The sequence below is a fragment of the Cellulosimicrobium cellulans genome (assembly GCF_007679345.1).
Lineage (GTDB): Bacteria > Actinomycetota > Actinomycetes > Actinomycetales > Cellulomonadaceae > Cellulomonas > Cellulomonas cellulans_A.
This window is the reverse complement of sequence record NZ_VEGH01000009.1, coordinates 1-56,497: the sequence shown is the minus strand read 5'-3', so window position 1 is coordinate 56,497 and position 56,497 is coordinate 1. Positions and strand designations below refer to the sequence as shown.

Genomic DNA, 56,497 nt, shown 5'->3' with positions numbered 1-56,497 from the left:
GGTCAGCACGGCCGTGATCAGCTGGGACAGCGTCTGCTGCAGGGTCTGGGCGACGTTGTCGATGTCGTTGGTGACCCGGCTGAGCACCTCGCCGCGCGGCTGCCCGTCGAAGTACTTCAGCGGCAGCCGGCCGAGCTTGGCCTCGACCTGCTCGCGGAGTCCGAACACCACGCGCTGCACGACGCCGGTCGTGATCCAGCCCTGCAGCCAGCCGAACAGCGCCGACGCGACGTAGATCGCGACGACGGCGAGCAGCAGGTTCCGCAGGCTGGTGAAGTCGATGCCCTGCCCGGGCACCACGTCCATCCCGCCGAGCATGTCGGCGAGCCGGTCCTGGCCCTGGGCGCGCAGGCCCTCGATCGCCTGGGCCTTGGTGACGCCCGCGGGCAGCTGGCCGCCGACGACACCGTTGAAGATCACGTTCGTCGCGTTGCCGAGCACCTTCGGGCCGGTGACCGCGAGCGCGACCGAGAAGATGCCGAGCAGCAGCACCGCCGCGAGCTTCGGCCACTCCGGGCGCAGCACGCCGACGAGCCGGCTCAGCGACGCCTTGAAGTTCAGGGACTTCTCGCCCGGCATGCCCATCCCCATGCCCGGGCCGGGGCCCATCCCCCGCCGGGGCATCCGGCGCGGGGTCTGGGCGGCCGGCGCCGCGGCGGCCGACGCCTGGGTCGGCGGCTCGGTGGCGGTGTCGCGGGCCACGCCGGCGACGTCCCGGTTCTGGTCCTCGGCGCTCATGCCGCCTCCTCGACGCTCAGCTGGGAGAGCACGATCTCCTGGTAGGTGGAGCACGACGCCATCAGCTCGGCGTGCGTGCCGGTGCCGACGACCGCGCCCTCGTCGAGCACGACGATCCGGTCCGCGTCGCGGATCGTGGCGACGCGCTGGGCCACCACGACGACCGCCGACCGGCGCGTCTCCGGCACCAGCGCGGCCCGGAGCGCCGCGTCGGTGGCGAAGTCGAGCGCCGAGAACGAGTCGTCGAACAGGTAGATCGCGGGCTTGCGGACCAGGGCCCGGGCGATCGCGAGCCGCTGGCGCTGCCCGCCCGACACGTTGGTGCCGCCCTGCGCGATCGGGGCGTCAAGGCCGCCGGGCATCTCGGCGACGAACGACCGCGCCTGCGCCACCTCGAGGGCGTGCCACAGCTCCTCGTCCGTAGCCTCGGGGTTGCCGTACCGCAGGTTCGACGCGACGGTGCCGCTGAACAGGTAGGGCCGCTGCGGGACCAGCCCGACCATCGACCACAGGTCGTCCGGGGCCAGGTCCCGCACGTCCACCCCGTCGACGGCGACGGTCCCCGCCGTCGCGTCGAACAGCCGCGGGACCAGGTTCACCAGCGTCGTCTTGCCCGAGCCGGTCGACCCGATGACCGCGGTGGTCTGCCCCGGCTCGGCCACCAGGTCGACGCCGTGCAGCACCGCGCGCTCGGCACCCGGGTACCGGAACTCGACGCCCCGCAGCTCCAGGCGGCCCTGCGGCCGCTCGAGCCGGACCGGGTCCGCCGCCGGGACGACCGACGACCCGGTGTCCAGGACGCCCGTGATGCGCTCCGACGACACGACGGCGCGCGGCACCATCACGAACATCATCGTCGACATCATGACCGCCATCAGGATGTACATGATGTAGCTGAGGAAGGCCGTCAGGGCACCGATCTGCATGTCGCCCGCGTCGATCCTGCCCGCGCCGAACCACAGCACCCCGACGCTGGTCAGGTTCATGATCAGCATGACCGCCGGGAACATCAGCGACATCAGCCGGCCCACCCGCAGCGAGGTGTCGAACAGGGCGTCGTTGGCCTCGGCGAACCGGGCGGCCTCGCGGCGCTCCCGCACGAACGCCCGGATGACCCGCAGGCCGGTGATCTGCTCGCGCATGACGCGGTTGATCGCGTCGATGCGCTGCTGCATCACGCGGAAGTACGGCACCATCCGGCTCACGATCAGCCCGACGACGATGCCGAGCACCGGCACGACGACCAGCAGCAGCCCGGACAGCGCCACGTCCTCCTGGAGCGCGAGGACGACGCCGCCGACCAGCATGATCGGGGCCATCAGCATGATCGTGAACGACAGCAGGGCGACCATCTGGACCTGCTGCACGTCGTTGGTGGTCCGCGTGATGAGCGACGGCGCGCCGAACTGGCCCATCTCCTGGGCGGAGAAGTCCTGCACGCGGGTGAACAGGCCCTCGCGGAGGTCGCGGCCGAAGGCCATCGCGACCCGCGCGCCGAAGTACACCGCCGCGATCGAGCAGGCGACCTGGAGCAGGCTGACGCCCAGCATCACGGCGCCGATCCGCATGATGTAGCCGGTGTCGCCCACGGCGACGCCCTTGTCGATGATGTCGGCGTTCAGGCTGGGCAGGTAGAGCGTCGCGATGGTCTGCGCGAGCTGGAGCAGCAGCACGGCGACGACCTGGGGCCGGTACGGCCTCAGGTAGTCCCGGAGCAGGCGGAGCAGCATGGGTCTCCCGGGTGGGGCGGCGGGCCGGGGTGGGACGGTGCGTCCGCGGCGGTGGCCGGGCGGGGCGGACGGGGTGCGGCGCCCGGCGGCGAGGCCGGGGTCGTGGCGGGCGGCACCGGGGTCGAGCCGGGGCCTGGCGGGTGGGTCTGCTCCCCCGCGCGGGCGCGAGGTGGTCGGGGTGTCGCGGGGGTCTCGGGGCGCGGGTCCGGTCGCGGCGCGAGGCGGTTCTCGGGGCGCGCGGGCCTCAGGTGCGGGCGGCGCCGTGCAGCAGCACGTCGACGAGCTCCGTGACCGGGACCCCGTCGTCGGGCAGGACCGGCGGGCCCTGCCCCATCACCTCGGCGATCAGCAGGTGCGCGAGCCGCTCCGGCTCGATGCGCAGCTCGCCACGGTACGCCTCGAGCCGCCGGACGACGGCGGCGCGCACCTCGGCGAGCGCCCGGAGCCGAGCGTCCCGGGCGGTCGGGCCGTGCAACGGCAGGCGGTCACCGGGGCGGTGCCCGGGCGGGGCGCCGACCGCCGCGCCGGAGGCGGCGGCCGTCGCGGACGAGGCGTCGTCGAGTCCCGCGCCCTCCGGCGGGGCTGCCGCGGCACCGGCCCGGAGCGCCTGACCCGGCGCCGCGCGACCGAGCGGATCGGCCCCGCGCGCCCCGCGCACGGCGGCGGCACGTCGGCCGTCGTCGGACGCGAGGATGGCGTGCACCGCGAGCATGACCCGGCGCACCCGGCGTCCGCGGGCGGCCATGACGTCCGCGAGCTGGGTCAGCTCGGCCGCCAGGTCCGGCGCCGGGGGCAGGTCGTCGATCTCGGCGACCCCGGTCGTGGGGTCGAGCGCGCGCTCGGCGGCGGCGGTCAGCAGCTCGACCTTGTCGTCGAACGCCCGGAACAGGGTGCCCTCCGCGACCCCGGCGGCGACGGCGATCTGCCGGGTCGACACCTGCGCGCCGTGGCTCTCGAGCAGCGGCACGGTGGCGAGCGCGATGGCGGCACGGCGCTCGTCGCGGCTCATCGGCCGCGCGCGTCCGGTCCTGGGCTCGTCCACGCCGCCGAGCGTAAGTGAGTGAGCGCTCACTCGTCCAGGCCGTTCGTCCCGGGCGAACACGCGCCACCCGCTCTCCGGTTCAACGGCCCGCCGAGATCGGTGGTTCCCCCCGAGATCGGTGCCCGCAACCACCGATCTCGACGCGAGGTACCGATCTCGGCGCAGGCGCCGCGCACCCCCCGGCGAGATAGGACCGCCGCGCCGACGTAGGACGTCCGACGGTCCTACCTCGACCGCGAGGTCCTATCTCGGCGCGACGCGGCAGGGCACGGCCGCCCGGCGCGGCGCGGCCGCCCGGCGCGCGCGGCGACGCCCGCCGCGCCCCGAGGGGGTGCGGCGGGCGTCGTCGGTCGAGCGTCTCGGGCCCGCGCGCCGCGTCAGCGCGCCGGACCCCGCCTCACGGCGCCGGCGGCGCCGGCGGGCCGGGCTGCGTCGGCGGCTCGGGCTCCACCGGCGGCACCTGCCCCGCCCCGGTGTCCCGCTGCTCGCGCCGGGTCGCGCCGGGCTGCGGGCGCTGCCCTGCCTCGGCGACCGGGTCGAACGGCCGGCCGCTGAACGTCCCGGCGCTGGTGGCGTCCGCGGTCGCCGCCTCGGACTCGCGCCGCGCCTCGGCGAGCGCCTCCTTCGGGTCGGTCAGCGCCACGGGCGGCAGGTCGTCCGGGCCGAGCGGGGACTCCCCGGCCGCGCGACCCGGCGTCGCCGCCTTCGATGCCGCGCCGCCGCCGAACGCGCCGGCGAAGCCCTGGGTGAACTGGCCGAGCATGCCGGTCAGCTCGGACGGCACGATCCACACCTTGTTGGCCGGCGTCGCCGCGAGCTTCGGCAGCGCCTGGAGGTACTGGTAGGCCAGCAGCTTGGGGTCGGCGTCGCCGCGGTGGACGGCGTCGAACACCTGGAGGATCGCGCGGGACTCGCCCTCGGCGGTGAGGATCGCCGACTGCGCGGCACCCTCGGCGCGGAGGATCGCGGCCTGCTTCTCACCCTCGGCGGTGAGGATCTGGGACTGCTTGACGCCCTCGGCGGTGAGGATCGCGGCGCGGCGGTCGCGCTCGGCGCGCATCTGCTGCTCCATCGCGCCCTGCACCGAGGCGGGCGGGTCGATGCTCTTGAGCTCGACGCGGTTCACGCGGATGCCCCACTTGCCGGTCGCCTCGTCGAGGACGCCGCGGAGCTGGCCGTTGATCTGGTCGCGGCTGGTGAGCGTCTGCTCGAGGTCCATCGAGCCGATGACGTTGCGGAGCGTGGTGACGGTGAGCTGCTCGATGCCGGTGATGTAGTTCGCGATCTCGTAGACCGCGGACTTGGGCTCGGTCACCTGGAAGTAGATGACGGTGTCGATGCTCACCACGAGGTTGTCCGAGGTGATCACCGGCTGCGGCGGGAAGGACACCACCTGCTCGCGGAGGTCCACGCCGGCGCGCACCCGGTCGATGAACGGGATGATGAGGTGCAGGCCGGCGTCGAGGGTGCGGTGGTACCGACCCAGCCGCTCGACGAGCAGCGCGACGGTCTGCGGGACGACCCGCACCGCCCGCGCCAGGGTCACCACGACGAAGATCACGAGGATGGCGAGCAGCACCCACCCCACGATCGTGCCGATGCTCGGGTCGTCCACTGCGTCTCCTCCCAGCCGCGGCCCGGTGGGGCCGTCAGTGCCCGGCGGCGACCGGTCGGCCGCCGCCGTCCGTCAGAGGCCCGCGGGGGCCCCGGGTGCGCCGGAGCCGTCGGTCGCGGGCCGGTCGCCGGCGGCCTCCACGACCGCCGTGGCGCCGTCGATCCGCGCGACGCGGACCTCGGTGCCGGTGTCGAACGCGGTGCCGACGAGCAGCGCCCGGGCGGACCAGACCTCGCCGCCCAGCTTCACGCGCCCGCCCGTCGCGTCGGTCGGGGCGACCACCACGGCGGGCCGGCCGACGAGGGCGGCCGAGTTCGTCTCCACCAGCCTGGTGCGCTCGCGCAGGCTGTGCAGCAGGAACGGGCGCAGCGCGAACAGCAGCAGCAGCGCCGCCGCGGCGGCGACCACGATCTGCAGCGCCAGCGGGGCGCCGAGCGCGGCCGCGAGCGTACCCGCCAGGGCGCCGCCCGCGAGCATGAGGAAGATCAGGTCGAGCGAGAACATCTCCGCGACGCCGAGCAGCAGCGCACCGCCCAGCCACCACAGCCAGTCCATCGTCGGCTCCTCTCCCCTCGGGCGCCCGCACACGGGCGCCGTCGTCCTGGTCGGCGACCGGCGAGCGGCCGCTCACCATGGATTCTAGACGATCCCTTGACCGACCTGTGAGGAAATCCGGGTTCCGGTCGACCGACGGGACGAACCAGGATGAACCGGGTCAGCGCCGCCCGCGAGCGGTCCAGCGGTCGCCGGAGCGCTCGACCTCGAGCGGGGTGCCGAAGGCGCCGGTCAGGTTCTCGGACGTGAGGACCTCCTCGACCGGCCCGGCCGCGTGCACCTTCCCGTCCGCCAGCAGCAGCAGGTGCGTGAAGCCCGGCGGGATCTCCTCGACGTGGTGCGTGACGAGCACGAGCACCGGGGACCGGCGGTCGGCGGCGAGCTCGGCGAGCGCGGACACCAGCTCCTCGCGGCCGCCCAGGTCCAGGCCTGCGGCGGGCTCGTCCAGCAGCAGCAGCTCCGGGTCGCTCATGAGCGCGCGGGCGATCTGCACCCGCTTGCGCTCGCCCTCGCTCAGGGTCCCGTAGTACCGGTCGGCGAACCGCTCGACCCCGAACGCGGCCATGAGGTCGGTGGCCCGGGACTCGTCCACGGACTCGTACGCCTCGCGCCACCGGCCGGTGACCCCGTAGGCGGCGGTCAGCACGACGTCCCGGACGACCTCGCCGCCGGGGATGCGCTCCGCGAGCGCCGCGCTGGCGAGCCCGATCCGCGGGCGCAGCTCGAACACGTCGACCCGGCCGAGCCGCGAGCCCAGCAGGTCGGCGGTGCCGGACGTCGGGTGCATCCGCCCGGAGGCCACCTGCAGCACCGTCGTCTTGCCGGCGCCGTTGCGGCCCAGCACCACCCAGCGCTCGCCCTCGCGGACCGTCCAGGACAGCCCGTCGAGGATCGTCGTGGTGCCGCGGCGGATGGTCACGTCCTGCAGGTCGAGCACGTCGGTCATGGACACCAGACCCTAGCCGCCCGGAGCGACCCGGACGTGGACGTACGTTGGTGGCGTGGACCGCACCGCCCTCGCCCTGCCCCGCTCCGTCCGCCTCGCCCTGTGGCTCGACCGGGCGGGCGCCGGCTCCGACCCCGTGCAGCGGACCCTGGTCGCCGTCCAGGGCGACGACGAGCCGCACCGGGTCGCCGTCCCGGGGGCCGACGTGCCCGGGCTCGACGACGCCGCACGGGGATCCGTGACCCTCGCCGACCTCGTCGCGGCCTGGGCGAGCGGCCCGCGGGTGGTCGCCGCGGTGCTCCCGGCGCCCGGCGACCCGGCGGGCGCGCCGGCGTCGGTCGCGGGCGCGGCGCAGGAGTCCGGCGAGGCGGTGCTGGTGAGCACCCCGGACGGCGACTTCGCCGCGGTGCCCCGCGTCGAGGTGTTCGGCAGCGTCTACGAGGCCGGGCACCTGGTGACGTGGGAGGTGCACCCGGTCGCGCCGTGGCGGACCGCCCTGGTGGGCCACGTGGGCACGCTGGCCGAGGCGGAGCGCGAGCTGACCACGGCGCTGACCCGGGCGACCGAGGCCCTGACCACCCTGGACGTCGCCCGCTGGCGGCCCGACGCCGCGGAGCAGATCGCCGCGCTGCGGACCACCTCCGACGCGCGCGACGTGCTGCCGCCCGGGCTCGACCCCCGGCGGGTGCGCGTCATCGGCTCGGCGCTGCGTCTGCGGGCGATCGTCGACCTGGCGACCGCGGACGACGGGGCGGCGGTGAACCTCTGGCAGGCCGACCAGCGCACGACCGCGCTGCGGGACGTCGACCGCGCCGCGCGCCGCGCCCTCGCCGTGGCGACGCACCCGGCGCACGACGCCCCGGACCCGCGCCGGCCCTGAGGGCGGCTCAGCCCAGGACGGAGCGGTACACCTCGAGCGTCCGGTCGGCGATCGCGTCCCAGGAGAAGTGCTCCTCGACCCGGCGCCGCGCCGCGGCGCCCCACGCCCGGGCGCGCTCGGCGTCGGACACGGCCTCGGCCAGCGCCGCTCCGAGGTCGGCCACGAACCGGTCCGGGTCGACGGGCGTCCCGGTGCCGTCCTGCACCTGCTCGATCGGCACCAGCCAGCCCGTGGTCCCGGCGTCCACGACCTCCGGGATGCCCCCGGTCGCGGTGCCGACGACCGGCAGCCCGACGGCCATGGCCTCCAGGTTGACGATGCCCAGGGGCTCGTAGACCGACGGGCACGCGAACACGGTCCCGGTGGCGAGCACGGCGACGAGCTCGTCCCGCGGCAGCATCCGGTCGATCCACACCACGCCGTCGCGCTTCGCCCGCAGCTGCTCGACCAGCCCGGTCACCTCGGCGAGGATCTCGGGCGTGTCCGGGGCCCCGGCGCACAGCACGAGCTGCACCTCGGGCGGCAGCTGCTCGGCGGCCCGCAGCAGGTACGGCAGGCCCTTCTGCCGGGTGATCCGCCCGACGAACACGACCGCCGGCCGGTCCGGGTCGACGCCGTTGGCGCGCGCGACGTCCCTCGCCGCGGCCCACTCCTCGTCCGTCCCGGGTCGGCGCCAGCCCGCCAGGTCGATGCCGTTGTGCACGACGCGGACCTTCTCCGGGTCGATCGCCGGGTAGCAGCGCAGGATGTCCGCGCGCATGCCCGCGCTCACCGCGATCACGGCGGCGGCCGACTCGAACGCCGTCTTCTCCGCCCAGGACGACAGCGCGTAGCCGCCGCCGAGCTGCTCGGCCTTCCACGGGCGCAGCGGCTCCAGGCTGTGCGCCGACACGACGTGCGGGACGCCGTGCAGCAGCGACGCCAGGTGGCCCGCGAGGTTGGCGTACCAGGTGTGCGAGTGCACCAGGTCGGTCGCAGGCCCGTCGCCCCGGCCCACGCCGTCGACGATGGCCAGGTCCACCCCGAAGGTGGCCAGCGCCGCGTTGGCGTCGCCGAGCGGGGCGGGGACGTCGTAGCCCGTCACGCCGGGCTCGTCGCGGGCGCCGTCGAAGCAGTGCACCCGCACGTCGACGCTGCGTCGCAGCACCGCGGCGAGCTCCGCCACGTGGACGCCGGCGCCCCCGTAGACGTGGGGCGGGTACTCCCGGGTCAGCAGGTCGACTCTCACGCGCGACACGCTAGCGCGGAACGGGAAGTTCGCCTCGCCGAGACGCAGGTGGTGGCACTACGGTCGGCACATGGCAGCGCCGCGCATCCTGGCAATCGTCCTCGCAGGTGGAGAGGGCAAGCGGCTCATGCCGCTGACCGCCGCCCGCGCCAAGCCCGCCGTCCCGTTCGGGGGCATCTACCGCCTGGTCGACTTCGCCCTGTCGAACCTCGTGAACTCGCGGTACCTGCACATCGTCGTGCTGACGCAGTACAAGTCGCACAGCCTCGACCGGCACGTGTCGAAGACCTGGCGCATGTCCACCCTGCTGGGCAACTACGTCTCCCCCGTGCCCGCGCAGCAGCGGGTCGGCAAGCACTGGTACCTCGGCAGCGCCGACGCGATCTACCAGTGCCTCAACATCCTGGACGACGAGCGGCCCGACATCGTCGTCGTGGTCGGGGCCGACCACGTGTACCGCATGGACTTCTCGCAGATGGTCGACCAGCACATCGCGACCGGCGCCGAGATGACGGTGGCCGGCATCCGGCAGCCGATCGCGATGGCCGACCAGTTCGGCGTCATCGAGACCGCGGCCGACGACCCGACGAGGATCACCGCGTTCCGGGAGAAGCCGTCCGACCCGGTCGGCCTGCCGGACTCGCCCGGGGAGATCCTCGCGTCGATGGGCAACTACGTCGTCAACACCGACGCGCTGATCCGCGCGGTCACCGAGGACGCCGAGAACCCGAGCAGCCGGCACGACATGGGCGGCGACCTCGTCCCCGCGTTCGTGGAGCGCGGCACCGCGGCGGTCTACGACTTCATCAACAACGACGTCCCCGGCTCGACCGACCGGGACCGCCAGTACTGGCGCGACGTCGGGACCCTGGACTCGTACTACGACGCGAACCAGGACCTCATCTCGATCGAGCCGGTCTTCAACCTCTACAACGACGCCTGGCCCGTCTACACGGGCTACACCGGGCTGCCGCCGGCCAAGTTCGTGCACGCCGGCGCCGGGCGCCTGGGGCACGCGGCGGACTCCATCGTGTCCCCCGGCGTCATCGTCTCCGGGGCGACCGTGTCGGGCTCGGTGCTGTCGCCGGGCGTGTACCTGCACTCCTGGGCGCAGGTCACCGACTCGGTGCTCATGGACGGCGTCATCGTCAACCGGTACGCCCAGGTGCACCGCGCGATCCTCGACAAGAACGTCGTGGTGCACGAGCGCGCACGGGTCGGCATCGACCGGGAGCACGACCTCGAGCGCGGGTTCACCGTGACGGAGTCGGGCATCACGGTGGTGCCGAAGGGCGCCGTCATCGAGCTGTGAGCCCGGGCGTGGACGCGCCCCGCGCGGTCGGGACGCGTCCCGCTAGCCTGCCCGGGTGAGCCTTCCGCGACCCACCCGCCTCGTCGTCATGGACGTCGACTCGACGCTCATCACCCAGGAGGTCGTCGAGCTCCTGGCCGAGCACGCCGGCTCCCGCGCCGAGGTCGCGGACATCACCGAGCGCGCGATGCGCGGCGAGCTCGACTTCACGGAGTCGCTGCGCGCGCGGGTCGCGACGCTCGCCGGGCTGCCGGTGTCGGTGTTCGACGCGGTGCTGGCCGAGGTCGACGTCACGCCCGGGGCGGTCGAGCTGCTCGCGGAGCTGGACCGGCGCGGCTGGCCGGTCGGGCTGGTGTCCGGCGGGTTCGTCGAGGTCGTCGGGCCTCTCGCCGACCGGCTGGGCATCCCCCGCTACCGCGCGAACGCGCTCGAGGTGTCGCACGGCGCGCTCACCGGCCGGGTGGCGGGCGAGGTCGTGGACCGCGCGGTGAAGGCCCGGACGCTGCGCGAGTTCGCCGCCGAGACCGGGGTGCCGCTGGAGCGCACGGTCGCGATCGGCGACGGGGCGAACGACCTCGACATGCTGGCGGCCGCGGGCTTCGGGATCGCGTTCAACGCGAAGCCCGTGGTGTGCGCGCAGGCGGACGCCGAGGTCCGCGACCGGCTGGACGCCGTGCTGGACCTGCCCCCGTTCGCCTGACGTCGTCAGGCCGGGTCGACCACGCGCAGCAGGCGGGCGCCGTCCGGCTCCAGGTCGGCCCACGCCGTCGGCACCTCGAGCACGCTGTACGACGCCGTGGAGACGCCGACCCGCACGCGGGCCAGCGCCGCGTCGTCGGACCCGGGCCCGGCGAGCGCGGCGGCCGTCTGGGAGACGGTGGGCTCGTGCCCGACCACCAGCACGGTGCCGGCCGACTCGTCGAGCCCGCGCAGCAGCCCGAGCAGCTGGCGGATGCCCGCGGCGTAGACGTCGTCGGACAGCCGCGCCGTCTCGGCGGGCACCTCGAGCCCGGCGCGGACCAGGTCCCAGGTCTGCCGGGTGCGCAGCGCCGACGACACCAGCGCGAGGTCCGGCACCAGGCCGGCCGCCCGCAGCCCCGTGCCGACCTCGGAGGCCTGCTTGCGCCCGGCGAGCGCGAGGGGTCGGAGCTGGTCGTCGAGGGAGCCCGGGTGCTCCGCCTTCGCGTGGCGGAGCAGGACGAGCTGGTGCGCGGAGCCGTGGGTCACGCGCACCAGCGTCCCACGACTACTGACCCATGGCGTGCACGCCGCCGTCGACGTGCACCATCTCCCCCGTGGTCTTCGGGAACCAGTCGGACAGCAGGGCGGCCACCGCGCGGGCGGTCGGCTCCGGGTCGTGCACGTCCCAGCCGAGGGGCGCGCGGCCGTCCCAGCCGCCCTCCATCGACTCGAAGCCCGGGATCGACTTCGCGGCGGTGGTGCGGATCGGGCCGGCGGAGACCACGTTGACCCGGATGCCCTGCGGGCCGAGGTCGCGGGCCAGGTAGCGGGAGGTCGACTCGAAGGCCGCCTTCGCGACGCCCATCCAGTCGTAGACCGGCCAGGCGAACCGCGCGTCGAACGTGAGGCCGACGATCGAGCCGCCGCCCGTCAGCAGCGGCTGGGTCGCCGTGGCCAGCGACTTCAGCGAGAACGCGGACACCTCGAGCGCGGTGGCGACGTCGGCCCACTCGGCCGCCAGGAAGTTGCCGCCCATCACCGACTGCGGCGCGAAGCCGATCGAGTGCACGACGCCGTCCAGGTGGTCGACGTGCTCGCGGACGCGCTCCGGGAGGGCCGCGAGGTCCTCGGCGTCGGTGACGTCGAGCTGGACGACCGGCGCCTCCTTCGGCAGCCGGCGGGCGATCGCCTGGGTCAGGCGGAACTGGCGGCCGAACGAGCTCAGCACGACCTCGGCGCCCTCCTCCTGCGCGAGCCGCGCCACGTGGAAGGCGATGGAGCCGTCGGTGAGGACGCCGGTGACGAGGAGCTTCTTGCCGTCGAGCAGGCCCATGGTGTTTCCGATCGTTCGAGGGTGCGGGGAGGAGGTCAGTGGCCCATGCCGAGGCCGCCGTCGACCGGCAGCACGGCGCCGGAGATGTACCCGGCGGCGGGCGAGGCGAGGAACTCGACGGCGGCGGCGATCTCGTCGACCGCGCCGAACCGGCCCGCGGGGATGGACGACAGGTACGCGTCCTGGCGGTCCTGCGGCAGCTCCGCGGTCATCTGCGTCTCGATGAACCCCGGCGCCACGACGTTCGCGGTGATGCCGCGGCCGCCGAGCTCGCGCGTGACGGAGCGGGCCATGCCGATCAGGCCGGCCTTGGTGGCGGTGTAGTTGACCTGGCCCGCGTTGCCGTACAGGCCCACGACGGAGCCGATCATGACGATGCGCCCGCGGCGCAGCCGGATCATCCCCTTCGACGCGCGGCGCACGCACCGGAACACGCCCGTGAGGTTGACGTCGAGCACCTGCTGGAAGTCGTCGTCGGACATCCGCATGAGCAGGCCGTCGCGGGTCACGCCCGCGTTGGCCACGAGGACCTCGACGGGGCCGTGCTGGGCCTCGATCTCGGCGAAGGCGGCGTCCACGGACGCGGTGTCGGTGACGTCGCCGGTCAGCGCCAGGACGCCGTCGGGGGCGCCGCCGCTGCGGACGATGGTCGCGACCTTGTCGCCTCCTGCGACGAACCGCTCGGCGATGGCGCGGCCGATGCCGCGGTTGGCCCCGGTCACGAGCACGCTGCGCGGCTCCGGGCTGCTGGGCTGGGAGTTCTCGGACACGGAAGTCGACGCTATCCGACGCCTCCGGGGCGGCGGTGCACCGGCGCGGCACAGGATGGCAGGCGCCGGTTGTCCGGTTCGCACAACTGGGCCGCGCCCGCCGGGCGGCTCAGAGCGGGCGGCGCATCCGGTAGTTGGTCATCGTGACCCCGCGGCGCACGGGATGCTGCTCCGCGACGACCACGAAGCCGTGCGCCTCGAAGAACGGGCGGGCCGTGATGCTGGCGTCGGTGGTGAGCTCGGTCGCCCCGTCGGCCGTCGCCGTGTCGACAGCCCAGCCGATCAGCGCCCGCGCCACCCCCTGCCGGGCCGCGTCCGGGTCGACGAACAGCATGTCGACGTAGCCGGCCGCGTCCACGTCGGTGAACCCGACGACCGCGCCCTCGCGCACGGCCACCCGGGTGCGGGCGGCGGCACGGCGCGCGGCCCACGCGTCCGGGTCGAGGTCGTCGGGCGCCCACGCGGCGACCTGCTCGGGGGTGTAGTCGCGGGCGGCCGTGCCGTGGACGGCGCGGCGGAAGACCGCGAGCGTCGCGGGGGCGTCCTCGGGGGTGTGGTCGCGCAGCTGCAGCACGCCGCCGACGATAGCGGGGCGGGCGGGCGTCGCAGCACCCGGTGCGCGGGTCGAGCGCGCGTTCCTGCAGGACGTCGCGCGTCGCCTGTGAGCAGGCTGAGACGCGGGCGCCTCCGGGCGGGACGAACGTCCGGCGGCGCCTACGATCAGGTGTGAGCAGGCGGAACCCCGAACCGGCGCAGAGCATCACCAGCGCCCCCGAGCCCCTCGGCGCCGACCAGGCGCGCCGGGCCCGCCGGTACCTGATCCAGATGGGGATCCGGGTGCTGTGCTTCCTGCTCGCCGTGCTGACCTGGTCCCGCGTGCCGCTGTGGATCAGCCTGGTGCTGATCGTCGGCGCCGTGGTGCTGCCCTACATCGCCGTGCTGTTCGCCAACGCCGGTCGCGAGCGCCGGGACGACGCGCCGCCCGGGTACGTGCCGCACCTGCTCGACGCGGCGCCGCCGGCCCGGCCCGTGGCCGCGGCTCCCCCGGCGGCGTCGGACCCGTCGCCGCACGCGGGCCCCGCGCCGCACGCGGGCCCGGGAGCCGATCCGGCCGACGGCGGACCCGCGGGACCCGGCGCGCCCGACGACCACACCACCCCCGGAGGCACCCGATGACCGCGCCCACCCCCGACGCCGTGGGCGAGGACCTCGTGTGCAGCGCCCGCGGCTGCCGCGCCGACGCGTCCTGGGGCGTGCTCTGGAACAACCCGCGCCTGCACACGCCGGAGCGCCGCAAGGTGTGGCTCGCGTGCGACGAGCACCGGGAGCACCTCGAGGAGTACCTGCGGGTGCGGGCGTTCTACCAGGACACCGTGCCCGTCGCGGACCTGCCCCGGCTGGAGCTCGGGGAGCGCCCCGGCCTGCCGGGCCTGCCCGGGTCCCCGGGGGCGCGATGAACCTGCTGCGCGGCAACCCCGCCGCCCGGCGCGCGGTCGGCCTGGTCCTGCTGGCCGTGGCCGTGTCCGTCGCGTGCGTGTTCCTCGGCCGCTGGCAGTGGCACCGGCACGTCGCGCGGGACGCCGCGATCCGGCTGGTCGAGCAGAACTACTCCGCCGAGCCGGTGCCGCTCGACGCGCTCCTGCCCGCGCCCGGGTCGGCGCTCGACCCCGCCGACGTGTGGCGCCAGGCGACCGTCACCGGCACCTACGACGCCGACGCGACCGTCCTGCTGCGCAACCGGCCGGTGGACAGCCAGCCCGGCTTCCACGTGCTGGTGCCGCTGGTGCAGGCCGACGGGTCGGTGCTCGTCGTCGACCGCGGCTGGGTCGCCTGGGACGACGACGCCAGCGGCGAGGTCGAGGTGCCCGCACCGCCCTCCGGCGAGGTGACGGCCACGGTGCACCTGCGCCGGGACGAGGCCGCCGACCCGCGCTCGGCGCCCGCAGGCCAGGTCCAGGCCATCAACGTCGGCCAGGTGCTCGCGGCGGCCGGCTCCGCCGCTCCGTCGTACGGCGGCTACGGCGGGCTGGTCGAGGAGTCGCCCGCCCCTGCCGGGGCGCTCGGCTCCCTCCCGGCGCCGAGCACCGACCCGGGGTCGCACCTGTCGTACGCGTTCCAGTGGTGGACGTTCTCCGTCGGCTCGCTGGCGGCGTTCGGCTGGCTGGCGCGCCGCGAGCTGCTGGAGGGCGCGGAGGCGGCCCGCGGCGGGGACGGGACGCCCGGCGACGGCGACGGCCCGACGCCCGGTACGCCGACCCCGCGACCGTCGCGCCGCCGGCGCACGTCGGACGAGGACGCCGAGGACGCCCTGATCGACTCCCAGCTCGGCTGAGCGGGGTCGGGGTCGCCCGGGGGCGTCAGGCCAGGGTGACCAGGTCCAGGTAGGACGGGTTCCACAGGTCCTCGTCGCCGTCGGGCAGCAGCACGACGCGCTCCGGGTCCAGCGCCTCCACGGCACCCTCGTCGTGGCTGACCAGCACCACCGCGCCGGTGTAGCCGCGCAGCGCGGCGAGGATCTCCTCGCGGCTCGCCGGGTCGAGGTTGTTCGTGGGCTCGTCGAGCAGCAGCACGTTCGCCGACGACACGACGAGGGCCGCGAGCGCCAGCCGGGTCTTCTCGCCGCCGGACAGCACCCGCGCCGGCTTGTCGGCGTCGTCGCCCGAGAACAGGAACGAGCCGAGCACCGACCGCACCTGGGTGTCGGTGAGGTCGGGCGCCGAGGACCGCAGGTTCTCGACGACCGTGCGGTCCATGTCCAGCGTCTCGTGCTCCTGGGCGTAGTACCCGAGCTTGAGGCCGTGGCCCGGCCTGACCTCGCCCGTGTCCGACTCCTGCAGGCCGGCGAGCATCCGCAGCAGGGTGGTCTTGCCGGCGCCGTTGAGGCCGAGCACGACGACGCGCGAGCCGCGGTCGATCGCCAGGTCGACCCCGGCGAACACCTCCTGCGAGCCGTACGACTTGGACAGGTCGGACGCGGTCAGCGGGGTGCGGCCGCACGGGGCGGGCTCCGGGAACCGCAGCTTCGCGACCCGGTCGGACGCCCGGACCTCGTCGAGGCCGGACAGCATCCGCTCCGCGCGCCGCGCCATGTTCTGCGCGGCGACCGCCTTGGTGGCCTTCGCGCGCATCTTGTCCGCCTGCGCGAGCAGCGCGCCGGCCTTCTTCTCGGCGTTGGCCCGCTCGCGGCGGCGGCGCTTCTCGTCCGTCTCCCGCTGCAGCACGTACGCGTCCCAGCCGAGGTTGTACTGGTCGAGCTCGCCGCGGTTCGCGTCCAGGTGGAACACCTTGTTCACGGTGGCGCGCAGCAGCTCCACGTCGTGGCTGATGACCACGAAGCCGCCCGGGTACGTCTTGAGGTAGTCGCGCAGCCACGCGATCGAGTCGGCGTCCAGGTGGTTCGTCGGCTCGTCGAGGAGCAGCGTGTCGTTGCCGGAGAACAGGATGCGCGCGAGCTCGACGCGGCGGCGCTGGCCGCCGGACAGCGTGCTCAGCGGCTGGCCGAGCACGCGCTCGTCCAGGCCGAGGTTCGCGGTGATCCGGTGCGCCTCGCTCTCCGCCGCGTACCCGCCGCCGGCGACGAACCGCGCCTCGAGCTTCGGGTAGCGCTCCATCGCCGCCTCGCGCACCGCGTCGTCCGTCGACGCCATGAGACCCTCGGTCTCGCGCATCTGCGCGATGATCCGGTCCAGCCCGCGGGCGGACAGCACCCGGTTCATCGCCAGGTCCGACAGGTCGCCCGAGCGCGGGTCCTGCGGCAGGTAGCCGATGTCGCCGCTGCGGGTGATCTGCCCGCCGGTGGGCAGGGTCTCCCCCGCGAGCGTCTTGGTCAGGGTGGTCTTGCCGGCGCCGTTGCGGCCGACGAGGCCGATCCGGTCGCCCGGCGCCACCCGGAAGGTCGCCTCGGAGAGCAGCACGCGGGCTCCCACGCGCAGCTCGACGCCCTGAACGGTGATCACTCGGTTCCCTGCTCCCTCGTTGTCGTGCACGCACGCGGTCGATGCCGCGCGCCCCGTCGCCGCGGGCCGGCACAAACGTCGCCCATCCTACGAGTCCCAGCGCCCGGACCCCGACCGGAATTCCGCGACGTCGGCCACGCCGCGGGCGCCGCCGGCACGCGAGCTCGCGCGGGTACCCCGCGGCTGCGGAACCCGACAGGGCCGCGCGGGCAGCGTTGGCCTTCCCCGCACGGACCGCCGGGAGCGGGCGGCACTAGCGTGGCGTCCGGCGAGCGCGCCCCGCCGCTCCCCCAGCCGCCCGCACCCCCGCGAGGTCCGATGTCCGAGCACCGCCCCGACGCCGTCCCCGCGGCCGACGCCACCGCACCGGCCGCCCCGGTCCCCGTGGCCCGCGCCTCGGTGGCCACCGACGTCGCGCTGATCGCCACGTTCGCCGCCTTCGTCGCCGTGTGCGCGGTGCTGCCCGCCATCCCGACCGGGGCCCTCGTGCCGATCACCCTGCAGACCTTCGGCGTCGCGCTCACCGGCCTGGTGCTCGGCCCGCGGCGGGGCGCCCTCGCCCTGCTGCTGTACGTGGCCGTCGGCCTGGCGGGCGTCCCCGTGCTGTCCGGCGCGACCGGAGGGCTCGGCGTGCTGGCGTCGCCGTCGGCCGGCTACCTGCTCGCGTTCCCCGCGGCCGCGGCGATCGCCGGCGGGTTCGGGCTGCTGGCCCGCCGCGCGCCCGGCCGGTGGCGGGTGCCCGCGCTGTTCGGCGCGGCCACGGCCGGCTCGCTGCTGGTGATCCACCCGCTCGGCATCGCGGTGATGGGCTGGCGGCTCGGCCTGTCCGCGTCCGAGGCGGTCGCCGCCGGCGCCGTGTTCCTGCCGGGCGACCTGATCAAGAACGCGCTCGCCGCCGTGGTCGCCGCGGCCGCGCTCCGCGCCTTCCCGGACCTGCTGCGCGGCCGGTGATCGAGCTCGACGGCGCGGTCGTCACGGCGTACGCCCCGGGCGAGGCGCGCCGCGGGGCCGAGCGGGTCGTCACCCTGCTGGGCCCGGTGACCGCCACGCTGACCGAGCGCCGGGTGGCGGTCGTCGGCGCGAACGGCTCGGGCAAGTCGACGCTCGCCCGGCTGCTGAACGGCCTGACGCTCCCGTCCGCCGGGTCCGTGCGGGTCGACGGCCTCGACACGGCCCGCGACGGCGCCGCGGTGCGCCGCCGGGTCGGCTTCCTGTTCACCGACCCGGACGCCCAGGTCGTCATGCCCACCCCCGTCGAGGACGTCGCCCTGTCCCTGCGCCGCCTCGGCGTCCCCGGCCGCGAGCGCGACGCCCGCGCCCGGGAGGCGCTCGACCGCGTCGGCCTGGCGTCCCGCGCCGACCTGCCCGTCCGCGCGCTGTCCGGCGGCCAGCGGCAGCTGCTCGCGCTGGCCGCGGTGCTCGCCACCGAACCGGCGGTGCTGGTCTGCGACGAGCCCACCACCCTGCTCGACCTGCGCTGGCGCCGCGTCGTCGACGGCCTGCTCGCCGACCTCCCGCAGCAGGTGGTCCAGGTGACGCACGACCTGGACGCGGCGGCGCGGGCCGACCGGGTGCTGGTCGTCGACGGCGGCCGCGTGGTGCACGACGGCACGCCCGGGTCCGCCCTCGACGCGTACCGCGCGCTGATGGCGGTCGAGCCCGCGTGACCCTCCTCGGCGCGCACCGCACCGCCCGCACCCCGCTCGACCGGGCGCCGGTCGGGGCGAAGCTCGTCGGCCTGGCGCTGCTCGGCGTGGCGGTCGTCGCCACCCGGGGCGTGCCGGCGGCACTCGTGCTGCTGGTCCTCGCGCTCGGCGCGGCCGCCGTCGCGGCGCTCCCCCCGCGCCCGACGCTGCGGGGACTGCTGCCGGTGCTCGTCACGGCGCTGCTGGCGGGCGCCTACCAGGCGTGGGCGCGCGGCTGGGGCCCGGCGGTCGAGGTGGTCGCCGACCTGCTCAGCCTCGTGCTCGGCGCCGCGGTGGTCACCGCCACGACGTCCGCCGACCGGCTGCTCGACGCCCTCGCGCGCGCCGCCCGGCCGCTGCGCCGGGTCGGCGTCCCGCCCGACCTGGTCGCCCTGGCGGTCGCGCTGGTCCTGCGCTCGGTGCCCGAGATCGCCCGCACCGTGCACGAGGTCCGGGACGCGGCGCGCGCCCGCGGGGCCGAGCGCGACCCGCGGGTGTGGCTGACCCCGGCCGTGCTGCGCGTCGTCGGCCGGGCGCGCGACCTCGGCGAGGCGCTGGCCGCGCGCGGCATCGTCGACTGACCGCCCCGGGCGACCCGCGCCGGGCTCGCCGCGCGCCGCCCCGCGCCCCGGGCTACCGTCCCCGGCATGACGTTCCAGGACGGCGGCCGGTTCGAGGGCGGCCGCGTGCAGTCCCGCAGCGGCGGCGGCCGCGGGCGGGGCATCGCGGTGGGCGGCGGCCTCGGCACGTTGGTGCTGGTGGTGGTCGTGACGCTGCTCGGCGGCAACCCGGCGCAGCTGCTGTCCGGCGGGGACGGCGGCTCCGGTGCCGGCTCGCAGGAGCAGGTCGCCCAGATCGGCGACTGCACCGCCGAGCAGGCCAACGCCGAGCGCGAGTGCCGGCTGTCGGCGACGGTCCAGGCGCTCGACGCGTACTGGCAGCGCGCGCTGCCGGAGCTGGCCCAGGACCCGGACGTCGAGCCCGCCGTCGTGTCCTTCCAGGGCGCCACCGAGACCGGCTGCGGCAGGGCGTCGGCGTCGACGGGGCCGTTCTACTGCCCGCCGGACCGCACGATCTACCTCGACCTGTCGTTCTACGACCTGCTCGCCTCGCAGTACGGCGCGCAGGGCGGTCCGCTCGCCGAGGAGTACGTGGTGGCGCACGAGTACGGCCACCACATCCAGCAGCTGACCGGCGTGTTCGACCGCGCGGACCGGTCCGGGACCGGCGACGACTCCGACTCGGTCCGCGTCGAGCTCCAGGCCGACTGCTACGCGGGCCTCTGGGCCGGCGACGCCGCCACGACGGTCGACCCGGACACCGGCGTGACGTTCCTGGAGCCGATCACCGAGGCGCAGCTCGCCGACGCGCTGTCCGCCGCGGCGGCCGTCGGCGACGACCACATCCAGCAGCAGTCGGCCGGCGGGGTGAACCCCGACACCTGGACGCACGGCTCCAGCGAGCAGCGCCAGCGCTGGTTCATGACCGGCTACCGCGACGGCACGGTCCAGTCCTGCGACACGTTCGCGGCCGCCTCGCTCTGAGGCGACAGCCACCCGCTGCCGCACGACCCCGGTCGGTCAGCGGACCCCGGTCTCCCGCAGCCGCGTGAGAACGTCTTCCGCGAGCGCCTCCAGGTACTCGACGGGCGGGGCGTGCCCCGGGTAGTCCGGCCCGAAGACCTGCTCCGTCACCGCCACCGCCTCTCCCGGCGTCGTGATCCCGAGCCGGCGGAACAGCACCACCAGGTCCGGGACGTCACGCTCGCGCCCCGCCAGCATCTTCATCGCGAGGAGGTGCCGCTCCGAGGACAGCAGCACGACGAGGCCCGGCAGGACCAGCTCGGTCGCCTCGCCGTCCTCCGCGGCGGGCAGCACCGCCTCGATGTGGTCGTTGAGCCACTCCGCCGGCAGGCCGTGCCGCTCGGCCACGTCGGCGATCGCGGCACCGAGCTGACCGCGGTCGCTGCGGAAGACGGCGTCCACGTCGCGGGTGACGGTCCGGGCGTCGAGGAGGAGCGCCATGGCCGCGCCTCCCGCCACGTAGATCGTGGCGGTCCAGCCCCGGGCGTGCAGGTAGGCGCCGACCTCGGTGAGGAGGTCGACGATGTCCTGCCGGGAGAGCTCCGGGTCGGGGGCGGTCACGCGGTGCCGAAGTTCCGCGCGTCGAACCAGATCCCCAGCCGAGCGAGCTCGGGCGGGGACTGCTGCACGGCGAAGGCAGCACGCGCCCCGCGACCGCCCGGCCACCACCAGGTGGGGAGCGGGTCGCGTCGGGTCCAGCCGGGTGCTGCTCGGTCCACCAACCGGCACCGGTACCGGACCGCGCCGGCGAGCAGGGCGTCCCAGCGCTCGTCCCCCGTGCTCCCGGGCTCGGCCAGCATGTCGTCCAGCCCATCGAGGGCCGCGACCAGCGGGACCTGGTTCACCCCGTCGAGCAGCACCCGGAGCGCGCGGTCGTCCTCGCCCGCCCGCACCAGCGCCTCCGTCCGCGCGGCGATCTCCGGTGCGGTCGACCACCAGCGGACGCCGCGCCCGCGCTCGGCCGCGATCGTGTCCAGCTCCTCGAACGCCGTGCGGACCGCCCGCATGAACGGGTTCGTGTAGTCCGGGCTCAGCAGCCGACGCCGCCCGTGGGCGACCGTCCGCACCATCCCGTCGGCCGCGAGCCGCGCGACCTCGCGCGTCACCGTCGACTCCGGCCGGCCGAGCGCGCGCGCGAGGTCAGCGGCCGTCCGGGTCCCTGCCGCAGACCGCACCAGCTCGCGCAGCACCTCGCGCTGCACGTCGGTGCGGAACAGCGCGCTCGGGGCGGTGGGGACGGTCACGGCCCCAGGCTATCAACCACAATCCGGGCGATACTCTGCTGATCGGCTTCTCGCTCGCGCTACGTTGCCTTCGTGCTCCGCTGGCCCCGACGCGAACCGACCCGTGTGCCTGAGCTTTCACCTCCGCCGCGAGATCCACGGCTGCGCACGGTGCGCGACCGGGACGACACGTACGACCTGTGCGAGGGGTGCATCTCCACCGAGGGCGGCCGCGCCGCCAGACGCCCACTCGGTGTCGCAACCGCTGCCGTCTTCACGTCCATCTTCGCCGGGTTCGCTTTCCTGAGGCTGGTCCCCCGTTCGTCAAGCGACCCGACCGAGAGCGCGATCCGCCAACAGCTGGACGGCCTCAGCGTCCTGAGCGACACCTTGTCCCACACTGGCTTTCCTGCGCTGAGCGTGGTGGCGGCACTCATCATCGCGGTGGCGCTCTCATTGGTTCAGAGCGCCCGCCGCATCGAGGCGCTCGAGTCCGAGACGCTAGGACGCCAGGGAGTCGTCCAGCTGCACGCGCTCCGTCAGCTCCGCGCGGCAGAGTCGGTCCATCGAGGAGAGATGGCGATCGCTCTGCTCTGCATGGCGGTCACGGCGGTCATCGCGGCTGCAGCGGTCAGGGTGGGAACGGGTGCAGCCCTGCTCGCGATGACGTCGTGCCTCTGCCTCGCGTGGCTGGCGGTCCAGCTCGGACTGGTGCAGGGACAGCAGGTCACGTCGAGTGGGATCAGAGTGGTTCTCGACGCTCCGTTCAGGGCGGCTCTCCGGGATCGTGTGGCCGCGGTGCGGACCGGGCAGCGCTGGGTGCTCGGCGTGTGGTGGGCCGCCTACCTCGCGCCGCTCGCCGTCCTCGTCGCCCTGGCGCCTCCCGGGACCGGCGCCGCGCAGGTCGGCCCAGCGGTGATCTCGGTCCTGCTGTACGGCGCGCTCACAGAAGCAGTCGTGACATGGGTCTCGAGCACCGGGCTGGTGGAGGACGGCTGGGGCCACAGGTTCATGGTGGCGGCCGGCACCTTCATGGGCGTCCTTGTTGCGCTCGCCGTGTCGTTCGCGACGGTAGCGCTGCTCTGGGACGTCGAGTCCGGGGACGTTCCGCTCACCCAGTGGGTGTCGACTCTGGTCTGGTACTCCTGCCTGGGGTTCCCCCTGGCACGAGGCGCCGCCGGCGCCGGGCTTCTTCGCGCCGTGGCGCAACGATCGATCGGCTCCGACCGAACGGCGATCGACGGTGCCGGCGTGTCGACGACGCAGCAGGCAGTGGCCTGGACCGGGGTGGTCCTCGTCGCCTGTGGTGCACCCACGCTGATTGCGCTGGTCGGCGGGGAGCCGGACGCAGGCCTCATCGGCATCGCCCTCGCGGTGCTGCTCGCGCTCACGATGCGGGTGACCGGGTTCGCACTGCACTCCCCGCGCGGAGCCGTCCGCACCGGGGCGCTGGTCATCGGTGGGAGCTTGATCGCCGTCGGCGCCGTCCTCGCCTGGTCGAGCGCCCGCGACCACGCGGCACTAGAGGTCGCGAGCGCTCTCTGCTATCTCGGCGCGGTGACCCTCGCCTGGAGCGACATCGCGTGGGGCTGGCTCGGAGCACGGTGCCGCCAGCTGTTCATCGACCTCCAGGCACGCCGATACCGTTCTGTGGTGCAGGCGTTGGCGACCGAGCAGAGCGCGCCCCGACGCTTGACCTGCGACGTCCCCGGGTGCCTGAACGAACGTCGCGCCCCGGACGCACAAGCGCCGAGATAGGTCCTCCCACGCCACGTAGGGCCGTCCACGGTCCTACGTCGGCGCGGAGGTCCTACCTCGACGTCTGACTGCTCGGCCGAGCCCGCAGGCTCAGATGTTGAAGCCCAGCGCCCGCATCATCGCGCGGCCGTCGTCCGTGATCTTCTCCGGGCCCCACGGCGGCATCCAGACCCAGTTGATCCGCACCGAGTCGACGAGCCCTTCCAGCGAGGTGCCCGCCTGGTCCTCGATGACGTCCGTCAGCGGGCACGCCGCCGAGGTGAGCGTCATGTCGATGACGACGTTGCGGCCCTGCTCGATCGCGATGCCGTAGACCAGGCCGAGGTCGACGACGTTCACGCCGAGCTCGGGGTCGATGACGTCGCGCAGCGCCTCCTCGACGTCGGCGGCGTTCACGGGCGCCGGCGCGGCGCCGTCCTGCTGCGGGGACACCGTGGTGTCGCTCATCGCCCCTCCTCGGGGTTCGTGGTCGTCACGGAGGCCTGCGCCACCGCGTCCTTCATGGCCGCCCAGCCGAGCAGGGCGCACTTGATGCGGGCCGGGTACCGGGCGACGCCGACGAACGCGACGGCGTCCTCCATCTCCTCGGCGAGGCCGTCGCCCTCGAACTTCTCGGGCAGCACGCCGCGGGAGTCCATGAGCTCGCGGAAGTCGTCGGACAGCGCGAGCGCGTGCTCGACGGACCCGCCGGCGACGGCCTGCGACATCACGGACGCGGACGCCTGCGAGATCGAGCAGCCCTGGCCGGTCCAGGTGAGCTCGCCGATGACCGGCGCGCCCGACGCGTCGGCGTCCAGGCGCACGCGCAGCGTCACCTCGTCCCCGCAGGTGGGGTTCACGTGGTGGACCTCGACGTCGTACGCCTCCTGCGCCCCGCGGTGGGCGGGGTGCTTGGCGTGGTCGAGGATCAGCTGCTGGTACAGCTGCTCCATGCCGGTGCTCATGCGGTGCGGCTCTCGCTTCCTCGGGTGGCTCGTCGTCCCAGTATCAGTCGGTCAGTCCGAAGAACGTCCGGACCCCCGCCAGTGCTTCCCGGAACACCGCGATCTCCTCGTCCGTCGTGTAGACGGCCGCCGACGCGCGGGCGGTCGCGGCGACGCCGAACCGGCGGTGCAGCGGCTGCGCGCAGTGGTGGCCCACCCGCACGGCCACGCCGCGGTCGTCGAGCACCTGGCCGACGTCGTGCGCGTGCACGCCGTCGACGACGAACGACACCGTCGCGAGCCGGTCCACGTTCTCGGTGGGGCCGATGACCCGGACGCCGGGGACCGAGGCCACTGCGTCGAGCAGCAGCCCGGCGAGGTGCCGCTCGTGCGCGGCGACCGCGTCCATGCCGAGCTCGGCGAGGTACGTCGCGGCGGCGCCCATGCCGACGGCCTGGGACACCATCTGCGTGCCGGCCTCGAACCGGCGCGGCGGCGGCGCGTAGGTGGTCTGCTCCATCGTGACGACCTCGACCATCGAGCCGCCGGTCGTGACGGGCGGCATGGCCTCGAGCAGCTCGCGGCGGCCGTACAGCGCGCCGACGCCGGTGGGGCCGAGCATCTTGTGCCCGGAGAACGCGGCGAAGTCGACGCCCAGCGCGGCCAGGTCGACCGGCAGGTGCGGCACGCTCTGGCAGGCGTCGAGCACGGTCAGGGCGCCCACCTCGCGGGCCCGGGCCACGAACGGCGCGACGTCGGTGACGGCGCCGGTGACGTTCGAGGCGTGCGTGAACGCGAGCACCTTCGTCCGGTCGGTCACGACGGTGCCGAGCTCGTCCGCCCGGATGCGGCCGTCGTCGTCCACGCCGAGCCAGCGGAGGGTGGCGCCGGTGCGGGCCGCGAGCTCCTGCCACGGCACGAGGTTCGCGTGGTGCTCGGCCTCGGTCACGACGATCTCGTCGCCGGGCGCCAGCGCGAACCGCTGCGCCGCCGCTCCCCCGCGCCCGAGCGTGGCGTTCGACATCGCGTAGGCGACGAGGTTGAGCCCGGCGGTGGCGTTGGAGGTCCAGACGATCTCGTCGTCGTGCACGCCGACGAACGAGGCGACCTCGTGCCGGGCGGTCTCGAAGGCCTCGGTGGCCTCCTCGGCGAGCTGGTGCGCGCCGCGGTGCACGGCGGCGTTCCGCTGGGTGTAGAAGTCCTGCTCCGCGTCGAGGACGACCTCGGGCTTCTGCGAGGTCGCGCCGGAGTCGAGGTAGACCAGCGGCCGCCCGTCGCGGACGGTCCGCTGCAGCAGGGGGAAGTCCGCGCGCACGGCGGCCAGCTCGGCGGCGTCCAGCGTCCGCCCCTGCCCGTCCTGCGCGGCCCGGTCCAGCGTGTCGGTCATCTCGGTGTCCTCGTCGTCGTGCGTCGTGGCCTGGCGCCCGGTCGCCCTCCGGGGTGCGGGACCCGGGGCGGCGGCGGTCCGGCCGCCGCCCCGTGGGCCTCGCGGGTGGTGCGAGACCGTCAGGCGGAGGCGCCCGAGGTCAGGAACCGGTCGTAGCCCTCGTTCTCGAGGCGCTCGGCGAGCTCGGGCCCGCCCTCCTCGGCGATCCGGCCGTCGACGAACACGTGCACGAAGTCCGGCTGGATGTACCGCAGGATGCGCGTGTAGTGCGTGATGAGCAGCACGCCCACGTCGGTCGACTCCTTGGCGCGGTTCACGCCCTCGGAGACGATGCGCAGCGCGTCGACGTCGAGGCCGGAGTCGGTCTCGTCGAGGATCGCGAACTGGGGCTTCAGGAGCTCCATCTGCAGGATCTCGTGGCGCTTCTTCTCGCCGCCGGAGAAGCCCTCGTTGACCGAGCGCTCGGCGAACGAGGAGTCCATGCGCAGGCGCTCCATGGCGCCGTCGACGTCCTTGATCCAGGTGCGGAGCGCGGGCGCCTCGCCGTCGATCGCGGTCTTGGCGGTGCGCAGGAAGTTCGACACCGAGACGCCGGGGACCTCGACCGGGTACTGCATGGCGAGGAACAGGCCGGCGCGGGCGCGCTCGTCGGCCGACATGGCGACGAGGTCCTCGCCGTCGAGCGTGACGGTGCCGGAGGTGATCTCGTACTTCGGGTGCCCGGCGAGCGAGTAGGCCAGCGTGGACTTGCCGGAGCCGTTCGGGCCCATGATGGCGTGCGTCTCGCCGCTGTTGATGGTCAGGTCGACGCCGCGGAGGATCGGCTTCGGACCCTCCTTCGTCTCGACGCTGACGTGCAGGTCGCGGATCTCCAGGGTGGGCATGGGGTTCTCCTCGGGAAAGCTCAGGCAGCGCCGTCGACGTCGACGAGCACGCGCTCGCCGTCGACGGTCAGGGGGTAGACGGGGACGGGGCGGACGGCCGGGGGGCCCAGCGGCTCGCCGGTGCGCAGGTCGAACCGCGACCCGTGCAGCCAGCACTCCACGGTGCAGCCCTCGACCTCGCCGTCGGACAGCGAGACCGCGCCGTGCGAGCAGATGTCGCTGATGGCGTGCAGCGCGCCGTCCTCGTCGCGGACGACCGCGACCTCGACGGGACCGTTCTCGCCCTCGAGCTCGACACGGAACGTGCCGGCCTCGGGGACGTCGGACGTCATGCAGGCGAGCTGTGCGGTCATGCGGGCTCGTCCGCGGAGGCGACGGAGGCGGGCTCGTTCAGGATCGCGCGCTCGGCGTCGGTCTCGTCGGTGACGTCGGAGGCGAGGTCGCCGCCGGACACCGCCGCCGCGCCCTGGAACTCCGTCATCGACTGCGCCAGCTCGGCCTCGATCGCGGTGATGAGCCGCTCCTCGACCTCGGGCACGCCGATCTGGTGGATCAGCTCGGCGAAGAAGCCGCGCACGACCAGGCGGCGGGCGTCCGTCTCCGGGATGCCGCGCGAGCGCAGGTAGAACAGCTGCTCGTCGTCGAACCGGCCCGTGGCGCTGGCGTGGCCCGCGCCCTCGATGAGGCCCGTCTCGATCTCGAGGTTCGGCACCGAGTCCGCGCGCGCGCCGTCCGTGAGGACCAGGTTGCGGTTGAGCTCGTAGGTGTCGGTGCCCTCGGCCTCCTTGCGGATCAGCACGTCGCCGACCCACACGGTGTGCGCGCCCTCGCCCTGCAGGGCGCCCTTGTAGGTCACGCGCGACTTGCAGTTCGGGACCGCGTGGTCGACGAATAGCCGCTGCTCCTGGTGCTGGCCGGCGTCGGCGAAGTATACGCCGAGCATCTCGACCGAGCCGCCCTCGCCCGCGAACTCCGCGTCCGGGGTGAGCCGGACGACGTCGCCGCCGAGCGTCACCACGATGTGCTTGACCGTGGCGTCGCGGCCGAGCTTCACGCGGTGCGCCGCGTTGTGCACGGCGCCCTCGGCCCAGTCCTGCACGGAGACGACCGTCAGGTGCGCGCCGTCCTCCGCCACGACCTCGACGGTCTCGGTGAGCAGCGCGGACCCGACGTGGTCGATGACGACCGTCGCCTGGGACATCGGCTTGGCGTGCACCAGCAGGTGGCTGCCGGTGGGCTCCAGCTGCCCCTCGACGCCCTCGACCCGCACCGAGGTCACCGTCGACGCGACGGCCTCCTGCGGCACGGTCACGACGGTGGCGCGCGGGAACGAGGCCCACGCGACGGCCGCGGCGCGGTCGCCCGGCTCGCCGGCGAGACCCAGGCGGGCGTCGTCGCGGTCCACGATCTCGACCTCGACCTCGGGCGCGTTCACGACCGTGGTGAGGACGCCGTGGCCCGTGAGCCGGCCCGTCTCCGGGGCGAACAGCGGGGCGAGCCGGTCGACCGGCGAGAACCGCCACTCCTCCTCGCGCCCGTTCGGCACCGAGAAGTCCGCGACCTCGAACGAGGTGGCGCGGGCCGCACGCGACGACTGCGGCACCTCGGCGACGCCGTGGCTGTGCGCCTCGTCGGCCGTCGCGCGGGAGTGGTCGGTGGAGAGACCGGGGGTCTCGGGTGTGGTGGTCGACATCAGCCGACGGCCCCTTCCATCTGCAGCTCGATCAGGCGGTTCAGCTCGAGGGCGTACTCCATGGGGAGCTCGCGCGCGATGGGCTCGACGAACCCGCGCACGATCATGGCCATGGCCTCGGTCTCGGTCATCCCGCGGGACATCAGGTAGAACAGCTGGTCCTCGCTCACGCGGGACACCGTCGCCTCGTGACCCATCGACACGTCGTCCTCGCGGACGTCGACGTACGGGTAGGTGTCCGAGCGCGAGATCTGGTCGACGAGCAGGGCGTCGCACAGGACGTTGCTGGCGGAGTGGCTCGCGCCCTCCAGCACCTGGACCAGGCCGCGGTACGAGGTCCGGCCGCCGCCGCGGGCCACCGACTTCGACACGATCGACGACGAGGTGTGCGGCGCGGCGTGCACCATCTTGCAGCCGGCGTCCTGGTGCTGGCCCTCGCCCGCGAAGGCGATGGACAGCGTCTCGCCGCGGGCGTGCTCGCCCAGCAGGTAGATCGCCGGGTACTTCATGGTGACCTTGGAGCCGATGTTGCCGTCGACCCACTCCATCGTCGCGCCCTCGGCCGCGGTCGCCCGCTTGGTCACGAGGTTGTAGACGTTGTTCGACCAGTTCTGGATCGTCGTGTACCGCACGCGGGCGTTCTTCTTCACGATGATCTCGACGACCGCGGAGTGCAGCGAGTCCGACTGGTAGATCGGCGCGGTGCAGCCCTCGACGTAGTGCACGTACGAGCCCTCGTCCGCGATGATCAGCGTCCGCTCGAACTGACCCATGTTCTCGGTGTTGATCCGGAAGTAGGCCTGCAGCGGGATCTCGACGTGCACGCCCGGCGGCACGTAGACGAACGAGCCGCCCGACCACACCGCGGTGTTGAGCGACGCGAACTTGTTGTCGCCCGGGGGGATGACCGAGCCGAAGTACTGCTCGAACAGCTCCGGGTACTCGCGCAGGCCGGTGTCGGTGTCGACGAAGATGACGCCCTGCGCCTCCAGGTCCTCGCGGATCTGGTGGTAGACGACCTCGGACTCGTACTGCGCGGCGACGCCGGCGACGAGGCGCTGCTTCTCGGCCTCCGGGATGCCCAGGCGGTCGTAGGTGTTCTTGATGTCCTCCGGGAGCTCCTCCCAGGACGTCGCCTGCTTCTCCGTCGACCGGACGAAGTACTTGATGTTGTCGAAGTCGATGCCCGACAGGTCCGCGCCCCACCAGGGCATCGGCTTCTTGTCGAACAGGCGCAGCGCCTTCAGGCGGGTCTTCAGCATCCACTCGGGCTCGTTCTTGAGCGCCGAGATGTTGCGCACCACGTCCTCCGACAGGCCGCGCTGCGCCGTGGCGCCCGCGTCGTCGGCGTCGTGCCAGCCGTAGCCGTAGTTGCCGATCGAGGCGATGGCCTCGTCCTGGCTCATCGGCTCGGCCGCTACCGGGCGGCCGGGGTCCGTCGTCGTCATCTCATCGTCCTTCCGCGGGTGCACGGGGGTCGGGGGCAGGTCGGTCAGTCCGTCGTCGTCGGCCGGCGGACCGGCACGATCGGGATGTTCGTGGTGCAGACGTGGCCGCCGCGGGCCAGCGTCGCGAGCCGCTGCACGTGCACCCCGAGCATGCGGGAGAAGGCGTGCGCCTCCGCCTCGCAGAGCTCGGGGAACTCGCGCGCGACGTCCTGCACCGGGCAGTGGCCCTGGCACAGCTGGATGGCGTGGCCGCCGGGCACGGGGCGCGCGGTGGCCGCGAAGCCGTCGACCGCGAGGCCGTCGGCGAGCACCTGCGCCCGGCGGACCGGGTCGTCGCCCGCCTCCGCCAGCGCGTCGGCGTGCCGGACCTCGAGGTCGCGGACCCGCTTCTCGGCGAAGCTGCGCACCGCGTCCGCGCCGCCGATCTCGGCGACGAACCGCAGCGCCTGCGACGCGAGCTCTGAGTACTGCTGGCTGAGCGCCGCCTGCCCTGCCGCGGTCACGACGTACCGCTTGGCGGGGCGGCCGCGGCGCGCGGGCCCGACGGCGCCGCCGTCGTGCACGCCGATCTGCTGCTCGCCCTCCAGCACCGCGAGGTGCCGGCGGACGGCCGCGGCGGTCAGGTCGAGCTCCGCGGCCAGCTCGGCGGCGGACACCGGGCCGTCGGCGGCGATCAGGTCGAGCACCCGGCGGCGGGTGCCGGCCTCGGCCTCGGACTCGTGCTCCGCGGGGCGGGCGGGGCGCCCGGACGCGTCGGTGGCCTCGGTGACGCAGTCGGCCTCCGGCACGGCGGCGGTCCCCGGCGTGCTCGCGCTCATGGCACACACCTCCGGTTCGCTGCTGCACGGCTGGGTCGCGGGGCGCGCCGCCGTGGTCCGGGGCCGGTCCCGCGGAGCCCCCACGAGGGCTCCCGATATCGGCAACATCCTTGTTGCCGAAATAAGTCCTGGCAAGCAAGGTCTGCCTCACCACACCCCGCCCCGGGCCGGGACCCCTACACTCGCGGGGTGCTCGGCCAGTCCTCCTCCCCGCCCGCCGTCGAGGTGCGTGGGCTCGTCAAGCGGTACGACGGCCGCGCGGTCGTCGACGGGCTCGACCTGCACGCGTCCCCCGGACGGGTGACCGCGGTGCTCGGTCCGAACGGTGCGGGCAAGACCACCACCGTGGAGTGCTGCGAGGGGCTGCGCACCCCGGACGCCGGCACCGTCCGCGTGCTGGGGCTCGACCCGGTCGCCGACGCGGCCGCGCTGCGCCCGCGGGTCGGCGTGATGCTGCAGGACGCGGGGCTCCCGACCGGCGTGCCCGCGCTCGGCGTGCTGCGGCACGTCGCCGAGATGTACGCCCGGCCCCGGGACGTCGGCGAGCTCGCCGAGCGGCTCGGCCTCACCCCGTTCGCCCGGACGACGGTGCGCCGGCTGTCCGGCGGCCAGCGGCAGCGGCTCGCGCTGGCGACCGCCGTGGTGGGGCGCCCGGACGTCGTGTTCCTGGACGAGCCGTCGGCGGGGATGGACCCGCAGGCGCGGCGCGCCGTGTGGTCGCTCGTCGAGGAGCTGCGGTCCGACGGCGTCGCGGTGCTGCTGACGACCCACCTGATGGACGAGGCGGAGGCCCTCGCCGACGAGGTCGCGGTCGTCGACCACGGGCGCGTCATCGCGCACGGCTCGGTGCCGGCGCTGCTGGCCGGGGCCGACTCCTCGACGCTGACGTTCCGGGCCGCGCCGGGGCTCGACCTCGCCGCGCTCGGCGCCGCGCTCACGCCGGCGGGGGCCGCGACGGTCGCCGCCGTGACGGAGACGGGCCCCGGTTCCTACGCCGTCGACTCCCCCGCCACCCCGGCCCTGGTGGCCGCGCTCGCCGCGTGGTGCGCCGACCGCGACGTGCTGCTGGCCCGGGTCGACGTCGGACGCCGCACCCTCGAGGACGTCTTCCTCGACCTGACCGGACGGAACCTGCGATGACCGCGCCCGCCGCCGCCCCCGGGGCCGACCGCGCCGCGCCGGCCGGGCGCCGCGTCCGCGCCCAGGCGCGGTTCGAGACCCTGGCCGTGCTGCGCAACGGCGAGCAGCTGCTCGTCACGCTGATCATCCCGGTGGTGGCGCTGGTCGCCCTGGGACGGGGGTCGTTCCTCGACATCGGCGTCGGCGACGCCGACCGGATCGACGTGGTCACCCCCGGCGTCCTCGGCCTGGCGGTCATGGCGGGCTCGTTGACCTCCCAGGCGATCGCGACCGCGTTCGACCGGCGCAACGGCGTGCTGCGGCTGCTCGCCACGACGCCGCTCGGGCGCGGCGGCCTGCTGGCGGGCAAGGCGCTGGCGGTGCTCGCCGTCGCCGCGCTGCAGGTGGCCGTGGTCGGCGCGGTCGGGCTCGCGCTGGGGTGGCGGCCCGAGCCGGCCGGCATCCCGGGCGCGGTCCTCGCGCTGCTGCTCGGCGTCGCCGCGTTCACGGCGCTGGCGCTGCTGCTCGCGGGCACGCTGCGCGCGGAGGCGGTGCTGGCGGTCGCGAACCTGCTGCTGGTGGTGCTCGCGGTCGTCGGCGGCCTGGTGCTGCCCGTGGCGGACCTGCCCGGGTGGTGGGCGTCCGTCGCGGAGTGGCTGCCGCCGGGGGCGCTGGGCGAGGCCCTGCGCGCATCGCTCGTCGACGGGGCCTTCCCGGCCGCGCACCTGGCGGCGCTGGCCGTGTGGGCGCTGGTCCTCGCCGCGGCGGTGCGCCGCTGGTTCCGCTGGTCCTCCTGACGCCCGCCGCAGGGGCGGGGCGCGTGACCAAGACCTCGTGAGCGCGCGCACGAGCGCGGCGCGCCGGACCGTAGGCTGGTCGCCGTGAGCCCCGACGTCGCCGCCGCCCCCGTCAGCCCCGCGCCCACCCGGTTCGCGGCGTGGCGGGAGCGCCTGACCTACCCGGTCCTCGTGGCGAACCTGGTGGCGCAGATCGGGATCGTCGTCACGGGCGGCGCCGTCCGGCTGACCGGCTCCGGCCTCGGCTGCTCGACGTGGCCGCAGTGCGAGCCCGGGCAGTTCACCGCCGCGTTCCACCCGGAGACGACGTACCACCAGTACGTCGAGTTCGGGAACCGCACCCTGACCGGCGTCCTCGGCGTCATCGCGGTCGCCGTCGCGCTCCTCGTCTGGTTCGACCGCGACCGGTCCCCCGCCTACCGCTGGCTCGGGTTCGCGCCGCTGGCGGGGGTCGTGGCGCAGGCGCTCATCGGCGGCGTCGTCGTCCTGCTGCACCTGCACCCGGCGTGGGTGAGCCTGCACTTCCTGGTGTCGATGGCGCTGGTCGCGGCCTCGACGCTGCTGGTGCACCGCAGCCGCGAGGGCGACGGGCCGCGGATCCCCGTCGTCGGACCGTGGTCCCGGCGGCTCGCACCCGTGCTCGCCGTGCTGGTGGGCGTCGTCCTCACGCTCGGCGTCGTCACCACGGGCGCCGGGCCGCACTCGGGCGACGAGGAGGTCGGCTACCGGATCGCCGTCGACCCGTACCTGATGGCCCGCGTGCACGCCGCGTCCGTGTGGCTGTTCGTCGCCGTGCTCGGCGCGCTGCTGTGGCTGAACCGGCGCGGGCCGCGCCTGCTGCGCCGCCGCGGCTGGGTGATGGTCGGGCTCGTCGTGCTGCAGGGCGTCATCGGGTACGTCCAGGTCGCGACCGACCTGCCGATCCTGCTGGTGCTGCTGCACATGCTGGGCGCGGCGCTGCTCGCCGCCGGGACGACGCGGTACCTGCTGACGTTCCGCACCCGCGCCTGACGGGCCTCAGCCCGCCGCCACCAGCGGTACCCCTGCGTCCGCGAGCGCCCGCGCCGCCGGGTCCGCGGGGTCGACGTCGGTGACCACCCCGGCCACCTCGTCGAGCGGCAGTACCCGGAACGGCGACGCGGCGCCGATCTTCTCCGCGCTGGCCAGCACGTAGGTGTCCCCCGCGCGCCGGGCGAGCGCCCGCTTGGTCGCGGCCTCCTCGGCGTCGCCGGTGGTCAGACCCGCCTCCGGGTGCACGCCGGTGACGCCGAGCAGGAACACGTCCGCCCACACGCCCGCGGCCGCCTCGGCGAGCATCGCCCCGGACGCCACGACCGAGTGCTTGAACAGCCGGCCGCCGAGCACCAGCACCTCGACCGTCGGGTGCTCCGCGAGCGCCGCGGCGACCGTCGGGCTGTGCGTCACGACCGTCGCCCGCAGGTCCGGCGGCAGCGCCCGGGCGACCGCGAGCGCCGTGGTCCCGCCGTCGAGGATCGCCGTGCCGCCCGGGCGGACCAGCGCCGCCGCCCGGCGCGCCACCCGGTCCTTGTTCTCGACGGCGACCGTGCGCCGGCCCGCGTAGTCCGCCACCGCGGGCGACACCGGCAGCGCACCCCCGTACACCCGCTGGCACAGGCCCGCGGCCGCCATCTCGCGCAGGTCGCGCCGCACGGTGTCCTCCGAGAGCCCGAGCCGCTCCGCGGCGTCCTTGGCGACGACGCGCCCCTCGGTGCGCAGCACGCGCAGCAGCTCGTCCCGTCGCTGTGCCGGCAGCATCGCGATCTCCTCGGTGGTCGCCCGGTGTTTCCTGGTGCCGTCTAGTCTTGCACGGTTTTGCGCGTTATGGTCGGTGGCATGACCGCACAGCTGATCCTCATCGCCGGCCCCTACCAGTCCGGCACGGGCGGCGACCCCGCCGCGATGGCCGCCAACCTCCGCCGCCTCGAGGAGGCGGCCTGGCCGATCTTCGAGCGCGGGCACGTGCCGATGATCGGCGAGTGGGTCGCGCTGCCCGTGCTCGCGAGCATGGGGGCGGACGGGCCGACCGACCCCCGCGCGCAGGACGTGCTCTACCCCACCGCCGAGCGGCTGCTCGCCCACTGCGACGCGGTCCTGCGGCTGCCCGGTGCGTCGACCGGCGCCGACAACGACGTCGCGATCGCGCGGCGACGCGGGATCCCGGTGTACACGTCCGTCGAGGACATCCCGCGGGCCGCGGCGGCCTGACCGGAGCGGGACGGCGGCCCGGGCGCCGCGGGACCCGCCCGGCCGCCCGGGCCACCCGGCTCGCGCCACCCCGCCCGACATGCGGACACCCGCGGGCGGGTCCGCGACCAGGACGTACGCTCGCGCCATGGATCCGATGAGCAACCGGGGCTGCGCCCCGCGCCGGGGGCCCGGGGCCTGACCCCGGCACGCCCGGCGCTCGCGTCGGCGTGCCGCCCAGGCACCCCGACCACCGCCCGCCGCCGCACCGGCGGGCCGTCCCGCTGAGGACCCCCATGCTCTCGTTCCCCCTCGGCGCGCGCCCGCGCGCCCTCACCGCCGCCGCCCTCGTCCTGGTCGGCTCCGCGTCCGTGCAGGTCTCGGCCGCGCTCGCGTCGTCCGCCTTCGGCTCGCTCGGGACGCTCGCCGTGTCCGGCTACCGCATGACGGCGGCCGCGCTCGTCCTGCTCCTGCTGACCCGGCCCGCCCTGCGCGGGCGCAGCCGGTCGCAGTGGGCGGGCATCGCCCTGTACGGCGTGGCGATGGCCGCGATGAACGTGCTGTTCTACGCGGCGCTCGACCGCATCCCGCTCGGGGTGGCCGTCACCCTGGAGTTCTGCGGGCCGCTCGCCGTCGCCGCCCTGGCGTCCGCCGGCCGCGCGCGGCTGCTGCCGTTCGTCGCGCTGGCCGGCGTGGTCCTGGTCGTCGGGACACCCACCGGCGGGCTCGACCCGGTCGGTGTCGCGCTGGGCCTCGGCGCGGCCGCGGCCTTCGGCGGCTACACCGTGCTCGCGGGCCGCGTCGGCTCCGGGTCTGGCGGGCTCGGCGACCTCGCGCTGTCGGTCGCGGTCGGCGCCCTGCTGCTGTCGCCGTTCCAGGTCGCGCAGGCGCCGGCGCTCGAGCGCGGGCACGTCGCCCCGCTCGTCCTGTCCGGGCTGATCGGCGTCGCCCTGGCGTTCTCGCTCGACTTCCAGGCCGCCCGGCTCGCCGGCACGCGCGTGGTGGGCACGTTGTTCGCGGTCGACCCCGCGATGGCGGCGCTGGTGGGGGCGGTCGCGCTCGGCGACCGGCTGCCCGTGGCGGCGCTCGGCGGCATCGCCCTGGTCGTGCTGGCCGGCGCGGGGGCGGTCTGGTCGGCGGGCCGCCGGGACCGGGCCGCCGCGCCGAGCCCTGCGGCGACCCCGGTGCCGCTGGACTGACCCGCGGGGCGCCCGCGCACCGGACGCCCGTGCACCGGGCGCCCGGACACCGCGCCCCGCACGATCGCACCACGCCAGGGCGCGGCTCGGGAGCGCGGCCGACGCCTTCCGGCCCGGCCGGCGGCGACCTCCGTCGGCCGGGCCGGAACACGGCGGCGCCCCGGGCGACCGGCGCGCCGGGCCGACCCGGGGCCCACCCGGGCGTTGCTCCGTCCGGGTGATGCGGCACCGACGCCGGGATGCGCTTCCCGGCGGGCTGACCAGCGGCAGGACGGTGCGGCGCGCGCCGCATCGCGCGACCCCGCCGGACGATTGATCATTCATCTACCAGTCCGGAACGCCCTCCGTGCCGAATGGACGGGTGAGCCCCGCTGCAGCCGACCGGCGGGCGCGACCCTCCCCGCAGCATCGGAGCCCTCATGACCGCCCTCGCCGACGCCCCCCGGACCGCGACCGCCCAGCTGGGCGAGCCCCTCAGCCCCCGCGAGCGCATCGTGCTCGCCGAGCTGGCAGAGGACGTCACGCTCGAGGACATCGCCCGCAAGCTGTTCGTCTCGCGCAACACGGTGAAGACCCAGGTGCGGTCGATCTACCGCAAGATCGGCGCGTCCACCCGCGCGGAGGCCGCCGCCTGGGCGGAGGCCGCGGGCCTGCACTGACCCGCGCCGCCGCCCTCACCTGCGGCGCCGTCCGCCCGCTCCGTCCCGCCGGCCGCGGACCGCGCGGGCCTCTTCTGGTGTGTCGTACATCACATCTACGCTCGCTCCATGGAACAGGCGATCGAGGCCCACGGGCTCGTCAAGCGCTACAAGGGCGTCACCGCCCTCGACGGCGTCGACCTCACGGTGCCGGCCGGCACCGTCCTCGGCTTGCTCGGCCCCAACGGGGCCGGCAAGACCACCATCGTCCGCGTCCTGTCGACACTGCTGCGGCCCGACGCCGGCACCGCGCGGGTCGTGGGCGTCGACGTGCTCGCCCGGCCGGCCGAGGTCCGGCGGCACATCGGCCTGTCGGGCCAGTACGCCGCCGTGGACGAGTACCTGTCGGGCTACGAGAACCTCGACATGATCGGCCGGCTCTACCACCTGGGTGCCCGCCGGTCCCGCGAGCGGGCGCGCGAGCTGCTCGCGTCGTTCCGCCTGGAGGACGCGGCGGACCGGCCGACCAAGACGTACTCGGGCGGCATGCGGCGCCGGCTCGACCTGGCGGGCGCGCTCGTCGCCGACCCGCCCGTGATCTTCCTCGACGAGCCCACCACCGGCCTGGACCCGCGCGGGCGCACCGAGATGTGGGACGTCATCCAGACGCTGGTCGCCGGCGGCACCACCCTGCTGCTGACGACGCAGTACCTGGAGGAGGCCGACGTGCTCGCGGACGAGATCGTCGTCATCGACCACGGCCGGATCATCGCCCAGGGCACCGCGGACCAGCTCAAGCGCCAGGTCGGCGGCGAGCGCCTGGAGCTCACCGTCGCGGACGTCGCGCTGCTCGCCGGCGTCGAGGAGGCGCTCGCCCCGCTCGGCGTCGGGCGGCCCACCGTGGACGACGGCCGCCGGTCGTTCGTCATGCCGGTGTCCGGCGGGCCCGAGGTGCTGAGCGAGGCCCTGCGGCGGCTCGACGAGCGCCAGGTCCGCCTGGAGGACGTCGGCCTGCGCCGCCCGACCCTGGACGACGTGTTCCTCGCCCTGACCGGCAAGACCGCGGAGCAGGACGGCAACCCCGACCCGAAGGCAGGTGCGTGATGCCGGTGCCCCCCGTGATCGCGGACGCCTCCGTGGTCGCCAAGCGCAACATCATCAAGATCAAGCGGGTGCCCGACCTGCTGGTCTTCACCACCCTGTCCCCCATCATGTTCGTCCTGCTGTTCTCCTACGTGTTCGGCGGGGCGATCGACCAGCAGGGCGGCGGCCAGGCCTACCGGGAGTTCCTCATCGCGGGGATCTTCGCCCAGACCGTGATCTTCGGGGCGACCGTCACCGGGGCCGCCCTCGCGGAGGACCTCAAGAAGGGCATCCTCGACCGGTTCCGGTCGCTGCCCATGGCGCCGTCGGCGGTGCTCACCGGTCGCACGTTCTCCGACGTGGTGAACAACGTCATCGTGCTGATCGTGATGGGCCTGACCGGGTTGGTCGTCGGCTGGCGGATCCGGTCGTCGGTGCTCGACGCCCTGGCGGGGTTCGGCCTGCTGCTGGTGTTCGCCTACGCGATCAGCTGGATCATGGCCTGGATCGGGATGCTCGTCCCGAGCCCCGAGGTGGTGAACAACGCCTCGTTCATCGTGATCTTCCCGCTGACGTTCGTCGCGAACACGTTCGTCCCGCTCGACACCCTGCCGGCACCGCTCCAGACGTTCGCGGAGTGGAACCCGGTGTCGGCGGTGACCCAGGCGGCGCGGGAGCTGTTCGGCAACATCCCGCCCGGGGTGCCCGAGCCGACCGCGTGGCCGCTGCAGCACCCCGAGGTGTACACGCTCATCTGGTCGGCGCTCTTCCTCGTCGTGTTCGTGCCGCTCGCCAACGCGCAGTACCGGGTGTCGACCAGCCGCTGAGGCCGTGGGCGGACCCGGCTCCCGAACGGGTCCGACCGCGGGTGGATGCCCGGGACCCGCGGCGCTGGCACCGTGGCTGCGGGTCGCCGGGCAGGCCGGCGTGCCCGCCGTCGAGAAGAGCAGGTCGCGCCGTGTTCCGCCAGGTCCCCGTCCTCCCCGTCGTCGTCCCCCTGGCCGCGGCCGCCCTCGCGGTGCTGCTGGCCGTCCTCGCCCGACGCGGGCGGCTCACCGCGCCCCGGGCCGCCGTGGCCGTCGCGCTCTGCGTCTACGGGGCGGGGATCGTGGCGAACACGGTGTTCCCGATCTTCCTGGACAAGCCGCGCGCGCACGCGCCGTGGGACGGCCACCTCACGCTGGAGCTGCTCGTCGACTACGGGCTGGCCGACGCGCTCACGAACGTCGCCGTCTTCGTGCCCCTCGGGGTGCTGGTGCCGCTGCTCGTCGCGCGGGCGTCGTGGCCGCGCGTCGTGCTGGTGGCGGTGGCGGTCAGCCTCGGCATCGAGGTCAGCCAGCTGGTCACGGCCCACCTCCTCGGGGGCGGGCACCTCGCCGACGTGAACGACCTGCTGTTCAACGTCCTGGGCGGTGCGCTCGGCTACGGCCTGCTCCGCGCCGGCACGCGCGTCCCGCGGCTCGCGGCCCTGGTCGACCGGTTCCGCTGGTCCGACCCGGCTCCCGCCGACGCCCGCGCCGGCGGTGCGCGCGCCGCCGGTCCGGTCGTCGCGGCGGCCGCGCACCGGGACTAGACGGACCCGCCGACCCGCCGGCCCTTGCGCGCGTAGAGCGCCTCGTCCGCGCGGGCCAGCGCCGCGCGCACCGGCTCGTCGCCGTCGGCCTGCGCCACGCCGTGGCTCCACGTCGGGTCGCCCGCGGCGTGCCGCTGCCCGGCCGCGGCCACCCAGCCCTCCGCGGCCGCCGCGTCCCGGCCGGCGAGCACCACCGCGAACTCGTCGCCGCCGATCCGGCCGATGAGGTCACCGTCGCGGAGCCCGTCGCGCCACCCGCGCACCAGGCGGACCAGCACCTCGTCGCCGGCGGCGTGCCCGAGGGTGTCGTTGACGACCTTGAAGTCGTCGACGTCCAGGCACACCACCGACGCCGGCCTGCCGCGGCGGGCCGCGTCGTGCAGCAGCAGGGCGGCGCGCTCGTCGAACGCGGCGCGGGTCAGCGCCCCCGTCAGGTCGTCGGTGGTCGCGAGCAGCCGGAGGCGCTGGAGCAGGTACGTGACGAGGCCGCTCATCACGACGGTGGTCACCGCGAGGACGAGCCACGTGACCGGGCGGAACGGCACCGGGGAGGCGAGCATGGCGAGCCCCAGGACGACGACCACCAGCTCGAGCACCCGGCGCACCGTGCGCGGGTCGCCCAGCAGCGCCGCGGCCTGCCCGGCGACCACCAGCCCGAGGCTCGTCGTGACGACGCCCGCGAGGGTCTGGCAGCTCGCGACCAGCGCGCCGCCGATGCCGACCGCGACGACGAGCGCGGCGAGCGGGGCGCGCGGCCGGTCACGGAGCAGCAGCAGCGTCACGGCCAGCAGGGCGAGCGCCGCGGAACCCCCGTACCAGACCTCGACCAGCGTCAGCCGCGAGGGCGGCCACACGGCGCTGACCAGGCACAGCACCGCGCACAGCAGCAGGGCGCCGGCGGTGTGCGAGGCCGCGAGGAACAGGCGTGCCCCGTCGTTCGGGGGGCGGGTCCGCGCGCGCACACCCGACACCATCGGCGGCGCGCCCGTTCACCTGACCGGTGGGCCCGGGGACCACCCGTCCGGGCGAACGCGCGCGTCGCCGGGTGGCGGGGTCGCGCCCGCCCGGCGCCGCGTCGCGTCAGCCCACCGGGCGCAGGGTCCGCCAGCCGCGGTCCCGCGAGGCCGCGGCGGCGAGGATGCCGACGGCACCGCTGGGGCTGCGCAGCCGGCCGGCCAGCACGGCCTCGACCGCCTCGTCCAGCGGCACCCACACCGGGACCATGCCGGCCTCCTCGTCCTCGCGGGCGAACCGCTCGGCCTCGGGGACCTCGGACAGCCCGCGTGCCAGGTACACGAGGATGTGCTCGTTCGACCCGCCCGGGGAGTTCGCGAACTCGGCGAGCAGGTGCCAGTCCTCCGCGCGGAGGTCGGCCTCCTCCCCGAGCTCGCGGGCGGCGGTGACGTGCGGCGGCTCCCCGTCGACGTCGCGCAGCCCGGCCGGCGGCTCCCAGAGCTCGGCCCGGACCGGGTGCCGGTACTGCCGGAGCAGCAGCACCCGGTCGTCCTCGTCGAGCGCGATCACCGCGACGGCGCCGGGGTGGTCGACGAACTCCCGGACCACCTGCGAGTCGCCCAGGTCCACGGTCTCCGAGACCAGGTCCCAGATCTTCCCGTGGTGCAGGTCGGTGTGCTCGAGCACCGGCCGCACGGCGGGCCGGTCGGCCGGCCCGCCGTGCGGGTCACCGGTCGTCACGCGCGCGCCTTCGCCTTCGCCGAGACCGTCGCGCCCCGGGCCTCGAGGGCGGCCCGGATCAGGCCGGCGAACAGCGGGTGCGACCGGGTCGGCCGCGACTTGAACTCCGGGTGCGCCTGCGTCGAGACGTAGTACGGGTGCACCTCGCGCGGCAGCTCCACGAACTCGACCAGCGACGAGTCCGGGGAGACGCCGGAGATGACCAGGCCGGCCTCCTCCAGCTTGTCGCGGTACGCGTTGTTGACCTCGTACCGGTGCCGGTGCCGCTCGGTGACCCGCGTCGAGCCGTAGGCCTCGGCCGCGACCGAGCCCTCGGCCAGCACGGCCTCGTAGGAGCCCAGCCGCATCGTGCCGCCGAGGTCGCCCTCGCCGCCGACGATCGCGAGCTGCTCCGCCATGGTCGCCACGACCGGGTGCGCCGGGTCGGCGTCGAACTCGGACGACGACGCGCCGGCCAGGCCGAGCACGTTCCGGGCGTACTCGATGACCATCGTCTGCAGGCCGAGGCAGATGCCGAGCGTCGGCACCTTCGACTCGCGGGCCCAGCGCAGCGCGCCGAGCTTGCCCTCGATGCCGCGCACGCCGAACCCGCCCGGGACCAGCACCGCGTCCACGCCGCCGAGCGCGCGCTGCGCCCCCTCGGGGGTCTGGCAGTCGTCGGAGGGGACCCAGCGGATCTTCACCTTGGCGTCGTTGTGGAAGCCGCCGGCGCGCAGCGCCTCGGTCACCGACAGGTAGGCGTCCGGCAGGTCGATGTACTTGCCGACCAGCGCCACCTCGACGTGGTGCGCGGGCTGGTGCACGCGCTGCAGCAGCTCGTCCCAGCCGCTCCAGTCGACGTCGCGGAACTGCATGCCGAGCCGCTGCACGACGTAGGCGTCCAGGCCCTCGGCGTGGATGACCCGCGGGATGTCGTAGATGCTCGGCGCGTCGACGCAGGAGATGACGCCCTGGGTGTCGACGTCGCACATCAGCGCGATCTTCGCCTTGATCGACTGCGGGATCTCGCGGTCCGACCGCAGCACGATCGCGTCCGGCTGGATGCCGATGCTGCGCAGCGCGGCGACCGAGTGCTGGGTCGGCTTGGTCTTCAGCTCGCCCGACGGGCCGATGTACGGCACCAGCGAGACGTGCAGGAAGAACACGTTGTCCCGGCCGAGCTCGTGGCGGACCTGGCGGGCCGCCTCGAGGAACGGCTGCGACTCGATGTCGCCGACGGTGCCGCCGATCTCGGTGATGATGATGTCGACGTCGTCGGCGGCCTGCGACCGCATCCGCGCCTTGATCTCGTCGGTGATGTGCGGGATGACCTGGACGGTGTCGCCGAGGTACTCGCCGCGCCGCTCCTTCGCGATCACGTGCGAGTAGACCTGGCCGGTCGTGACGTTCGCGGAGCCGACCAGGTCGACGTCCAGGAACCGCTCGTAGTGACCGACGTCGAGGTCCGTCTCGGCGCCGTCCTCGGTGACGAAGACCTCGCCGTGCTGGAACGGGTTCATCGTTCCCGGGTCGACGTTGAGGTACGGGTCGAGCTTCTGCATCGTGACCCGCAGGCCACGGGAGCGGAGAAGTCGTCCCAGGCTGGAGGCGGTCAGGCCCTTGCCCAGTGAGGAGGCGACGCCTCCCGTGACGAAGATGTGCCGGGTCGTGGAGTCCGACCGCCCGGAGAGTCGATTTGCGCGCTCTGCCACGGGATTCCAGTGTACCCGAGACGCGCCGTCCCCGTGCGCCCCGCGCCGGTGACCCGTGCCACGGGCCTGCCGGCCCCGTCAGCGGGCGTAGGCCGCGTCCAGCTGGGTCAGGACGTCGGCGATCCCGGGGAGCGTCGCCGCCCGTGCCCGCGCGGCGTCGCGCAGCGCCGCCCGCCGGGCGTCGTCGCCGAGGACCCCGGTCAGCGCCTCCGCGAACGCCGCGGCGTCGCCGACCGGCACGAGCACCGCCGCGTCCCCGGTGACCTCGCGGGTGCCGCCCGCGTCCGTCACGACGAGCGCGGCGCCCAGCGCCAGCGCCTCCTGGACGGCGAGCGGCTGGCCCTCCCACACGGCGGTCGAGGCGACCACGTCCGCGGCCGCGAGCAGGTCCGCCACGTCCTCGCGGCGGCCCAGCAGGTCGACCGGCGCGTCCGCCTCGGCGACCCGCGCGCGCAGCCCGGCGAGCAGCGGACCGTCACCCGCCACGACCCAGCGCAGTCCGGGCCGGGTGCGTCCGGCGGCGGCCGCGGCGGCCACGAGGCTGTCCAGGCCCTTCTGCGGGGCGAGCCGGGCCACGGTGACGACGAGGTCCTCCCCCGGCGCCACGCCGAGACCGGCGCGGACGGCGTCCCGGTCCTGGCCGGGGGCGCGACGCGCGGGCGCCGGCACCAGCGCGCGCTCGGCGCGGCGGGCGCCCTGCGCGCGGGCCAGCGAGACGAGGTCGCCGGACACGCCCAGCACCACGTCGGCGCCGCGCGCGACCACCCGGCCGAGCACCGCCGACACGGCACGGATCGCCCGGCCGCCGACGGGCAGGTTGTGCAGCGTGACGACGACGCGCGGCCGCAACCCGCCGGGGTGCGGCCGCCCACGGACCGCCAGCACCGCGAGCGCGCCCGCGCGCAGCCCGTGCGCGTGCACCGCGTCGGCGTCCCGCGCCAGCGCGGCGAGGCGGGCCACGGCCCGCGCGTCGGAGGCGTGCGGGCGGTCGGCGATCTCCACCGCGGCGAAGCCGACGCCCTCGCCCGCGGCCACGGTCGGCGCCAGCGAGGACGGCCCCGCCACCAGGACGCGGTCACCGGCCGCCGCGAGCGCGGTCGACACCTGCTCGACGTGCCGGGCGACCCCTCCCGCGCTCGAGCCCAGCACCTGCAGCACGCGTCGGGTCATCGGCCCGCCTCCCGGGGTCGGTCGTCCGGGCCGGTGGCCGCGGGCCCGGCGCCCGGCGCCGGGGTGGTCGTGGGGGTGGTCGTCGGGGCCGCCGCGCCGTCGGCGTGCGCGTCGGGGTCCGTGCCCGGCACCAGGGCGTCCGCCGGGGGCTCGCCGGCGGCGGCGCCGGCGTCCGCGCCGCCGCCCGCGCCCCGCCGCAGCAGCCCCGTCAGCGTGGACCGGTCCAGCACCGCCACCGCACCCACCACGAGCACGACGACGACCGCCGCCCCGCCCGCGGCGGCGACGACCGCGCCCGGGACGCCGTCGGTCAGCGCCTGCGCCGCGTCCACCACCCACCGGCCGACGACGCCGGCGACGGCACCCGCCGCGACCAGCACCGCGAGGGTGCGGGTGAGGCCCGCGACCGCGTCGGCGCCCGCGGCCGCGCGCAGCACGGCGAGCAGCGCCACCCCGGCGACGACCATGCCGATCGTGTTGCCGAGCGACAGCGCGTGCAGCGTCGCGGCGGCGTCGCGGCCGCCCGGGACCAGCACCAGGCAGGCGACGAAGGACGCCGCGGCCACGGTCACCCAGCCGGCGCTGGCGGCGAGCACCGCCAGCCGGCCGCGCTCCAGCGCGTACAGCGCCCGGGACACGTGGAAGACGAGCGCGAAGCCGAGCAGCCCGGGCGCCACGAGCGTCAGCGCGTCGGAGACCGCGGCGATCAGCTCGGTGTTGCCGCGGCCGATCGCCCGGAACACCGCCGTCGCCGCGGGCGCGACCGCCACGAGCATCGCCGCGCCGGTGGCCCCGGCGACGAGCACGCCGCGGGTCGTCACCGCCGCGAGCGGGGCGTAGCCGGGCCGGCCCTCGCGCTGCGCGGCGGCGGCGAGCCGCGGGAACGTGCTGGTCGCGAGCGGCACCGCGAGCACGGCGTACGGCAGCAGGTAGGTGGGCTGCACCATCGTCTGCCAGGCCGACAGCGCGCCCTCGCCGCCGTAGGACTGGGCCAGCGTGATGGTGACGAGGACCGCGAGCTGCTGGGCGACGAGCGCCCCGATGCCGGCCAGCGCCAGCCCCCGCGCCCGGGCCGCGACGCCGGCGGGGAACCGCAGCGCGGGGCGCAGCCGCACGCCCGACCGCCAGACGGGCACGACCTGGCACAGGCCCATCGCGGCGACGCCGGCGGTGGTGCCCCAGGCCAGCAGGGCGGCGGCGCCGGCGGGGAGCACGGACGCCTCGCCCGCGCCGCCCGCGACACCCGCGTCGGCGAGCAGCCGCCCGTACCCGGCGTACGCGCCGATCACCACGAGGCTCGACAGCACCGGAGCGAACGCCGGCCAGAAGAACTTGCGCTGCGCCTGCAGGACGCCGGACAGCACCACGGCGAGCCCGTACAGCGGCAGCTGCACCGCGAACACCCGGACGAAGAACGTCACGAGGTCGCGCTCCGCCGCGGTGTCCACCCGGGACAGCGCGGCGATCGGCTCGGCCGCCAGGGCGAGCACGGCGCCGATCAGCACCAGCCCGCCCAGGGTCCAGCCGAGCATCGCGGAGGCGATCCGCGACACGTCGTCCCGCATGCCGCGGGCCAGGGGCCCGGCGATCACCGGGATCAGCGCGCCCGCCAGCGCCCCGCCCGCGGCGACCTCGAACAGCACGTTGGGCAGCGTGTTCGCCCAGTTGTAGGCGTCGCCGACGTCGGTGAGGCCGACCGCGTTCGTGAAGACCAGGTTCCGCGCGAAGCCCAGCAGCCGGCTGACGACCGTCACGGCCGAGATCAGGGCCGCGGCGCCCGCCAGACCGGACAGGACGGCCCGGCGGCTCACCGCCCGGGCACCCCGCCCGCGGCGGCGGCGTCGCCCGGCGACCCGCCGGGATCGTCGGGCGCGCCGGCCAGCGGGGCGCTGCCCGCGGCGGGCGCGTGCGCCGGCCGGCGCCCCCACGCGTCGAGCTCGCGCAGCACCGGCGTGCGGGCGATCACCTGCGTGAACGACACCTTCTCCGAGGCGACGGTCAGCGCGACCACGCCGGCCAGCAGCGCGAGCCGCACCGGCCGCGGGCAGCCCTGCACCGCGGCCGTGCCGAGCACCGCGCCGACGGCGTTCGCGCCGGAGTCGCCCAGCATGTCCCGCTCGCCCAGGTCCGCCGGCAGCTCGACGAGGGCAGCGCCCACCACCGCGGCCGACGTGGCCCCGCCACGGCCGCCCAGCAGCGCCGCCGGCGCGGCGGCGATCGTCGCCGCCTTCAGCGCGCGCCCGGGCCGCAGGTCGAGGAGGTTGACCAGGTTGGCGGTGGCGGCGATCAGCGCCCCGTCGACCGCGACGTCGGCGAGCCGGGCTGCGGCCGCGGCGCCGCGTCCGGCGGGCAGCCGGTCGTGCGGCCGGCTCAGCGCGGCGGCGACCAGCGCGCCCGCGCCGATGCCGAGCACCTTGAGCCCGCCCGTGGTGACCTCGCCGCGGGCGAGGGCGCCCAGGTGGCCGCGCAGCCCCTTGCGCACGGTGCCCTCGCGGTCCTCGGTCAGGTCGTCGACCAGCCCGAACGTCGCGGCGCTCGTCGTGGCGACCGCCAGCGCCGCGCCGTCCCGGACCGACGGCGCGCCGACCAGGCCGCCCGCCAGCACGCCCGCGGCGACCGCGGGCCCCCCGAGCAGGCTCACGGGCTCGCCGCGGTGGTTGGTGCGCTCCCAGCGGCGCGCGCCGCCGGGCGGCTCGTCGTCCAGCAGGCCGCGCACGACGGTCGTGGTGGCCCGGGCCGCGGCGGCCGCGGCCAGGCGGCGGGCGATGCTCACCCCTGCGCCCCCTCGTCGGCGGCGCCGTCGCCCGCGTCGCCCGTGACGTCGCCGGCGGCGTCGCCCGCGCCCGCGTCCCCGGTCGCGACCGGCGTGCGGTCCGGCGGGGTCAGCGTCGTCGCGGTGGGCACCGTCGTGAGGTCGCCCCCGCGGCCGTAGTGCCCGTTGGTGCCGCCGATCCGCGCGTTCAGCGCGAGCGGGACCGACACCTGGCCGGCGGACGTGTCGCCGTCGCTGACCGTGGTCAGCGCCTCGGCAGCCGAGTCGTCGCCGAGGATCGTGGCGACCAGCGTGCCGTCCGCGACCGGGCCGTCCACGACGACCGCGCCCTCGGACCGGGACTGCGCGACGCGGGCCAGCGCGATCTGCGACTGCAGCACAGCGGCGGCCTCGTCGGCGTCCGGGGTCGCGTCGGTGGCGACCGCGTCCGGCGCGACGGTCGGCGCGACCAGCACGATCGCGTCGGCCGGCTGGGTGATCTCGCCCTCGACGGTCACGAGCGGCGAGTCGCCGGAGGTCATGAACTCGAGCAGCGTCGCCGCGTCCGCGCCGAGCGCGTCGGGGTTGGCGGGGTCGGCGCCGGTGAGGCCCTGGACGAGCGCCTCGGACAGCGAGGTGTCCGCGGTGGCGTCGTCGGCGGGCTGGGGGTCGAGGTAGCTGGAGATGTTGCCGACGAGCGCCTGGCGGAACGACCGCAGGTCGGTGGACGACCACGCGTCGTTGAGCGCCACGTTCGCGCTCACGGTGGCGCCGGCGCCGGTCAGCTGGCCCTCGATCGCGGCCAGCGCGTCGCCGTCGACCGTGCCGAGCGCGACCACGGCCACGCGGCGGTCGGCCAGCGTGCCCGCGACGAGCTCCGCGCCGGCGGCCTCGACGAACGCGTCGGACGCGGCGAGATCGGAGCCCGCGTCGTCCAGGTCCGAGCGCAGCTGGTCCCGCTCGCTGCGCAGCTGGTCCACCTGCCCGGTGAGCGTGTTGCCGATCGTCTCCTCGAGCGGGCCCGCGCCGAGGGCGATGCCCACCGCGAGCGCGAGGAACACCGAGATCAGCGAGACGAGGTGGTAGCGGAAGTCGATCACAGGGAGAGCTCTCGATCGGGTGCCGGCGCGTGCGCGGCACGGGAGGTGGCGGGTCGGGGCGTGGCGGCGCGCGTCATGACGACCCGCCGAACAGCGACCCGAGCCAGTAGACGAAGTCGTCCCAGCGCGCCGCGGTCAGCCCGATCAGGGTCTGGCCGGCGGTCGTCGACGCCAGGGCCACGCCGAGCGCCAGCAGGCCCGCGAGCACGAGCAGCGTCAGCTGGAGGTTGGAGATCCGGTTCCGGTACAGCCGGGACACGCCCTTGGCGTCGACCAGCTTGCTGCCGACCCGGAGCCGGGTGAGGAACGTGGAGGCCATGCCGGAGCGGCCCTTGTCCAGGAACTCGACGAGGGTGGCGTGCGTGCCGACCGCCACGATGAGCTCGGCGCCCTTGTCGTCGGCCAGCAGCATCGCGACGTCCTCGCTGGTGCCGGTCGCCGGGAACACGATGTGCGGCACGCCGAGCTGGTCGACGCGCGCCAGGCCCGGCGCGCGGCCGTCGCGGTAGGCGTGCACGACGATCTCGGCGCCGCAGCGCAGCGCGCGGTCGGACACCGAGTCCATGTCGCCGACGATCATGTCGGGCGTCCACCCGGCCTCGAGGATCGCGTCCGCGCCGCCGTCCACGCCGACGAGCACCGGGCGGTACTCGCGGATGTACGGCCGCAGCGTGACCAGGTCCTCCTTGTAGTGGTACCCGCGCACCACGATGAGCACCTGCCGGCCCTCGATCTGCGTCGTGATGTCCGGCACGCCCACGCCGTCCAGCAGCAGGTCGCGCTCCCGGCGCAGGTAGTCCATCGTGTTCGCGGCGAACGACTCGAGCTGGACCGACAGCCCCTCGCGCGCGGCGGCCTGGTCGGTCGCCACGGTCTGCTCGGTCTGCACGGTGCCCTCGGCGACCAGCGTGTCGCCGTCGTACACCGCGCCGTTCTCGACGCGGAGCGTGCGGCCCTCGCGCAGGGTCATCACGTCGGGGCCGAGGTCGTCGACGAGCGGGATGCCGGCGGACACCAGGATGTCCGGGCCGAGGTTCGGGTACCGGCCGGACGTCGAGCGCGCGGCGTTGAGCACCGCGGCCGGTTTGCAGGCGGCGAGCGCCTCGGCCGACACCCGGTCGATGTCGACGTGGTCGATCACGGCGATCTCACCCGGACGCAGGCGCTTGGTCAGCGACTTGGTGCGGGGGTCGACCCGGGCGGGGCCGACGAGCTCGCCCCCGGGGGACGCGGCGGAGCGCTTACGCGAGGGCAGGAGTTTCATCGCCGTTCATCGTGCCAGATCCGCCAGCTCCAGGAGCTCCGCCGCGTGCGCGCGCGCCGTACCGGATTCCTCCTGGCCGGACAGCATCCGGGCCAGCTCGCGGACCCGGTCCTCCCCGACCACCTCCGCCACGCCGGACGCCGTGATGGCGCCGTCCCGCGACTTGGTGACCACCAGGTGCCGGTCGGCGAACGCGGCGACCTGGGCCAGGTGCGTCACCACCAGGACCTGCGAACCCCGCGCCAGGGCCGCCAGCCGGCGCCCCACCTCGGTCGCGGCGCGGCCGCCGACGCCGGCGTCCACCTCGTCGAACACGAACGTCCCGGGGGTGTGCTCGCCCCGGTCGGGCGACGTGGCGAGGGCCACCTCGAGCGCCAGCATCACGCGGGAGAGCTCGCCGCCGGACGCGCCCTTGCCCAGCGGCCGGCCCGGCGCGCCGGGGTGCGGCACCAGGAGCATCTCCACGACATCTCCACCGTGCGGGCCCGGCTCGGGCGCAGCCTCGACCCGGACGGTCAGGCTCGCGCCGCCCATCGCCAGCCCGGCGAGCTCCGCGGAGACGGTCGCGGCGAGCCGCTCGGCGGCCTCGCGCCGGGCCGCGCCGATCCGCCCCGCGAGCTCCGCGAGCCGCGCGTCCAGGGCGTCCCGCTCCGCCGTCAGCTCGGCGACCTTCTCGTCGCCGTCGCCGATGTCGAGCAGCCGGCGGCCGCTCTCGTCGGCCCAGCGCAGCACCGCGTCGACGTCCTCGCCGTAGGACCGGGTCAGGGACGCGAGCTCGGCGCGCCGGGTCTGGGCGGCGTCCAGGCGCAGCGGGTCGGCCTGCAGGTCCTGGAGGTAGGAGGACAGCTCGGTGGCGGCGTCCGCCAGCAGGTAGCCGGCCTCCGCCACCCGGTCCCGCAGCTCGGCCAGCCGGGCGTCGTGCGCGCCGGCGCCGTCCAGCAGCCGCCGGGCGTGCTCGACCAGCGCCCCGGCGTTCGCGGCCTCGTCGCCGGCGTCCTCGTCGCCGAGGAGCGCCGCGTGCGCGCCCGAGGCGGCGGCGCGGAGGTCCTCCGCGTGCTCCAGGCGCTCGATCTCCCGCCCCAGCTCGACGTCCTCCCCGGGCTGCGGGTCGATCCGCTCGACCTCCGCCAGCCCGAGCCGCAGGAGCTCGGCCTCGCGGGCGAGGTCCTGGCGCCGCGCCGTGAGGTCGTCGATCGTCGCCTGCAGCCGGCCGCGCTCCGCCCACGCCTGCCGGTACTCCGCGAGCAGGGCGCCGTGCGCCGCGCCAGCGAACGCGTCGAGGGCCTCGCGCTGGTGCTGCGGCGAGCGCAGGCGCGCCTGGTCCTGCTGCCCGTGCACCGTGATGAGCTGCTCCGCGAGCTCGCCCAGCACCGCCTGCGGCACGGAGCGGCCGCCGAGGTGCGCGCGGGACCGGCCCGAGGACCCGTCCGTCGCGGCCTGCACCGTCCGGACCAGCAGGAGCCCGCCGTCGTCGTCCACCGCGGCCCCGGCCTCCTCGGCCCGCTCCAGCACCGGCGAGCCCTCCGGCACGACCACCCGGCCCTCGACGACCGCCGTGCTGGCGCCGGTGCGCACCGTCGCCGGGTCGGCCTTGCCGCCGAGCAGCAGGTTCAGCCCGGTCAGCACCATCGTCTTGCCCGCGCCGGTCTCCCCGGTCAGGACGGTCAGCCCCGGGTGCAGCCGGATCTGGGCGCCGGTGATGACGCCCAGGTCGCTGATCGTGATCTCCTCGAACACGCGCGCGTCCGCTCCTCAGTCCTCGTCGGCCGGCGCGCGGGTGGCGCCGGTCCCCCGGTCGCGCCCCGGGATCTCCGGCGCGCGGCCCCGCCATCCGACCACGGGGAGCCCGAACTTGTTCACCAGCCGGTCCGTGAACGGCGCCGGGGTCAGCCGGGCCAGCCTGACCGGGACCGGCGACCGGCGCACCTCGACGCGCGAGCCGGCCGGCACCTCGATGTGCCGGCGGCCGTCGCAGACCAGCACCGCCGCCGAGGGCGACCGCGTCAGCACCTCGACCGCGACGACGCTGCGCGGGCCGACCACCAGCGGGCGCGCGAACAGCGCGTGCGCCGACAGCGGCACCACGATCAGGCTGTCGACCTCGGGCCACACGACGGGCCCGCCCGCCGAGAACGCGTGCGCGGTCGACCCGGTCGACGTCGCCAGCACGACGCCGTCGCAGCCGAAGCTCGACAGCGGGCGGTCGTCCACCTCGAGCACGACCTCGACCATCCGGGCCGGCTCGGCCTTCTCCAGCGCCGCCTCGTTCAGCGCCCAGCCCGTCACCGGGTCCCGGCGCCCGGGCACCTGGACCTGCACCTGGAGCGTCGTGCGCTCCTCGACGGTGTAGTCCCCCGCCGCGATCCGGCGCACCGCCTCCTTGATGTCGTCCCGCTCGCTCTCCGCGAGGAAGCCCACGTGGCCCAGGTTGATCCCCAGCAGCGGCACGCCGGCGCCGCGCGCGAGCTCGGCGGCGCGCAGGATCGTGCCGTCACCGCCGAGGATCATCGCCAGCTCGATGTCGTGGAACGCCATGCCGGGCACGTCCTCGCCCGCGAGCACCGGCGTGAAGCCGGCGGCCTCCAGGGCCGCGGCGGCCTCCTCGGTCGCCGTGACCGCCTCGGCCCGCCCGCTGTGCGTGACGACCAGGACCCGCCTGCTGGTCATGCGCCCTCCTCCTGCTCGGTGACGACGGCACGGACCCGGGCCGCGAGGGCGTCGCCGGTGAGGACGTCGCCGGTGGGCCCGGTGCGCTGCGTGCCGGCGCGCTCGGTCCTGCGGCGCAGCCGCAGGAAGTACTCCACGTTGCCGCTCGGGCCCGGCAGCGGGCTGCGCGCCACGCCGAGCACCTCCAGACCCAGCTCCTGCGCGACCGCCGCGACGGCCAGCACCGCCTCCGCGCGCTGGTCCGCGCTGCGCACGACGCCACCGGAGCCGAGGCGCTCGCGCCCCACCTCGAACTGCGGCTTCACCATCAGCAGCAGGTCGGCGCCCGGCGCGGCCACCGCGGCCAGCGCGGGCAGCACCAGGGTCAGCGAGATGAACGACAGGTCGGCCACCACGAGCCCGGGGGCCGGGGCCACGTCGGCCGGGGTCAGGTACCGCACGTTGACGCCCTCGCGCGCCTCGACCCGCGGGTCGGTGCGCAGCCGGTCGACCAGCTGGTCGTGCCCGACGTCCAGCGCCAGCACCCGGCGGGCGCCGCGGCGCAGCAGCACGTCGGTGAACCCGCCCGTGCTGGCGCCGGCGTCCAGGCAGTCCCGGCCCTCGACCACCACGTCGCCGAACGCGTCGAGGGCCCCCAGCAGCTTGTGCGCGCCGCGGGACGCCCAGTCGTCGCCGGGACCGTCCGCTCCCGGCTCGACGCGCGCGTGCTGGCCGTCGCCCAGCGGGGCGGCCGGACGGCGCACGGGCGCGCCGTCGATCGTCACCCGGCCCGCGGCGATGAGCTCGGCCGCGTGCTTCCGCGACCGGGCGAGCCCGTCACGGACCAGGGCGGCGTCGACGCGCGTCGGCACCCGCCTCAGCCCTCCGCGTCGGCGAGCCGGTCCTGCAGGGCCGCGTGCACGGCGTCGAACACGGCGAGCTGCTCGCGCAGGGTGAGCTCGGTGACCTCGGTCAGGCGCACGACCGCCTGGTCGACCGCCTGGTCGCCCGTCGGCTCCACGGCTCCACTCCCCACTCCGCCCGCGGCGGCTGCCGCCAGCCCGCGACGGACCGGCCTGCTGGCCCCGTCGCGTCCCCCGGCTGGTCCCACGTCTGCTGTGTGTGCACCCCTGCGCTGCCGGCCAGGTTACCGGCCGGCGACCGCCCCCGCGGCGTCCTCGGGGGTGACACGCAGGTCGGGCACGGTGGACTCGTCCAGCGCGTCGCCCGCGTCGACCGCCGCCCAGGCCGCCGCGCACGCCGCGCGCACCAGGTCGACGCCCGCTGGCGCGTCCCCGCCGAGCTCCAGCCGGCCCGCCGTCACACGGGCGGCCGCCCCGCCGCACGCCCACCAGCCCTCGGCCGCCGGCTCCGGCTCCGGGTGCGGGACCAGCAGGCCGCCGAGGTCGGCCGCGATGTAGTGCGGCCGCAGACCCGCGGGGGCCAGGACGTCGTCGCGCGCGGTGCTGACGCCGGTGAGCACGTGCAGCCCCGCGAACCCGCCCGTCCGGGCGCCCGCCAGGTCGGTGTCCAGCCGGTCGCCGACGACCAGCGCCGCCCGGGCGCCGTGCCGCTCGACCGCGATCTCGTACATCGTCGACGCCGGCTTGCCCGCGCTGTCCGGGACCACGCCCGTCGCCGCCTGCACCGCCCCGACGAGCGCGCCGTTGCCCGGCGCGAAGCCCCGGGCGGTCGGCAGGCTCTTGTCGAGGTTGCTCGCGACGAACCACGCGCCGCCCGCCACCGCGTACGCGGCCTCGGCGAGCTGCGCCCAGCCCAGCTCCGGGGCGAAGCCCTGGGCGACGGCCTCCGGGTGCTCGTCCGCGGACGTGACGACCTCGAAGCCCGCCTCGCGCACCGCGGTGACCAGGCCCGCGCCGCCGACCACCAGGACCTTCGCGCCCGGCCGCAGGCGGGTCGCCAGCAGCGCCGCGCAGGCCTGCGCCGCCGTCAGCACGTCGCCCGGCTGCGTCGGGATGTCCAGCGAGGTGAGCTGGTCGGCGACCGACTCCGGCTCGCGCGAGGCGTTGTTGGTCACGAACACCAGGCGCATGCCGGCCGCGCGGGCGCCCGCGAGCCCGGCGGCGGCGCCGTCGATGGGCTCGTGGCCGCGGTACGCGACGCCGTCCAGGTCGACCAGGGCCAGGTCGTAGCGCTCGGCCAGCGGGGTGTCGCTGCCGAGGAGCCGTGCGGGGGTCACTCGTCCTCCGTGTCCTCGTCGCCCACGGGGGCGGCGCTGGGGGTGTCGGGGGTGTCGTCGTTCTCGGCGTCGTCGTCGGACCCGGCGTCGGGGGCGGCCGCGTCGAGGTCCGCCGCGTCGGACTCGTCGAGCTCGCCGTCCGCGATCTCCGCGTCGTCCTCGTCGAGGTCGAACACCACGACGTCGTCGTCCTCGTCCGCGCCCTGCACCTGCGCCAGCAGCGCGGCGGGCACCGTCGCCTCGGCCTCGTCGGCCTCGGCGCCACGACCCGCGGCGCGCAGGGCGTCCGCCCGGGCCTGCACCACGCGCGCCGCGAGCAGCGTGCGCACCGGGCCCGAGCCGACGCCGGACAGCGCGGCGATCGCGGCGTCCGGGTCGCCCATGTCGAGACGCGCCCCGCTGACCACCATCGCCAGCTCGGCCCGCGTCGTCGGGTCCAGGTCCTCGGCCTCCGGGGACGCCGCCAGGGCGATCGCGCGCTCCGGCCGTCCGAGGCCGCGCTCGCAGTCCGCCATCACGGCCAGGTGCTCCGACGAGCCGTTCAGCCGCCGCACGGTGCGCAGCTCGCGCAGCGCCTCGGCGAACCGACCGGTCCGGTACGCCGCCAGGCCCGCCGCCTCGCGCACCACGTCCACCCGGCCGCCGTGCCGCACCGCCGCCTGGGCGTGCTCGTAGGCGAGCTCGGGGTCCTCGTCGATGAGCCGGCCCGCCATCACCAGGTGCCGGCCCACCGCCCACGCGTTGTCCTTGCTCAGCGTGCGCAGGCGCGCCCGGACCTCGCGGTCGAGCATGCTGAACTCGACGTCCTCGGGGATCTCCGGGCCGTACTCGCGCACCGACTGCGGCGGGCGGCTCGGGCGACGGTCGTCGCCCTCGCGGTGCGGCGAGCGGTCGCCGCGGTAGGCACCGCGCTCGTCACGGTGCCCGCCGCGCTCGTCACGCTGGTGGCCGCCGCGGTCGTCCCGGCGGTAGCCGCCGGACGCGCCCTGGCCCCCGTCACGACCGCCGCGGTAGCCCCCACGGTCCTCACGCTGGTAGCCGCCACGCTCGCCCCGGTCGTCCCGGCGGTACCCGCCGGACGCGCCCTGGCCCCCGTCGCGACCGCCGCGGTACCCGCCGCGGTCATCACGCGGGGAACCCCCGCGCTCGGCCCGGTCGTCCCGGCGATACCCGCCGCGGTCCTGACCCTGTGCGCCGCCGCGGTCGTCACGCCGGTAGCCGCCGCGGTCCTGACCCTGTGTGCCGCCGCGGTCGTCACGCCGGTAGCCGCCGCGCTCGCCGAGGGCCGACGACCCGCCGTCACGGCCGCGGTAGCCACCGCCCTGCTGCCCGCCGCGGTCCGAGCGGTAGCCGCCCCGGTCGCCGCCGGCCGCACCCGCGCCGCCGTCGCGCCCGCCGCGGTAGCCACCGCGGTCATCGCGCTGGGGCCCGCCGCGGTCGTCCCGGCGGTACCCGCCGCGCTCGGCGCCGGGCGCGCCCGAGTCACGTCCCCCGCGGTAGCCCCCGCGGTCCTCGCGCTGGTAGCCGCCACGGTCCGACCCAGCAGGACGATCGCCGCGGTACCCGCCGCGCTCGCCGCCCGGGCGCTCGCCGCGGGCGGGACCGCCGGGACGCGAGGTGCCGCGGTCGGAGCGGAAGCCGCCCGCCCGCTCGCCGCCCTCGGCGTCGCGCCGGTAGCTACCCGCGCGCGGGGCGGAGCGGTCGTAGCCGCCGGAGCGCTGGCCGCCCTGCTCGCCGCCGCGGCCGTATCCGCCCTCGCGACGCTCGCCGCGGTAGCCACCGCGCTCGCCGTCCCGCGCGGCGCCCCGGTCGGACCGGTAGCCGCCGCTGCGGTCCGCGGAGGACCCGCCGGAGCGCTCGGGACGGGACCCACCCCGGTCCGGGCGGAAGCCACCGCGGTCCGAGCCGGAGTCACCGCGGTCGGAGCGCGCACTGCCGCGGTCCGCGCCGTATCCGCCGGATCGCCGCCCGTCCCGCGCCGGACCCCGGTCCGCGCCGTACCCACCGGACCGCCCCCCGTCACGCGCCGGACCCCGGTCCGCGCCGTACCCACCGGTGCGCTCGCCGCCGCTGCGGCCGGCACCGCGCCGGTCACCCGACGAACGGCTGTCGCGCGCGCCGCCCTCGGCACGCTGGCCTCCGGCCGGCCGACGGTCGCCGGCGTAGCCGCGGCCGCCCTCGTCCCGACGGTCCGTGCGCGCGTCGCGCTCGCCTCCGCGGGCAGAGCTCCCCCGCGCGCCGGCTGTGCCGCTCTGCTCGACGGCCGAACGCCAGCCGCGCTCATCGCCTCCGCTGCGCCGCTGACCCGCGACCCGAGGGGTGCGCGCCGGGCGCTCGTCGCCGCCGGTGCGCGCCGCGCCCCGGTTGCCGTACCGACCGACGCCGCCGCTGCGGCGCCCGCCCTCGTCCGCCGAACGCGTCCCGCGCTCGTCGCTGCTCATGTCCCGCTGCTCCTCATGTTCGACCGCCGACCATGGTCTCATCCGCGACCCGAAGACCTCGCATCGGGCGAGCACCACAGCCGCCGCAGCACACCACGGACCCCCCGTCACCTGCGCGCACGGCCGAGTCCCCACGTGCTGCCACCGACTCTCCGGAACCGGACTCCGGACACGCACCCGAACACAGGCACGCGCCGGAGACTCGGCGCGGCGCACGCACGCACGCACGCCCGACGCACGGAGACGTTCGCACCCGCGCGCACCCGGTGCGGGGGTCAGATCGTGCCTCTGTCGTGGGAGCGACGTGAGCTCCCGCACGGTGACGATGGCGCTTCGACCAGCCACGCCGGACGAGAGCGTCGAACGCGCATGCGGGACAAGTGCGCCGTAGGCCCAAGGGTGCGAGCGCGCGGCTGCGCCACGTGCACGGTGAAGCCATGGCAGCCACCACGCCGAGGGGGCGGCAGATGCTGCCATGAGTCCTTGGAAGACAGCATCTTCCGCGGGCTCGGCGACTGCGGCGCGCGCATGCGGGCGGCGCGCCGTGCGTCTCAGGCAGCGCTCATCTCGAACGCGGCCCAGGGAGGCGCCCGCGCAGGTGCACGGGGGTACCGGGAAACAGAAAGAGCCACCCCCGGAGGGGTGGCTCTTTCTGAAATGATGTCCGGCGGCGTCCTACTCTCCCACACCCTGGCGAGTGCAGTACCATCGGCGCTGAAGGGCTTAGCTTCCGGGT

57 protein-coding genes (1 of these 57 cut by a window edge) are annotated in these 56,497 nt (G+C 75.8%); 20 read left to right on the top strand and 37 right to left on the bottom strand.

Annotated elements, in window-relative coordinates; genetic code table 11:
- From FS882_RS13305 to FS882_RS13280, 6 genes are all read right to left on the bottom strand, one after another.
- Positions 1–738 carry the 5' end (the start) of an ABC transporter ATP-binding protein gene (locus FS882_RS13305; RefSeq protein ID WP_410053282.1) on the bottom strand. 1,314 nt of this gene lie to the left of the window's left edge, so only the first 738 of its 2,052 coding nucleotides appear in the window; the start codon lies at positions 736–738; its stop codon lies beyond the left edge, outside the window.
- Entirely contained in the window at positions 735–2,468 is a 1,734-nt protein-coding gene (locus FS882_RS13300; protein ID WP_158373536.1) for an ABC transporter ATP-binding protein, read from the bottom strand. The genes FS882_RS13305 and FS882_RS13300 overlap by 4 nt, the downstream gene beginning before the upstream one ends.
- A gap of 244 nt (positions 2,469–2,712) precedes the next feature.
- Positions 2,713–3,510: a TetR/AcrR family transcriptional regulator gene (locus tag FS882_RS21390; RefSeq protein WP_222848216.1), complete on the bottom strand. Its 798-nt coding sequence runs from the start codon at positions 3,508–3,510 to the stop codon at positions 2,713–2,715.
- 397 nt (positions 3,511–3,907) lie between these two features.
- Positions 3,908–5,125 carry an SPFH domain-containing protein gene (locus FS882_RS13290; RefSeq protein WP_158373535.1) on the bottom strand — a complete coding sequence of 406 codons (1,218 nt, stop codon included), beginning with the start codon at positions 5,123–5,125 and terminating at the stop codon, positions 3,908–3,910.
- Positions 5,126–5,197: 72 nt separating this feature from the next.
- A complete protein-coding gene (locus tag FS882_RS13285) occupies positions 5,198–5,680 on the bottom strand; it encodes an NfeD family protein (protein ID WP_158373534.1) in 483 nt (160 codons plus the stop codon).
- Positions 5,681–5,840: 160 nt separating this feature from the next.
- Entirely contained in the window at positions 5,841–6,626 is a 786-nt protein-coding gene (locus FS882_RS13280) for an ABC transporter ATP-binding protein (RefSeq protein WP_158373533.1), read from the bottom strand.
- 55 nt (positions 6,627–6,681) lie between these two features.
- On the opposite strand from FS882_RS13280, the gene FS882_RS13275 reads away from it, so the two are divergent.
- Entirely contained in the window at positions 6,682–7,506 is an 825-nt protein-coding gene (locus FS882_RS13275) for a hypothetical protein (protein ID WP_158373532.1), read from the top strand.
- Between the two features lie 7 nt (positions 7,507–7,513).
- Here the strand turns inward: FS882_RS13275 and glgA are convergent, their stop codons facing one another.
- A complete protein-coding gene (gene glgA / locus FS882_RS13270; RefSeq protein ID WP_158373531.1) occupies positions 7,514–8,734 on the bottom strand; it encodes a glycogen synthase in 1,221 nt (406 codons plus the stop codon).
- A 70-nt stretch (positions 8,735–8,804) separates the two neighbouring features.
- On the opposite strand from glgA, the gene FS882_RS13265 reads away from it, so the two are divergent.
- Positions 8,805–10,046 carry a glucose-1-phosphate adenylyltransferase gene (locus FS882_RS13265; RefSeq protein WP_158373530.1) on the top strand — a complete coding sequence of 414 codons (1,242 nt, stop codon included), beginning with the start codon at positions 8,805–8,807 and terminating at the stop codon, positions 10,044–10,046.
- Between the two features lie 55 nt (positions 10,047–10,101).
- Positions 10,102–10,746: a phosphoserine phosphatase SerB gene (gene serB, locus FS882_RS13260; protein WP_262348287.1), complete on the top strand. Its 645-nt coding sequence runs from the start codon at positions 10,102–10,104 to the stop codon at positions 10,744–10,746.
- Positions 10,747–10,751: 5 nt separating this feature from the next.
- On the opposite strand, the gene FS882_RS13255 is transcribed toward serB, so the two are convergent.
- The 4 genes from FS882_RS13255 to FS882_RS13240 all read right to left on the bottom strand — a co-directional run bounded on the left by FS882_RS13255 (position 10,752) and on the right by FS882_RS13240 (position 13,404).
- Positions 10,752–11,273, bottom strand: coding sequence for a SixA phosphatase family protein (locus FS882_RS13255; RefSeq protein ID WP_187365297.1), 522 nt, complete (start codon positions 11,271–11,273; stop codon positions 10,752–10,754).
- Between the two features lie 19 nt (positions 11,274–11,292).
- Entirely contained in the window at positions 11,293–12,060 is a 768-nt protein-coding gene (gene fabI / locus FS882_RS13250; protein WP_122148048.1) for an enoyl-ACP reductase FabI, read from the bottom strand.
- Between the two features lie 35 nt (positions 12,061–12,095).
- Entirely contained in the window at positions 12,096–12,830 is a 735-nt protein-coding gene (locus tag FS882_RS13245) for a beta-ketoacyl-ACP reductase (RefSeq protein WP_158373528.1), read from the bottom strand.
- A 109-nt stretch (positions 12,831–12,939) separates the two neighbouring features.
- On the bottom strand, positions 12,940–13,404 hold the full coding sequence (locus FS882_RS13240) for a GNAT family N-acetyltransferase (RefSeq protein ID WP_262348286.1): 465 nt from the start codon (positions 13,402–13,404) through the stop codon (positions 12,940–12,942).
- Positions 13,405–13,556: 152 nt separating this feature from the next.
- On the opposite strand from FS882_RS13240, the gene FS882_RS21385 reads away from it, so the two are divergent.
- Genes FS882_RS21385 through FS882_RS13225 form a run of 3 tightly spaced genes read left to right on the top strand, consistent with a single transcriptional unit; the run spans position 13,557 to position 15,162 of the window.
- Entirely contained in the window at positions 13,557–14,006 is a 450-nt protein-coding gene (locus FS882_RS21385) for a DUF3099 domain-containing protein (protein ID WP_222848215.1), read from the top strand.
- Positions 14,003–14,287, top strand: coding sequence for a hypothetical protein (locus FS882_RS13230; protein WP_158373526.1), 285 nt, complete (start codon positions 14,003–14,005; stop codon positions 14,285–14,287). Before FS882_RS21385 ends, FS882_RS13230 begins: the two co-directional genes overlap by 4 nt.
- Positions 14,284–15,162: an SURF1 family protein gene (locus FS882_RS13225; RefSeq protein ID WP_158373525.1), complete on the top strand. Its 879-nt coding sequence runs from the start codon at positions 14,284–14,286 to the stop codon at positions 15,160–15,162. Before FS882_RS13230 ends, FS882_RS13225 begins: the two co-directional genes overlap by 4 nt.
- 25 nt (positions 15,163–15,187) lie before the next feature.
- On the opposite strand, the gene abc-f is transcribed toward FS882_RS13225, so the two are convergent.
- A complete protein-coding gene (gene abc-f, locus FS882_RS13220) occupies positions 15,188–16,786 on the bottom strand; it encodes a ribosomal protection-like ABC-F family protein (RefSeq protein ID WP_158373524.1) in 1,599 nt (532 codons plus the stop codon).
- Positions 16,787–17,104: 318 nt separating this feature from the next.
- Between abc-f and FS882_RS13215 the strand changes: the two genes are divergently transcribed.
- The 4 genes from FS882_RS13215 (at position 17,105) to FS882_RS13200 (ending at position 20,015) form a co-directional block, all read left to right on the top strand.
- Complete coding sequence (locus FS882_RS13215; RefSeq protein ID WP_158373523.1) at positions 17,105–17,737, top strand: biotin transporter BioY; 633 nt, start codon at positions 17,105–17,107, stop codon at positions 17,735–17,737.
- Positions 17,734–18,453 (top strand): energy-coupling factor ABC transporter ATP-binding protein, encoded by a 720-nt coding sequence (locus tag FS882_RS13210; protein WP_158373522.1) that lies wholly within the window; start codon positions 17,734–17,736, stop codon positions 18,451–18,453. The genes FS882_RS13215 and FS882_RS13210 overlap by 4 nt, the downstream gene beginning before the upstream one ends.
- Positions 18,450–19,052 carry a CbiQ family ECF transporter T component gene (locus FS882_RS13205; protein ID WP_158373521.1) on the top strand — a complete coding sequence of 201 codons (603 nt, stop codon included), beginning with the start codon at positions 18,450–18,452 and terminating at the stop codon, positions 19,050–19,052. The genes FS882_RS13210 and FS882_RS13205 overlap by 4 nt, the downstream gene beginning before the upstream one ends.
- A 66-nt stretch (positions 19,053–19,118) precedes the next feature.
- Positions 19,119–20,015: a neutral zinc metallopeptidase gene (locus tag FS882_RS13200; protein ID WP_158373520.1), complete on the top strand. Its 897-nt coding sequence runs from the start codon at positions 19,119–19,121 to the stop codon at positions 20,013–20,015.
- Between the two features lie 36 nt (positions 20,016–20,051).
- On the opposite strand, the gene FS882_RS13195 is transcribed toward FS882_RS13200, so the two are convergent.
- Both FS882_RS13195 and FS882_RS13190 read right to left on the bottom strand, forming a co-directional pair.
- Entirely contained in the window at positions 20,052–20,615 is a 564-nt protein-coding gene (locus tag FS882_RS13195) for a hypothetical protein (RefSeq protein WP_158373519.1), read from the bottom strand.
- Positions 20,612–21,298 carry a helix-turn-helix transcriptional regulator gene (locus tag FS882_RS13190; protein ID WP_158373518.1) on the bottom strand — a complete coding sequence of 229 codons (687 nt, stop codon included), beginning with the start codon at positions 21,296–21,298 and terminating at the stop codon, positions 20,612–20,614. Before FS882_RS13190 ends, FS882_RS13195 begins: the two co-directional genes overlap by 4 nt.
- Positions 21,299–21,448: 150 nt before the next feature.
- Here FS882_RS13190 and FS882_RS13185 point away from each other — a divergent pair, with 150 nt between their 5' ends.
- Positions 21,449–23,035 carry a hypothetical protein gene (locus tag FS882_RS13185; protein ID WP_158373517.1) on the top strand — a complete coding sequence of 529 codons (1,587 nt, stop codon included), beginning with the start codon at positions 21,449–21,451 and terminating at the stop codon, positions 23,033–23,035.
- Positions 23,036–23,125: 90 nt separating this feature from the next.
- Here the strand turns inward: FS882_RS13185 and FS882_RS13180 are convergent, their stop codons facing one another.
- The 8 genes from FS882_RS13180 to FS882_RS13145 all read right to left on the bottom strand — a co-directional run bounded on the left by FS882_RS13180 (position 23,126) and on the right by FS882_RS13145 (position 30,188).
- The gene (locus FS882_RS13180) at positions 23,126–23,482 is read right to left on the bottom strand and encodes a metal-sulfur cluster assembly factor (RefSeq protein ID WP_147793719.1); all 357 of its coding nucleotides are present in this window, start codon (positions 23,480–23,482) and stop codon (positions 23,126–23,128) included.
- A complete protein-coding gene (sufU, locus tag FS882_RS13175) occupies positions 23,479–23,979 on the bottom strand; it encodes a Fe-S cluster assembly sulfur transfer protein SufU (protein ID WP_210417340.1) in 501 nt (166 codons plus the stop codon). The genes FS882_RS13180 and sufU overlap by 4 nt, the downstream gene beginning before the upstream one ends.
- A 43-nt stretch (positions 23,980–24,022) precedes the next feature.
- A complete protein-coding gene (locus tag FS882_RS13170; RefSeq protein ID WP_158373516.1) occupies positions 24,023–25,345 on the bottom strand; it encodes a SufS family cysteine desulfurase in 1,323 nt (440 codons plus the stop codon).
- Positions 25,346–25,464: 119 nt separating this feature from the next.
- The gene (gene sufC, locus FS882_RS13165; protein ID WP_158373515.1) at positions 25,465–26,229 is read right to left on the bottom strand and encodes a Fe-S cluster assembly ATPase SufC; all 765 of its coding nucleotides are present in this window, start codon (positions 26,227–26,229) and stop codon (positions 25,465–25,467) included.
- Positions 26,230–26,249: 20 nt separating this feature from the next.
- Complete coding sequence (locus FS882_RS13160; RefSeq protein WP_158373514.1) at positions 26,250–26,582, bottom strand: non-heme iron oxygenase ferredoxin subunit; 333 nt, start codon at positions 26,580–26,582, stop codon at positions 26,250–26,252.
- Positions 26,579–27,922: a Fe-S cluster assembly protein SufD gene (gene sufD / locus FS882_RS13155; protein WP_158373513.1), complete on the bottom strand. Its 1,344-nt coding sequence runs from the start codon at positions 27,920–27,922 to the stop codon at positions 26,579–26,581. Before sufD ends, FS882_RS13160 begins: the two co-directional genes overlap by 4 nt.
- On the bottom strand, positions 27,922–29,328 hold the full coding sequence (gene sufB, locus FS882_RS13150; protein ID WP_410053285.1) for a Fe-S cluster assembly protein SufB: 1,407 nt from the start codon (positions 29,326–29,328) through the stop codon (positions 27,922–27,924). The genes sufD and sufB overlap by 1 nt, the downstream gene beginning before the upstream one ends.
- A gap of 86 nt (positions 29,329–29,414) precedes the next feature.
- Positions 29,415–30,188, bottom strand: coding sequence for a helix-turn-helix transcriptional regulator (locus FS882_RS13145; RefSeq protein ID WP_158373511.1), 774 nt, complete (start codon positions 30,186–30,188; stop codon positions 29,415–29,417).
- Between the two features lie 189 nt (positions 30,189–30,377).
- Here FS882_RS13145 and FS882_RS13140 point away from each other — a divergent pair, with 189 nt between their 5' ends.
- The 3 genes from FS882_RS13140 to FS882_RS13130 all read left to right on the top strand — a co-directional run bounded on the left by FS882_RS13140 (position 30,378) and on the right by FS882_RS13130 (position 33,115).
- Positions 30,378–31,328: an ABC transporter ATP-binding protein gene (locus FS882_RS13140; RefSeq protein ID WP_158373510.1), complete on the top strand. Its 951-nt coding sequence runs from the start codon at positions 30,378–30,380 to the stop codon at positions 31,326–31,328.
- The gene (locus FS882_RS13135) at positions 31,325–32,104 is read left to right on the top strand and encodes an ABC transporter permease (protein WP_158373509.1); all 780 of its coding nucleotides are present in this window, start codon (positions 31,325–31,327) and stop codon (positions 32,102–32,104) included. The genes FS882_RS13140 and FS882_RS13135 overlap by 4 nt, the downstream gene beginning before the upstream one ends.
- Before the next feature lie 84 nt (positions 32,105–32,188).
- A complete protein-coding gene (locus FS882_RS13130; protein ID WP_316043640.1) occupies positions 32,189–33,115 on the top strand; it encodes a COX15/CtaA family protein in 927 nt (308 codons plus the stop codon).
- A 6-nt stretch (positions 33,116–33,121) separates the two neighbouring features.
- On the opposite strand, the gene FS882_RS13125 is transcribed toward FS882_RS13130, so the two are convergent.
- Positions 33,122–33,880, bottom strand: coding sequence for a DeoR/GlpR family DNA-binding transcription regulator (locus FS882_RS13125; RefSeq protein ID WP_158373507.1), 759 nt, complete (start codon positions 33,878–33,880; stop codon positions 33,122–33,124).
- 78 nt (positions 33,881–33,958) lie between these two features.
- Here FS882_RS13125 and FS882_RS13120 point away from each other — a divergent pair, with 78 nt between their 5' ends.
- The 6 genes from FS882_RS13120 to FS882_RS13095 all read left to right on the top strand — a co-directional run bounded on the left by FS882_RS13120 (position 33,959) and on the right by FS882_RS13095 (position 38,802).
- A complete protein-coding gene (locus tag FS882_RS13120; protein ID WP_187365296.1) occupies positions 33,959–34,330 on the top strand; it encodes a DUF4406 domain-containing protein in 372 nt (123 codons plus the stop codon).
- A 275-nt stretch (positions 34,331–34,605) separates the two neighbouring features.
- Positions 34,606–35,508 carry an EamA family transporter gene (locus FS882_RS13115; RefSeq protein WP_158373506.1) on the top strand — a complete coding sequence of 301 codons (903 nt, stop codon included), beginning with the start codon at positions 34,606–34,608 and terminating at the stop codon, positions 35,506–35,508.
- 419 nt (positions 35,509–35,927) lie between these two features.
- The gene (locus FS882_RS13110; RefSeq protein ID WP_158373505.1) at positions 35,928–36,167 is read left to right on the top strand and encodes a helix-turn-helix domain-containing protein; all 240 of its coding nucleotides are present in this window, start codon (positions 35,928–35,930) and stop codon (positions 36,165–36,167) included.
- A 108-nt stretch (positions 36,168–36,275) separates the two neighbouring features.
- Complete coding sequence (locus FS882_RS13105) at positions 36,276–37,250, top strand: ATP-binding cassette domain-containing protein (RefSeq protein ID WP_158373504.1); 975 nt, start codon at positions 36,276–36,278, stop codon at positions 37,248–37,250.
- A complete protein-coding gene (locus tag FS882_RS13100; protein ID WP_147793733.1) occupies positions 37,250–38,056 on the top strand; it encodes an ABC transporter permease in 807 nt (268 codons plus the stop codon). The genes FS882_RS13105 and FS882_RS13100 overlap by 1 nt, the downstream gene beginning before the upstream one ends.
- Before the next feature lie 131 nt (positions 38,057–38,187).
- Positions 38,188–38,802 carry a VanZ family protein gene (locus FS882_RS13095; RefSeq protein ID WP_158373503.1) on the top strand — a complete coding sequence of 205 codons (615 nt, stop codon included), beginning with the start codon at positions 38,188–38,190 and terminating at the stop codon, positions 38,800–38,802.
- On the opposite strand, the gene FS882_RS13090 is transcribed toward FS882_RS13095, so the two are convergent.
- The 14 genes from FS882_RS13090 to FS882_RS13030 all read right to left on the bottom strand — a co-directional run bounded on the left by FS882_RS13090 (position 38,799) and on the right by FS882_RS13030 (position 54,156).
- Entirely contained in the window at positions 38,799–39,764 is a 966-nt protein-coding gene (locus FS882_RS13090) for a GGDEF domain-containing protein (RefSeq protein WP_158373502.1), read from the bottom strand. The genes FS882_RS13095 and FS882_RS13090 overlap by 4 nt on opposite strands.
- Positions 39,765–39,882: 118 nt before the next feature.
- Entirely contained in the window at positions 39,883–40,497 is a 615-nt protein-coding gene (locus FS882_RS13085; RefSeq protein ID WP_158373501.1) for an NUDIX domain-containing protein, read from the bottom strand.
- Positions 40,494–42,188: a CTP synthase gene (locus FS882_RS13080; protein WP_158373500.1), complete on the bottom strand. Its 1,695-nt coding sequence runs from the start codon at positions 42,186–42,188 to the stop codon at positions 40,494–40,496. Before FS882_RS13080 ends, FS882_RS13085 begins: the two co-directional genes overlap by 4 nt.
- A 78-nt stretch (positions 42,189–42,266) precedes the next feature.
- Entirely contained in the window at positions 42,267–43,358 is a 1,092-nt protein-coding gene (locus tag FS882_RS13075; protein WP_158373499.1) for a glycosyltransferase family 4 protein, read from the bottom strand.
- Entirely contained in the window at positions 43,355–45,169 is a 1,815-nt protein-coding gene (murJ, locus tag FS882_RS13070) for a murein biosynthesis integral membrane protein MurJ (protein WP_158373498.1), read from the bottom strand. The genes FS882_RS13075 and murJ overlap by 4 nt, the downstream gene beginning before the upstream one ends.
- Entirely contained in the window at positions 45,166–46,131 is a 966-nt protein-coding gene (locus FS882_RS13065) for a hypothetical protein (protein ID WP_262348284.1), read from the bottom strand. The genes murJ and FS882_RS13065 overlap by 4 nt, the downstream gene beginning before the upstream one ends.
- Positions 46,128–47,210 (bottom strand): copper transporter, encoded by a 1,083-nt coding sequence (locus FS882_RS13060; protein ID WP_158373497.1) that lies wholly within the window; start codon positions 47,208–47,210, stop codon positions 46,128–46,130. The genes FS882_RS13065 and FS882_RS13060 overlap by 4 nt, the downstream gene beginning before the upstream one ends.
- A 73-nt stretch (positions 47,211–47,283) precedes the next feature.
- Positions 47,284–48,474 carry a putative cytokinetic ring protein SteA gene (steA, locus tag FS882_RS13055; protein ID WP_158373496.1) on the bottom strand — a complete coding sequence of 397 codons (1,191 nt, stop codon included), beginning with the start codon at positions 48,472–48,474 and terminating at the stop codon, positions 47,284–47,286.
- A 6-nt stretch (positions 48,475–48,480) separates the two neighbouring features.
- Positions 48,481–50,211 carry a DNA repair protein RecN gene (gene recN / locus FS882_RS13050; protein WP_158373495.1) on the bottom strand — a complete coding sequence of 577 codons (1,731 nt, stop codon included), beginning with the start codon at positions 50,209–50,211 and terminating at the stop codon, positions 48,481–48,483.
- A 15-nt stretch (positions 50,212–50,226) separates the two neighbouring features.
- Positions 50,227–51,141, bottom strand: a complete 915-nt coding sequence (locus tag FS882_RS13045; RefSeq protein ID WP_154730485.1) for an NAD kinase — start codon at positions 51,139–51,141, stop codon at positions 50,227–50,229.
- Entirely contained in the window at positions 51,138–51,992 is an 855-nt protein-coding gene (locus FS882_RS13040; RefSeq protein WP_187365295.1) for a TlyA family RNA methyltransferase, read from the bottom strand. Before FS882_RS13040 ends, FS882_RS13045 begins: the two co-directional genes overlap by 4 nt.
- Positions 51,993–51,997: 5 nt before the next feature.
- Positions 51,998–52,141 (bottom strand): hypothetical protein, encoded by a 144-nt coding sequence (locus FS882_RS21030; protein ID WP_187365301.1) that lies wholly within the window; start codon positions 52,139–52,141, stop codon positions 51,998–52,000.
- A 126-nt stretch (positions 52,142–52,267) separates the two neighbouring features.
- Positions 52,268–53,320, bottom strand: a complete 1,053-nt coding sequence (locus FS882_RS13035; protein WP_158373494.1) for an HAD-IIA family hydrolase — start codon at positions 53,318–53,320, stop codon at positions 52,268–52,270.
- Entirely contained in the window at positions 53,317–54,156 is an 840-nt protein-coding gene (locus tag FS882_RS13030; RefSeq protein WP_187365294.1) for a hypothetical protein, read from the bottom strand. Before FS882_RS13030 ends, FS882_RS13035 begins: the two co-directional genes overlap by 4 nt.
- Between the last annotated feature and the right edge of the window lie 2,341 nt (positions 54,157–56,497).

Bases quoted from the DNA above. Each gene is read 5' to 3' on its own strand.
- fabI (WP_122148048.1), bottom strand. From the start codon at position 12,060: ATGGGCCTGCTCGACGGCAAGAAGCTCCTCGTCACCGGCGTCCTCACC.
- FS882_RS13170 (WP_158373516.1), bottom strand. From the start codon at position 25,345: ATGACCGACACGCTGGACCGGGCCGCGCAGGACGGGCAGGGGCGGACG.
- FS882_RS13110 (WP_158373505.1), top strand. From the start codon at position 35,928: ATGACCGCCCTCGCCGACGCCCCCCGGACCGCGACCGCCCAGCTGGGC.
- FS882_RS13160 (WP_158373514.1), bottom strand. From the start codon at position 26,582: ATGACCGCACAGCTCGCCTGCATGACGTCCGACGTCCCCGAGGCCGGC.
- FS882_RS13200 (WP_158373520.1), top strand. From the start codon at position 19,119: ATGACGTTCCAGGACGGCGGCCGGTTCGAGGGCGGCCGCGTGCAGTCC.
- FS882_RS13105 (WP_158373504.1), top strand. From the start codon at position 36,276: ATGGAACAGGCGATCGAGGCCCACGGGCTCGTCAAGCGCTACAAGGGC.
- FS882_RS13045 (WP_154730485.1), bottom strand. From the start codon at position 51,141: ATGACCAGCAGGCGGGTCCTGGTCGTCACGCACAGCGGGCGGGCCGAG.
- FS882_RS13135 (WP_158373509.1), top strand. From the start codon at position 31,325: ATGACCGCGCCCGCCGCCGCCCCCGGGGCCGACCGCGCCGCGCCGGCC.
- sufD (WP_158373513.1), bottom strand. From the start codon at position 27,922: ATGTCGACCACCACACCCGAGACCCCCGGTCTCTCCACCGACCACTCC.
- FS882_RS13230 (WP_158373526.1), top strand. From the start codon at position 14,003: ATGACCGCGCCCACCCCCGACGCCGTGGGCGAGGACCTCGTGTGCAGC.
- FS882_RS13125 (WP_158373507.1), bottom strand. From the start codon at position 33,880: ATGCTGCCGGCACAGCGACGGGACGAGCTGCTGCGCGTGCTGCGCACC.
- FS882_RS13300 (WP_158373536.1), bottom strand. From the start codon at position 2,468: ATGCTGCTCCGCCTGCTCCGGGACTACCTGAGGCCGTACCGGCCCCAG.
- sufU (WP_210417340.1), bottom strand. From the start codon at position 23,979: ATGAGCACCGGCATGGAGCAGCTGTACCAGCAGCTGATCCTCGACCAC.
- FS882_RS13180 (WP_147793719.1), bottom strand. From the start codon at position 23,482: ATGAGCGACACCACGGTGTCCCCGCAGCAGGACGGCGCCGCGCCGGCG.
- FS882_RS13280 (WP_158373533.1), bottom strand. From the start codon at position 6,626: ATGACCGACGTGCTCGACCTGCAGGACGTGACCATCCGCCGCGGCACC.
- steA (WP_158373496.1), bottom strand. From the start codon at position 48,474: ATGAAACTCCTGCCCTCGCGTAAGCGCTCCGCCGCGTCCCCCGGGGGC.
- FS882_RS13225 (WP_158373525.1), top strand. From the start codon at position 14,284: ATGAACCTGCTGCGCGGCAACCCCGCCGCCCGGCGCGCGGTCGGCCTG.
- FS882_RS13120 (WP_187365296.1), top strand. From the start codon at position 33,959: ATGACCGCACAGCTGATCCTCATCGCCGGCCCCTACCAGTCCGGCACG.
- FS882_RS13145 (WP_158373511.1), bottom strand. From the start codon at position 30,188: ATGAGCGCGAGCACGCCGGGGACCGCCGCCGTGCCGGAGGCCGACTGC.
- FS882_RS13215 (WP_158373523.1), top strand. From the start codon at position 17,105: ATGTCCGAGCACCGCCCCGACGCCGTCCCCGCGGCCGACGCCACCGCA.
- FS882_RS13100 (WP_147793733.1), top strand. From the start codon at position 37,250: ATGCCGGTGCCCCCCGTGATCGCGGACGCCTCCGTGGTCGCCAAGCGC.
- FS882_RS13285 (WP_158373534.1), bottom strand. From the start codon at position 5,680: ATGGACTGGCTGTGGTGGCTGGGCGGTGCGCTGCTGCTCGGCGTCGCG.
- FS882_RS13115 (WP_158373506.1), top strand. From the start codon at position 34,606: ATGCTCTCGTTCCCCCTCGGCGCGCGCCCGCGCGCCCTCACCGCCGCC.
- FS882_RS13265 (WP_158373530.1), top strand. From the start codon at position 8,805: ATGGCAGCGCCGCGCATCCTGGCAATCGTCCTCGCAGGTGGAGAGGGC.
- sufB (WP_410053285.1), bottom strand. From the start codon at position 29,328: ATGAGCCAGGACGAGGCCATCGCCTCGATCGGCAACTACGGCTACGGC.
- FS882_RS13075 (WP_158373499.1), bottom strand. From the start codon at position 43,358: ATGACCCGACGCGTGCTGCAGGTGCTGGGCTCGAGCGCGGGAGGGGTC.
- sufC (WP_158373515.1), bottom strand. From the start codon at position 26,229: ATGCCCACCCTGGAGATCCGCGACCTGCACGTCAGCGTCGAGACGAAG.